Origin of the sequence: Stenotrophomonas sp., assembly GCF_032061965.1 — a bacterium.
Taxonomy (GTDB): Bacteria; Pseudomonadota; Gammaproteobacteria; order Xanthomonadales; family Xanthomonadaceae; genus Stenotrophomonas.
In genome coordinates, this window is record NZ_DAMBEF010000008.1 from 34,555 (window position 1) to 90,724 (window position 56,170).

54 protein-coding genes and 1 riboswitch (1 of these 55 cut by a window edge) are annotated in these 56,170 nt (G+C 63.7%); of the genes, 36 read left to right on the top strand and 18 right to left on the bottom strand.

The features are described from left to right. Positions 1–25: 25 nt before the first annotated feature. Entirely contained in the window at positions 26–547 is a 522-nt protein-coding gene (locus RT460_RS06105; RefSeq protein WP_313317794.1) for a DUF2059 domain-containing protein, read from the bottom strand. A 222-nt stretch (positions 548–769) separates the two neighbouring features. Between RT460_RS06105 and arfB the strand changes: the two genes are divergently transcribed. The 3 genes from arfB to dcp all read left to right on the top strand — a co-directional run bounded on the left by arfB (position 770) and on the right by dcp (position 4,077). Beyond that, the gene (arfB, locus tag RT460_RS06110; protein WP_313317796.1) at positions 770–1,201 is read left to right on the top strand and encodes an alternative ribosome rescue aminoacyl-tRNA hydrolase ArfB; all 432 of its coding nucleotides are present in this window, start codon (positions 770–772) and stop codon (positions 1,199–1,201) included. 3 nt (positions 1,202–1,204) lie between these two features. Next, positions 1,205–1,804 (top strand): 1-acyl-sn-glycerol-3-phosphate acyltransferase, encoded by a 600-nt coding sequence (locus RT460_RS06115; RefSeq protein ID WP_313317798.1) that lies wholly within the window; start codon positions 1,205–1,207, stop codon positions 1,802–1,804. Positions 1,805–1,917: 113 nt separating this feature from the next. Further along, positions 1,918–4,077 carry a peptidyl-dipeptidase Dcp gene (gene dcp, locus RT460_RS06120; RefSeq protein ID WP_313317801.1) on the top strand — a complete coding sequence of 720 codons (2,160 nt, stop codon included), beginning with the start codon at positions 1,918–1,920 and terminating at the stop codon, positions 4,075–4,077. A gap of 68 nt (positions 4,078–4,145) precedes the next feature. On the opposite strand, the gene RT460_RS06125 is transcribed toward dcp, so the two are convergent. The 3 genes from RT460_RS06125 to RT460_RS06135 all read right to left on the bottom strand — a co-directional run bounded on the left by RT460_RS06125 (position 4,146) and on the right by RT460_RS06135 (position 5,309). Further along, on the bottom strand, positions 4,146–4,388 hold the full coding sequence (locus RT460_RS06125; protein WP_313317803.1) for a hypothetical protein: 243 nt from the start codon (positions 4,386–4,388) through the stop codon (positions 4,146–4,148). A gap of 63 nt (positions 4,389–4,451) precedes the next feature. Further along, positions 4,452–4,898, bottom strand: coding sequence for a 3-dehydroquinate dehydratase (locus RT460_RS06130; RefSeq protein ID WP_313317805.1), 447 nt, complete (start codon positions 4,896–4,898; stop codon positions 4,452–4,454). Positions 4,899–4,901: 3 nt separating this feature from the next. Further along, positions 4,902–5,309 (bottom strand): hypothetical protein, encoded by a 408-nt coding sequence (locus RT460_RS06135; RefSeq protein ID WP_313317807.1) that lies wholly within the window; start codon positions 5,307–5,309, stop codon positions 4,902–4,904. Positions 5,310–5,656: 347 nt separating this feature from the next. Between RT460_RS06135 and RT460_RS06140 the strand changes: the two genes are divergently transcribed. From RT460_RS06140 to RT460_RS06150, 3 genes are all read left to right on the top strand, one after another. Further along, positions 5,657–6,319, top strand: a complete 663-nt coding sequence (locus tag RT460_RS06140) for a hypothetical protein (protein WP_313317809.1) — start codon at positions 5,657–5,659, stop codon at positions 6,317–6,319. 54 nt (positions 6,320–6,373) lie between these two features. Further along, positions 6,374–6,994 carry a signal peptidase I gene (gene lepB / locus RT460_RS06145; RefSeq protein WP_313317811.1) on the top strand — a complete coding sequence of 207 codons (621 nt, stop codon included), beginning with the start codon at positions 6,374–6,376 and terminating at the stop codon, positions 6,992–6,994. 219 nt (positions 6,995–7,213) lie between these two features. Continuing rightward, a complete protein-coding gene (locus RT460_RS06150) occupies positions 7,214–8,512 on the top strand; it encodes an MFS transporter (protein ID WP_313317812.1) in 1,299 nt (432 codons plus the stop codon). Between the two features lie 56 nt (positions 8,513–8,568). Here RT460_RS06150 and RT460_RS06155 read toward each other — a convergent pair whose 3' ends face one another. Both RT460_RS06155 and RT460_RS06160 read right to left on the bottom strand, forming a co-directional pair. Continuing rightward, positions 8,569–9,489 (bottom strand): LysR substrate-binding domain-containing protein, encoded by a 921-nt coding sequence (locus RT460_RS06155; RefSeq protein ID WP_313317815.1) that lies wholly within the window; start codon positions 9,487–9,489, stop codon positions 8,569–8,571. A gap of 66 nt (positions 9,490–9,555) precedes the next feature. Continuing rightward, positions 9,556–10,524, bottom strand: coding sequence for a LysR family transcriptional regulator (locus tag RT460_RS06160; RefSeq protein WP_313317817.1), 969 nt, complete (start codon positions 10,522–10,524; stop codon positions 9,556–9,558). 108 nt (positions 10,525–10,632) lie between these two features. On the opposite strand from RT460_RS06160, the gene aceB reads away from it, so the two are divergent. From aceB to RT460_RS06180, 4 genes are all read left to right on the top strand, one after another. Further along, positions 10,633–12,276, top strand: coding sequence for a malate synthase A (aceB, locus tag RT460_RS06165; RefSeq protein ID WP_313317819.1), 1,644 nt, complete (start codon positions 10,633–10,635; stop codon positions 12,274–12,276). 41 nt (positions 12,277–12,317) lie between these two features. Beyond that, the gene (aceA, locus tag RT460_RS06170) at positions 12,318–13,649 is read left to right on the top strand and encodes an isocitrate lyase (RefSeq protein WP_313317820.1); all 1,332 of its coding nucleotides are present in this window, start codon (positions 12,318–12,320) and stop codon (positions 13,647–13,649) included. A 234-nt stretch (positions 13,650–13,883) separates the two neighbouring features. Further along, a complete protein-coding gene (locus RT460_RS06175) occupies positions 13,884–14,930 on the top strand; it encodes a GGDEF domain-containing protein (protein WP_313317822.1) in 1,047 nt (348 codons plus the stop codon). 4 nt (positions 14,931–14,934) lie between these two features. Further along, positions 14,935–17,574 carry a putative peptide modification system cyclase gene (locus RT460_RS06180; protein WP_313317912.1) on the top strand — a complete coding sequence of 880 codons (2,640 nt, stop codon included), beginning with the start codon at positions 14,935–14,937 and terminating at the stop codon, positions 17,572–17,574. Here RT460_RS06180 and RT460_RS06185 read toward each other — a convergent pair. Next, the gene (locus tag RT460_RS06185) at positions 17,514–17,963 is read right to left on the bottom strand and encodes an NHLP-related RiPP peptide (RefSeq protein ID WP_313317823.1); all 450 of its coding nucleotides are present in this window, start codon (positions 17,961–17,963) and stop codon (positions 17,514–17,516) included. The genes RT460_RS06180 and RT460_RS06185 overlap by 61 nt on opposite strands. Between RT460_RS06185 and RT460_RS06190 the strand changes: the two genes are divergently transcribed. Beyond that, positions 17,962–19,119: a putative peptide maturation dehydrogenase gene (locus RT460_RS06190; protein ID WP_313317825.1), complete on the top strand. Its 1,158-nt coding sequence runs from the start codon at positions 17,962–17,964 to the stop codon at positions 19,117–19,119. The genes RT460_RS06185 and RT460_RS06190 overlap by 2 nt on opposite strands. Before the next feature lie 24 nt (positions 19,120–19,143). Here RT460_RS06190 and RT460_RS06195 read toward each other — a convergent pair whose 3' ends face one another. The 3 genes from RT460_RS06195 to RT460_RS06205 form a co-directional block, all read right to left on the bottom strand. Beyond that, the gene (locus tag RT460_RS06195) at positions 19,144–21,114 is read right to left on the bottom strand and encodes an acetyl/propionyl/methylcrotonyl-CoA carboxylase subunit alpha (protein WP_313317827.1); all 1,971 of its coding nucleotides are present in this window, start codon (positions 21,112–21,114) and stop codon (positions 19,144–19,146) included. A 369-nt stretch (positions 21,115–21,483) separates the two neighbouring features. After that, on the bottom strand, positions 21,484–23,094 hold the full coding sequence (locus RT460_RS06200; protein WP_313317829.1) for a carboxyl transferase domain-containing protein: 1,611 nt from the start codon (positions 23,092–23,094) through the stop codon (positions 21,484–21,486). Between the two features lie 346 nt (positions 23,095–23,440). Beyond that, a complete protein-coding gene (locus tag RT460_RS06205) occupies positions 23,441–24,604 on the bottom strand; it encodes an isovaleryl-CoA dehydrogenase (RefSeq protein ID WP_313317831.1) in 1,164 nt (387 codons plus the stop codon). 146 nt (positions 24,605–24,750) lie between these two features. Here RT460_RS06205 and RT460_RS06210 point away from each other — a divergent pair, with 146 nt between their 5' ends. From RT460_RS06210 to RT460_RS06220, 3 genes are all read left to right on the top strand, one after another. Beyond that, a complete protein-coding gene (locus RT460_RS06210) occupies positions 24,751–25,368 on the top strand; it encodes a TetR/AcrR family transcriptional regulator (protein ID WP_313317833.1) in 618 nt (205 codons plus the stop codon). A 132-nt stretch (positions 25,369–25,500) separates the two neighbouring features. Beyond that, positions 25,501–26,019 (top strand): c-type cytochrome, encoded by a 519-nt coding sequence (locus RT460_RS06215; RefSeq protein ID WP_313317835.1) that lies wholly within the window; start codon positions 25,501–25,503, stop codon positions 26,017–26,019. Between the two features lie 107 nt (positions 26,020–26,126). Further along, entirely contained in the window at positions 26,127–27,869 is a 1,743-nt protein-coding gene (locus RT460_RS06220; protein WP_313317837.1) for an ExeM/NucH family extracellular endonuclease, read from the top strand. Between the two features lie 459 nt (positions 27,870–28,328). On the opposite strand, the gene RT460_RS06225 is transcribed toward RT460_RS06220, so the two are convergent. After that, positions 28,329–29,189 carry an EamA family transporter gene (locus tag RT460_RS06225; RefSeq protein ID WP_313317839.1) on the bottom strand — a complete coding sequence of 287 codons (861 nt, stop codon included), beginning with the start codon at positions 29,187–29,189 and terminating at the stop codon, positions 28,329–28,331. A 64-nt stretch (positions 29,190–29,253) separates the two neighbouring features. On the opposite strand from RT460_RS06225, the gene RT460_RS06230 reads away from it, so the two are divergent. The 3 genes from RT460_RS06230 to RT460_RS06240 all read left to right on the top strand — a co-directional run bounded on the left by RT460_RS06230 (position 29,254) and on the right by RT460_RS06240 (position 32,789). Then, entirely contained in the window at positions 29,254–29,925 is a 672-nt protein-coding gene (locus RT460_RS06230) for an alpha/beta hydrolase (RefSeq protein WP_313317841.1), read from the top strand. Between the two features lie 2 nt (positions 29,926–29,927). After that, positions 29,928–31,022, top strand: a complete 1,095-nt coding sequence (zapE, locus tag RT460_RS06235; RefSeq protein ID WP_313317843.1) for a cell division protein ZapE — start codon at positions 29,928–29,930, stop codon at positions 31,020–31,022. Positions 31,023–31,328: 306 nt separating this feature from the next. After that, entirely contained in the window at positions 31,329–32,789 is a 1,461-nt protein-coding gene (locus RT460_RS06240; protein WP_313317845.1) for a VWA domain-containing protein, read from the top strand. 177 nt (positions 32,790–32,966) lie between these two features. Here RT460_RS06240 and RT460_RS06245 read toward each other — a convergent pair whose 3' ends face one another. Beyond that, on the bottom strand, positions 32,967–33,773 hold the full coding sequence (locus RT460_RS06245) for a DUF2884 family protein (RefSeq protein ID WP_313317847.1): 807 nt from the start codon (positions 33,771–33,773) through the stop codon (positions 32,967–32,969). Positions 33,774–34,042: 269 nt separating this feature from the next. Beyond that, positions 34,043–34,265: riboswitch (cobalamin riboswitch) on the top strand. A 268-nt stretch (positions 34,266–34,533) separates the two neighbouring features. On the opposite strand from RT460_RS06245, the gene RT460_RS06250 reads away from it, so the two are divergent. Continuing rightward, positions 34,534–36,843: a ribonucleoside-diphosphate reductase subunit alpha gene (locus tag RT460_RS06250; RefSeq protein ID WP_313317913.1), complete on the top strand. Its 2,310-nt coding sequence runs from the start codon at positions 34,534–34,536 to the stop codon at positions 36,841–36,843. Positions 36,844–36,901: 58 nt separating this feature from the next. Here the strand turns inward: RT460_RS06250 and RT460_RS06255 are convergent, their stop codons facing one another. Continuing rightward, a complete protein-coding gene (locus RT460_RS06255; RefSeq protein ID WP_313317848.1) occupies positions 36,902–37,264 on the bottom strand; it encodes a four helix bundle protein in 363 nt (120 codons plus the stop codon). Between the two features lie 64 nt (positions 37,265–37,328). Here RT460_RS06255 and RT460_RS06260 point away from each other — a divergent pair, with 64 nt between their 5' ends. From RT460_RS06260 to RT460_RS06275, 4 genes are all read left to right on the top strand, one after another. Beyond that, on the top strand, positions 37,329–38,381 hold the full coding sequence (locus RT460_RS06260) for a ribonucleotide-diphosphate reductase subunit beta (protein WP_313317849.1): 1,053 nt from the start codon (positions 37,329–37,331) through the stop codon (positions 38,379–38,381). A 411-nt stretch (positions 38,382–38,792) separates the two neighbouring features. Further along, positions 38,793–39,197: an acyl-CoA thioesterase gene (locus RT460_RS06265; RefSeq protein ID WP_313317851.1), complete on the top strand. Its 405-nt coding sequence runs from the start codon at positions 38,793–38,795 to the stop codon at positions 39,195–39,197. A 53-nt stretch (positions 39,198–39,250) separates the two neighbouring features. Next, complete coding sequence (locus tag RT460_RS06270; protein WP_313317914.1) at positions 39,251–40,069, top strand: NAD-dependent protein deacetylase; 819 nt, start codon at positions 39,251–39,253, stop codon at positions 40,067–40,069. 77 nt (positions 40,070–40,146) lie between these two features. Continuing rightward, on the top strand, positions 40,147–41,256 hold the full coding sequence (locus RT460_RS06275) for an NADH:flavin oxidoreductase/NADH oxidase (protein ID WP_313317853.1): 1,110 nt from the start codon (positions 40,147–40,149) through the stop codon (positions 41,254–41,256). A gap of 38 nt (positions 41,257–41,294) precedes the next feature. On the opposite strand, the gene RT460_RS06280 is transcribed toward RT460_RS06275, so the two are convergent. Beyond that, a complete protein-coding gene (locus RT460_RS06280; RefSeq protein WP_313317854.1) occupies positions 41,295–42,233 on the bottom strand; it encodes a LysR family transcriptional regulator in 939 nt (312 codons plus the stop codon). A gap of 141 nt (positions 42,234–42,374) precedes the next feature. On the opposite strand from RT460_RS06280, the gene RT460_RS06285 reads away from it, so the two are divergent. Both RT460_RS06285 and purU read left to right on the top strand, forming a co-directional pair. Then, complete coding sequence (locus RT460_RS06285) at positions 42,375–42,638, top strand: DUF2798 domain-containing protein (protein ID WP_313317856.1); 264 nt, start codon at positions 42,375–42,377, stop codon at positions 42,636–42,638. 93 nt (positions 42,639–42,731) lie between these two features. After that, entirely contained in the window at positions 42,732–43,583 is an 852-nt protein-coding gene (gene purU, locus RT460_RS06290; protein WP_313317857.1) for a formyltetrahydrofolate deformylase, read from the top strand. A gap of 53 nt (positions 43,584–43,636) precedes the next feature. On the opposite strand, the gene pncA is transcribed toward purU, so the two are convergent. Both pncA and RT460_RS06300 read right to left on the bottom strand, forming a co-directional pair. After that, positions 43,637–44,260, bottom strand: coding sequence for a bifunctional nicotinamidase/pyrazinamidase (pncA, locus tag RT460_RS06295; protein ID WP_313317858.1), 624 nt, complete (start codon positions 44,258–44,260; stop codon positions 43,637–43,639). 143 nt (positions 44,261–44,403) lie between these two features. Then, a complete protein-coding gene (locus RT460_RS06300; RefSeq protein ID WP_313317859.1) occupies positions 44,404–44,736 on the bottom strand; it encodes an SMR family transporter in 333 nt (110 codons plus the stop codon). 280 nt (positions 44,737–45,016) lie between these two features. Here RT460_RS06300 and RT460_RS06305 point away from each other — a divergent pair, with 280 nt between their 5' ends. From RT460_RS06305 to RT460_RS06350, 10 genes are all read left to right on the top strand, one after another. Continuing rightward, positions 45,017–45,364: a DUF3307 domain-containing protein gene (locus tag RT460_RS06305; protein ID WP_313317860.1), complete on the top strand. Its 348-nt coding sequence runs from the start codon at positions 45,017–45,019 to the stop codon at positions 45,362–45,364. Between the two features lie 630 nt (positions 45,365–45,994). After that, a complete protein-coding gene (locus RT460_RS06310) occupies positions 45,995–46,720 on the top strand; it encodes a hypothetical protein (protein ID WP_313317861.1) in 726 nt (241 codons plus the stop codon). A gap of 206 nt (positions 46,721–46,926) precedes the next feature. Then, entirely contained in the window at positions 46,927–47,736 is an 810-nt protein-coding gene (locus RT460_RS06315) for a hypothetical protein (RefSeq protein ID WP_313317862.1), read from the top strand. 570 nt (positions 47,737–48,306) lie between these two features. Next, entirely contained in the window at positions 48,307–48,969 is a 663-nt protein-coding gene (locus RT460_RS06320; RefSeq protein WP_313317863.1) for a DUF1629 domain-containing protein, read from the top strand. Between the two features lie 43 nt (positions 48,970–49,012). Next, the gene (locus RT460_RS06325; RefSeq protein WP_313317865.1) at positions 49,013–49,306 is read left to right on the top strand and encodes an AHH domain-containing protein; all 294 of its coding nucleotides are present in this window, start codon (positions 49,013–49,015) and stop codon (positions 49,304–49,306) included. Continuing rightward, positions 49,275–49,688 carry an XVIPCD domain-containing protein gene (locus RT460_RS06330; RefSeq protein ID WP_313317866.1) on the top strand — a complete coding sequence of 138 codons (414 nt, stop codon included), beginning with the start codon at positions 49,275–49,277 and terminating at the stop codon, positions 49,686–49,688. The genes RT460_RS06325 and RT460_RS06330 overlap by 32 nt, the downstream gene beginning before the upstream one ends. 145 nt (positions 49,689–49,833) lie before the next feature. Then, positions 49,834–50,841, top strand: a complete 1,008-nt coding sequence (dusA, locus tag RT460_RS06335; RefSeq protein WP_313317867.1) for a tRNA dihydrouridine(20/20a) synthase DusA — start codon at positions 49,834–49,836, stop codon at positions 50,839–50,841. 193 nt (positions 50,842–51,034) lie between these two features. Further along, positions 51,035–51,418 (top strand): hypothetical protein, encoded by a 384-nt coding sequence (locus tag RT460_RS06340; protein ID WP_313317868.1) that lies wholly within the window; start codon positions 51,035–51,037, stop codon positions 51,416–51,418. A gap of 71 nt (positions 51,419–51,489) precedes the next feature. Beyond that, a complete protein-coding gene (locus RT460_RS06345) occupies positions 51,490–52,173 on the top strand; it encodes a response regulator transcription factor (RefSeq protein WP_079224892.1) in 684 nt (227 codons plus the stop codon). A gap of 23 nt (positions 52,174–52,196) precedes the next feature. Next, positions 52,197–53,624 carry an ATP-binding protein gene (locus RT460_RS06350; RefSeq protein WP_313317869.1) on the top strand — a complete coding sequence of 476 codons (1,428 nt, stop codon included), beginning with the start codon at positions 52,197–52,199 and terminating at the stop codon, positions 53,622–53,624. A gap of 211 nt (positions 53,625–53,835) precedes the next feature. Here the strand turns inward: RT460_RS06350 and RT460_RS06355 are convergent, their stop codons facing one another. Beyond that, a complete protein-coding gene (locus RT460_RS06355) occupies positions 53,836–54,624 on the bottom strand; it encodes a zinc-dependent peptidase (RefSeq protein WP_313317870.1) in 789 nt (262 codons plus the stop codon). Continuing rightward, entirely contained in the window at positions 54,591–54,878 is a 288-nt protein-coding gene (locus RT460_RS06360) for a hypothetical protein (RefSeq protein ID WP_313317871.1), read from the bottom strand. The genes RT460_RS06355 and RT460_RS06360 overlap by 34 nt, the downstream gene beginning before the upstream one ends. A gap of 125 nt (positions 54,879–55,003) precedes the next feature. On the opposite strand from RT460_RS06360, the gene birA reads away from it, so the two are divergent. Continuing rightward, a complete protein-coding gene (gene birA, locus RT460_RS06365) occupies positions 55,004–55,969 on the top strand; it encodes a bifunctional biotin--[acetyl-CoA-carboxylase] ligase/biotin operon repressor BirA (RefSeq protein ID WP_313317872.1) in 966 nt (321 codons plus the stop codon). Then, positions 55,966–56,170, top strand: partial view of a type III pantothenate kinase gene (locus RT460_RS06370; protein ID WP_313317873.1) — the start only. It continues 533 nt past the right edge of the window; the window shows 205 of its 738 coding nt (coding positions 1–205); its start codon is at positions 55,966–55,968; the stop codon falls past the right edge of the window. The genes birA and RT460_RS06370 overlap by 4 nt, the downstream gene beginning before the upstream one ends.

Genomic DNA, 56,170 nt, shown 5'->3' on the forward strand with positions numbered 1-56,170 from the left:
GGACCATGCTCGGCACTACAGAGGCTTACTTGGCCGGTTCGTTGGTGATCTGTTCCAGGTCTTTCTGCAGATCGGCCAGCAGCGGCGTCATCTTCTGCTGGATGGCCACCATCAGGTTCTGCATCAGTGTCGGGGTCTTGTCCAGCAGGCTCTGGCCGGCAGCGCTTTCATAGAACTCGGCCATCGCCAGCACGTCCTCCTTGGAGAAGGATTGCTTGTACAGCTCCACGTACATCGGCCGCATCTGCGACCACGACAGTGCTTCACGCAGGGTCTGCGAGGTGCGCTGCTGGATGCGCTGCACGCGCGCCTTCTGGTCCGCGCTGAGCTGCTCGTTGGCGGTGAGCTGGGCGAACTGCTGGGCCTGCATCGCCTCCATCTGCGGCAACATCGAATCCAGCATGTTCTGCGCCCGCGACGCGGCCAGCAGGCGGTTGATATCGGCGTCCGTCGGCGGGGCGGCCAACGCCGGTGCGATGCTGGCCAGCAGCAGGCCGGTGGCCAGCAGCAGACGTGGCAGGCGCTTGCGAAGGAAGGAGCGGGTCATGGGCTTTCCTGGGCGGCGGGTCGAACGGGCAGCATAACGAGGTTCGCGCGGGGAGGGTGTTCACGGATGCCCAATCGCGGCGCGCGTGGCGCTTCTGGTGGGGCGCATGCTGCACCGCATCCATCGCTGCCGGGGCGGAACCGGTCACGGTTGGCCGCCGCCCAAGCCGCTCCCTGGTTGGCACCGTGCTAACAGACGCATGGCTCCGCTTACAATGTGCCGATGGCAACCGAGCAGATCGATATCTCACCGCGGCTGGCGATACCGGAAACGGAGATCGTCGAGCGTTTCGTGCGCGCCTCCGGCGCGGGTGGCCAGAACGTCAACAAGGTATCCACCGCGGTGGAGCTGCGGTTTGATATCGCCGCTTCACCGTCGCTCCCTGAGCCGCTGCGCGAGCGCTTGCTGGCCCGGCGCGACCGTCGCGTGACCAGCGAAGGCGTACTGGTGATCGATGCGCAGCGTTTCCGCACGCAGGACCGCAATCGCCAGGATGCACGCGAACGCCTGGCCGCCTTCATCCAGGCCAGCCTGAGTGTCCCCAAGGCGCGGGTGGCGACCAAACCCACGCACGGCTCCAAGCTGCGCCGCCTGGACCAGAAGAAGGAGCGCGCGCAGGTCAAGCGCGGCCGCTCGCAACGTAATTGGGAGTAGTACTTGAGCAAGCCGCCGGTGGTGCCGGTCATTCCGCCAAACATACCCGCCTTCAAGGGCCGTGCCTTCAGCCGCTGGTTGGGGCGCAGCATCCTGTGGCTGGGCGGCTGGCAAATCCGTGGGCCGATCCCGGATTTGGCCAAGGCGGTGGTGATCGCCGCCCCGCATTCCTCCAACTGGGATGGCCTGTGGGGGCTGGCGGCGAAGCTGGCGCTGGGTCTGGATGCACGCATCCTGGGCAAGGACAAGCTGTTCTGGTGGCCGCTGTCGGTGGTGTTGCGCCGGCTCGGCGTAGTGCCACTGGATCGCAGCTCGCCGCAGGGCACGGTGGGCCAGGCGGTGGCGATGATCCGCGCAAGCGATCGGATCTGGTACGCGCTGGCGCCGGAAGGCACGCGCAAGCCGGTGCAGGAATGGAAGGGCGGCTTCCTGAAGATCGCGCGCCTGGCCGAGGTACCGGTGATCCCGGCCTATTTCCATTATCCCGAACGGGTGCTCGGCTTTGGTCCGGTCTTCCCGACCAGCGGTGACGACGTGGCCGACATGGCCGCCATCCGCCAGTGGTACCGGCAATGGATGGGCAAGAACCGCGGTACCGGCTGAACCGGCAACCGACATATCCGGCCGGGGCCGGCGCCACCATCGGCACATGCCGTGAACAGGTGAACGGAGTAGGGTAAAGGGCTGTTAGAAGCCCGTTCCCAAGGAGCCGTTTCATGTCGCGTACCGTTGTCCTGGCCGCCGCCATCAGCCTTGCGCTGGCCGCTTGTTCCGGCAAGGAGTCCACTGCCCCCGTGACCGCCAATGCACCTGCCCAGGCCGGCCAGCCGGCCGATGCCTCGACCAACCCGTTCATGACCGCCAGCAGCTTGCCGTTCCAGGCGCCGGCGTTCGACAAGATCAAGGACAGTGATTACCTGCCGGCCTTCGAAGAAGGCATGCGCCAGCAACTGGCCGAGATCAAGCAGATCACCGACAACACCCAGCCGGCGACCTTCGACAATACGCTGCTGCCGATGGAGAAATCCGGCGCTATCCTGGACCGCGTCAGCCGCGTGTTCTTCAGCGTGGTGCAGGCCGATACCAATCCTGAGCGGCAGAAGATCCAGGAAGACGTGGTGCCCAAGCTGGCCGCACACAGCGACGCCATCCACCTGGACCCGAAGCTGTTCGCGCGCATCAAGACCGTCTATGACGGCCGCGCCGACGCTGGCCTGGACGCCGAGCAGCTGCGCGTTGTCGAGGAAACCTACAAGGGTTTCGTCAAGTCCGGTGCCGAGCTCAACGATGCCGACAAGGAAACCCTGAAGCAGTACAACGCCGAAGAAGCGACACTGTCCAACGACTTCCACAACAAGCTGGTGGCAGCGACTGCTGCCGGTGCGGTGACCATCGATGACAAGGCGCAGTTGGCTGGCCTGTCCGATGGCGACATCGCTGCCGCCGAGGATGCCGCCAAGGGCCGCAAGCTCGATGGCAAGTGGGTGCTGAGCCTGCAGAACACCACCCAGCAGCCGGCACTCGGCGCGCTGCAGGATCGCGACGTGCGTGCCAAGGTGCTGGAAGCCTCGGAGACCCGTACCGAGCACGGCGACGCCAACGACACCCGCAAGATCATCCAGCGCCTGGCACAGCTGCGTGCTGCCAAGGCCAAGCTGCTTGGCTTCCCGAACTACGCGGCCTACAACCTGACCGACCAGATGGCGCAGACGCCGGAGCATGCGCTCAAGCTGCTGACCGACACGGTGCCGGCCGCCACCGCCAAGGCACGCGGCGAGCTGGCCGAGATCCAGAAGGTGATCGATGCGCAGAAGGGCGGCTTCAAGGCGACGGCATCGGATTGGGACTTCTACGCCGAGCAGGTGCGCAAGGCCAAGTACGACCTGGACGAGTCGCAGATCAAGCCTTACTTCGAGCTGGACAACGTGCTGCAGAACGGCGTGTTCTTTGCTGCCAACCAGCTGTACGGCCTGACCTTCAAGGAGCGCACCGACCTGCCGGTCTATCACCCGGACGTGCGCGTGTTCGAAGTGACCGATGCCGATGGCCAGCCGCTGGCACTGTTCTATGCCGACTTCTACAAGCGTGACAGCAAGTCCGGTGGCGCCTGGATGGACGTGTTCGTCGAGCAGGATGGCCTGACCGGCACCAAGCCGGTGGTCTACAACGTCAGCAACTTCACCAAGCCCGCCGCCGGCCAGCCCGCGCTGCTGAGCTGGGATGACGTGACCACGATGTTCCATGAGTTCGGGCATGCGCTGCACGGCATGTTCTCCAAGACCAAGTACCCGAGCGTGGCCGGCACCGGCGTGCCGCGTGACTTCGTCGAGTTCCCGTCGCAGTTCAACGAGCACTGGGCATCGGATCCGAAGGTGTTCGCCAACTACGCCAAGCACTACCAGACCAAGGCAGCGATGCCGCAGGATCTGGTCGACAAGATCGCCAAGGCCAAGACCTTCAACCAGGGTTATATGACCACCGAGTACCTGTCGGCGGCGCTGTTGGATCTTGCCTGGCATACGCAGGGTGCCGATGCGCCGCTGCAGGACGTGGACACCTTCGAAGCCGATGCGCTCAAGCGCTACAAGGTGGATCTGGCACAGGTGCCGCCGCGTTACCGCAGCAGCTACTTCGACCACATCTGGGGGGGCGGTTATTCGGCCGGTTACTACGCCTACTTCTGGGCTGAGATGATCGACCATGACGCCTTCGAGTGGTTCAAGGAGAACGGTGGTCTGAGCCGTGAGAACGGCCAGGTGTTCCGCGACAAGATCCTGTCCATCGGCAACACCCGCGATCTGGCAACGGCCTACCGCGATTTCCGTGGCAAGGATCCGAGCGTGGAACCGCTGCTGCATAACCGCGGCTTGAAGTAAGTATTGCGAAGTATCACGAACGGCAGGGGAAACCCTGCCGTTCGCGTGTCTGCGTGTTGGCGCTGCCGCTACAGGCGGCTCACCATGGTCAGTCGCACCTGCGACACCGCCACATCGTGCCGTTGTGCCGCAGTGCTGCAGAGGTGCTCGAGCAGGTAGTGCGGGTCATCCTGGCGCGGGTCATCGGCGCTGATGCGCAGGGCAAGGTGTCCCCACCAGAACGGATGCCCGTCGATGTAGATTTCGTAAGCGGCGATGTACCGTTGCGTGGCTGTGCCTTGCCGGGATTCAGCGGCATGGCCATCGGTCACCTCGGTGCCTGCCTCCCGGCGGACCGATCCATTCGCCCCGGGTACTTGCCCACGTGCGTTCACTCAGGTGCCTACATGCACGCGATCGCCAAGGTCATTGCAGCCAAGATGTTCCAGGGCCATCTCCAATGCCAATGCGTAGCTTTGCGCGCGGAAGCCCTGGGCAACCCCGATACGTTGTGCGGTCACTGGCAGGCAGGCCTCCAGCGTGCCGGCATCGTCCTCGTGAACCTCGACATAGGCATTGTGCAGATGCGGCAGCAGGCGCTTCAGGCGCGCGCTGTGCACGCAGGCGCCCGGTGCCAGCAGCGTGACCTCGCCATTGGCGTGGTCAGCCGCGCACAGGGCTTCAAGCAGCTCCTGTTCGCAGCGGCAGTTGCGTACGGCCAGGCTGGTGCCGCTGTCCAGTGCGCGGTGTACCAGTGATTTCATCACCTCGCCCGGCAACGCCGCAGCGGCACGCTGCTGGGGGCCGCTGCCTTCAGGGCCACGCACAATGAAAATCGACATGACTCACGCCTCCTCTGCGCGCAGGCGGCAGGCGACGATGGCCAGCGACAGCTGGCGGCTTGCGTCCGCCGCACCCCCGCAGATCAGCGCGGCCGGTGCATGCTGCGGATGAAGGTGGCTATCCAGGGTGTCGGCATCGTTGCGCGTGATCTCGATGTACGGGGCGGGCAGGGCATCGATTGCGGCGCAGAGTTCAGCGCCCTGCAGTGCCCACTGTTCCGCGTTGGCTGCCCCGGTCTCGATCACTATCCACGCAGGCCGGCTGCGCTGGGCATGCTGCAGGCAACGCAGCAGGGCTGGCAGTGAGTCGCAGTTCTGGCAGCACAGTGCATGTCCCGCGATCTGTGCAGGGAGTGGCGAGGTGTCCGCGACGGCGCAGCTGTGCGCGTGCCGGATCATCAGGATGGTCATGTGACATCAAGGCGAAGCGCCGTGCGGCGCGGTGGTGACACGATGCGCGCGGTGCGCATAACACCGCCATGTCCAGTGGCCGGCCTGGGCGTAAATAGTGCGTAGCGTTGCAGGTGTCGCTGGACGCGCAAGGGCAGTGTGCTGGGAAAAGGCCGGATTTGTGTTTGCGGCCTCTGGCGCCAGCGTGGTTGGCAGTGTTCTGCTGATGGCGACGGAGGTTCGTGGATCGCATGCAAAAATAGGCAGGGTCGCCATCCCCCGTTAGCGTGGCATTGCCTGCGCTCCTGCGCTGTTCTTCGCGACCTTTTCCTCCGCAACTGGACGCGTCCCGACGGGCGCTTTATGCCGTGAGCAACGATTCCCGCTTCCTTCTTTCCCACGTCGCCCGAACCGGTGTGTTCGCGCTGATGGTCTGCTTGCCAGCGCTGCTGCTGTACTGCGACATCCATTGGCTGACGGATGGCGTGGGCGAATGGTCGCTGGTGGAATTGACACAGGAAGGTTTCCTGTTAGCCAGCGCACTGGCGTTTGTGCGGTTGGCGCGCAAGCGCGTGGACGACCGCCGTTTTGCGGTACTGGCAGCGGGCATGTTTGCCTGCATGCTGCTGCGCGAGATGGATGCAGTGTTCGATCTTTTGCTGCATGGATTGTGGAAATGGCTGGCGGTGCCGGTTGCCGTGGCCAGCATCGTCTATGCGTTGCAGGATTGGCGTGCGGCCGTATCGGGCCTGGTGCGCTTCCTCAATACGCGCGCAGGCACCTTGATGACCATCGGGCTGGTGTTACTGCTGTGCTACGCACGATTGATCGGCTTGACCTCGCTGTGGAACGGCTTGCTGGGTGAGAGTTATATCCGCGTGTTCAAGAACGCCATCGAGGAGACCACCGAGTTGCTCGGCTATACCTTCATCCTGGCCGCCAGCCTGGCCCACGTGGCTCAGCGGATGCGTGCGGCGGCGACCCCGCGCGTGGAGGCGGCGGTACCGGAACAGACGCTGCGCCAGCTCTGAGGAACTTCCCCGGCCGGCGCCGGTCCACTGCTGGTGTTCCCACAGGAGTGCGTCATGAACGAGGCCGTAGCACCCCGCAGTCCCCATCCGGTCCTGGCCTGGCTGCGTCGCGAGGCGTTGCCATTGGCGGCGATGCTGTTGTTGCTGGGCGCTGCCCGCGACAGTCTGGCCAACCATTACCAGGTGCCCAGTGGCTCGATGCAGCCGACCCTGCAGCCCGGTGATCGGGTAGTGGTGGACATGCGCGCCTATGGTCTGCGCCTGCCTTTCACCAACATAAAACTGTTGGCAACCGGTCAGCCCCGGCGCGGTGATGTGGCGGTGTTCGACTCCCCGGCCGATGGCACGCGATTGATCAAGCGCGTGGTGGCGGTGGGAGGGGATCGCGTGCAACTGCACGATGGCTACCTGTCCATCAACGAACAACCGCTGCGCCAGGAAGTTGCCCGCGAGCTGTTCGGCGACAAACCGGTGCAGTTGGACCTGCACGACGGTGGCGGGCCGGACATCAACGGCATCACCCTTCCCGCCGGCAAGCTGCTGGTGGTGGGGGATCATCGTGGCAACAGCTTTGATGGCCGCTTCTTTGGTCTGGTAGATGCCGACGCGGTCTATGGCAAGGCAATAGCGGTGTACTGGCGGCGCGGCGACGGACCGGAGTGGCTGCGGCTTTGACCGCAGCTTGGCGCCTCTCCTGTCGTTGTCCGTGGCGCGGGCGCGCGGCCCGTCAGGCGTGGCGCGGATGCAGGCGGCTTTGCCATGACCATGGGCAAGACTTGATCAATACCTGAAACATATCAATCGGTACGTATCAGGTTATGGATCGACTTGATCCATGGGTTCAAGCTTTGCGCCATCTTCACTGAGCCGGCCTGCTGCCACAGGCCTGATGCGATGGAACTCGAAACCCGTACCGGTGCGGCGTGCCGTGACTCCCTGGCCCCGTCCACTCCGATCTCGACAGTCGTCGAGCAACCCCATATCCAGCAGGGCACCGCCGACTTCAGGCGCGCGGTGCTGGCCTTGTTCATGGCCGGCTTCGCCACGTTCGGCGTGCTGTATTGCGTGCAGCCCTTGCTGCCGGGATTCAGCAGCCACTTTGGTATCAGCGCCGGCAACAGCGCGCTGGCGCTGTCGGTCAGCACCGGCGTGCTGGCAGTGGCCATGCTGGTGGCAGGCATCATTTCTGATCGGGTTGGTCGTCGCCCGGTGATGGTGGCGTCGCTGCTGGGCTCGGCGCTGCTGACCCTGGCCACCGCCTGGGTGGATGACTGGTCGACGCTGCTGGTGCTGCGCACGCTGCTGGGTTTGAGCCTGAGCGGTGTGCCGGCGGTGGCGATGACCTGGCTGGTCGAGGAAATGGACAGCCGGGCGCTTGGCCTGGCGATGGGTCTGTACATCGGGGGCAATGCGGTGGGCGGCATGAGTGGCCGCCTGATAGCCGGCGTGGTGGCGGATCATTGGGGCTGGCGTGCCGGTATCGGCGCGGTGGGTGTCATCGCCCTGTTGGCCACGGCGGCTTTGTGGACGCAATTGCCGGCCTCACGCCACTTCCGTGCCAAGCGCGCCGAACCGGCGCGGCTGCCGGCACGTTTTGCCGGTTTGTTCCGCGATGCCGCCCTGCCCTGGTTGTTCGTCTGCGGCTTCCTGCTGCTGGGCGTGTTTGTCACCGTCTACAACTACCTGGGCTATCACCTGTTGGCACCGCCCTATAGCCTGAGCCAGACGGTGGTGGGCCTGATTTTCACGATCTACCTGGTGGGCAGCGTCAGCTCGGCATGGATGGGGCAGTTGGCCAATCGCATGGGGCGCGGCCCGGTGCTGGCCTTGTCGTTTGCCTTGGTGCTGGCCGGCGTACTGCTGTTGATGCTGCCGTGGCTGTGGGCGATGGCGTTGGGCATTGCCGCGGTGACGTTCGGTTTCTTCGGTGGCCATTCGGTGGCCAGCAGTTGGGTGGGCGTGCGCGCCGGTGGCATGCGCGCGGAAGCATCGGCGTTGTATCTGCTGTTCTACTACCTGGGCTCAAGCCTGCTCGGCGCCTTGGGCGGAGTGTTCTACACGCATTGGGGCTGGGCCGGCGTTTGTGGCTTCACCCTGCTGCTGACGTTGGCAGGTGTGGCGGCCGCGTGGCGGGTATGGCACCACATGCAGGCGCTGGCTGAAGGCCCGGTGGCTGCAGCAGCGACACGTTGATCCAATGCGGGCAACCGCAGCGCGAAGCCCCTTTCCCCTCGCGGGAGAGGGGGCGACTATTTGCCAACGGACCCGGCAACCTCGGCCCGCAACAAGGCAATGAACTGCCGCAGCAACGGCGTCACCGACTCGCGCCGCCACGCCAGTTGGATTTCCGATGCCGCACCGCGGTCACTGAGCGCGACAAAACACGCACCTTCCACCTGGATGTGGCTGCAGGAAGAAGGCAGCACGCACACGCCCAGGCCGGCGGCCACCAGGCTTATCAGCGTTGAGGATTCCCCCGCCTCCTGCACGATGCGCGGGCTGAAGCCGGCGTTACGGCACAGCGTGATCACATGGTCATGGATGCCAGCGCCGGCATCACGCGAGAAACCAACGAATGGATCCAGTGCGAATTGGCGCAAGGCGAATCGCGCGGTCGCCGGGTCCTTGCCCGCCAACGCGGGGTGCGTGGCGTGCAGCACCAGCACCAAGGGGTCGTCCAGCAGGTGCGTGGTAGTCAGCTCCGGTGGCAGTACGCGCCGACGGATGATGCCCACGTCCAGTTCGTCGGCCAGCAGCGCATCAATCTGCCGCAGGCTGTTCATTTCACGCAGTTGCAACTGCACCTGCGGGTGTTGCTGGCGATAGGCGAAGAAGGCGCGCGGAATCTGCGGCAGCAAGGGGATGGCACGGGTCAGGCCGATACGCAGTTCACCACTTTCACCGCGCTGCGCACGCTGCACCATGTCAACTGCGCCATCTACCCGTTGCAGGATTTCGCGGGCCTGTTCCTGCAGCAGCTTGCCGGCAGGGGTGAGCTGCACCCGGCGGTGACTGCGTACGAACAGGTGCGCGCCGATAAGGGTTTCCAGCTGCCGGATCTGCTGGCTGAGTGGCGGTTGCGACATCCCCAGTCGCTCGGCGGCGCGGCCGAAGTGCAGGGTGTCGGCGACGGCCAGGAAGTAGCGCAGGTGGCGGAGTTCCAGAGACATGACGGCAGTCTAGGCGGCTGCGGTGGTGTCGACCAACTGCGGTGCTGCCAGTTCCCGATGCAAGGCCTAGCGCTCCGAATGCCCGGTGTCGTCGTATTGCCGTGGTGCGAACAGGTCTGGCTGGATCAGCTCCACGAATGCCCGCGCCTGCGGCGACAGCACCTTGCCCCGCCGCACCACCACGCCGTAGCTGCGCGACGGGAAGTAGTCGCTCATCGCCCGCGTGGCCAGCTTGTCGCGGTCGGCATCGTTCAAGCACAGCGCGGTGACGATGCTGATGCCCATGCCCATCGCCACGTATTGCTTGATCACCTCCCAGCCGCCCACTTCCAGCGCCACGGTGTAGGGCACGCGGTGCTGCTGGAACACCAGGTCGACCAGCCGCCAGGTGATCTGCCGGCGCGGTGGCAGGATCAGCGGCCACGGCGACAGGTCTTCCAATGTCAGGTTCTTCTTCTTCGCCAGCGGGTGGTTGGGTGGGGTAATCAGCACCTGGTCGAAGCGGTAGACCGGCGCGTAGCTGAGGTCGGCTGGCACATCCATCATCGAGCCGATGGCCAGGTCGGCGGCGTCGCTGCGCAGCAGGTCGGTGCCGTCGGCGCTGATCGCGTTGTGCAGGGTCAGGCGCACATCAGGATGCAGCTTGCGGAAGTTTTCGACGATCTTGGGCAGGAGATACAGGATGGTCGACGAATTTGCGGCGATATTGAGCTCGCCTGCGTCCAGCCCGCTGACCTTCTCGCGGAACCGCGGCAGCAGCCCGTCCAGGCTTTCCACCAGTGGCTGGGCCATGTCGTAGAGCAGCTGGCCTTCGCGGCTGGGCACCAGGCGGCGTCCGCTGCGCTCGAAAAGTACTACCCCAAGCTCCCGTTCCAGCGCCTGCAGCTGCAGGCTCACCGCCGGTTGGCTGACAAAAAGCGCCTCCGACGCACGCGAAACCGAGCCCAGGCGCACCGTCTGCAGGAACGCCCGCAGCGGCTTGAGCCGGTCAGACTTGTAGGAAAAACGCGGAGTTACGGGCGGCTTGCTGGGCATGATGGGGCCAGTATTAGCACAACTTATAGATAACATTGCAAAAACTGTTTTGTTAAATATGAGCGTGCGGCCGCACGTTGGAGTCCCCGACACCCGCAGGAACTTCCGATGTCCGCCGTCGCCCACGCTGTCGCTGCGCCGCAGTCCGCCCCCCGCCCGACCCCGGGCATCAGCCTGACCACCCAGCTCGCCGGCCAGTCCGCGCTGCTGCCGGCCGGCGTGCTGGGCCTGCTTGTATCGCTGCACCGTGCGGTCGAGCCGGGTCGCCAGGCCCGTTTGGCCGCACGCCGCGAGCGGCAGGCCTTCTTCGACCAGGGCGGCCTGCCGGACTTCCGCGCCGATACCCGCGCCATCCGTGAAGAGGACTGGAGCGTGGCGCCGATCCCGGCCGCGCTGCAGGACCGCCGCGTCGAGATCACCGGCCCGACCGACCCGAAGATGGTCATCAACGCGCTGAACTCCGGCGCCAAGGTGTTCATGGCCGACTTCGAGGATTCGACCTCGCCGACCTGGCGCAACGTGCTGGCCGGCCAGCAGACCATGAAGGCGGCGGTGCGCGGTGACCTGGACTTCACCGCGCCGGCCACCGCCAAGGGCCCGGGCAAGCACTACACGCTGCGTCCAGCCGACGAGCAGGCGGTGCTGATCGTGCGCCCGCGTGGCTGGCATCTGGACGAGAAGCACGTGCTGATCGATGGCCAACCGATTGCCGGTGGCCTGTTCGACGCGGCGCTGTTCGCCTTCCACAACGCGCAGACCCTGATGGACAAGGACCGCGGCCCGTACTTCTACCTGCCCAAGCTGCAGTCGATGGAAGAGGCGGCGCTGTGGGAGACCGCGCTGTCGCACATCGAGGGCATGCTGGGCCTGCCGCATGGGCAGATCAAGGTCACCGTGCTGATCGAAACCTTGCCGGCGGTGTTCGAGATGGATGAGATCCTGCATGCGCTGCGCGAGCGCATCGTCGGCCTGAACTGCGGCCGCTGGGACTACATCTTTTCCTACCTGAAGACCTTCCGCCGCCACGCCGACAAGGTGTTGCCCGAGCGTGGCCAGGTGACCATGACCCAGCCGTTCCTGAAGGCGTATTCGGAACTGCTGATCAAGACCTGCCACCGCCGCGGTGCGCATGCGATGGGCGGCATGGCCGCGCAGATCCCGATCAACAACGACGCCGCCGCCAACGAGCAGGCGATGGCGCGGGTGCGCGCTGACAAGCTGCGCGAAGTCACTGCCGGCCATGACGGCACCTGGGTGGCGCACCCGGCGCTGATCCCGGTGGCGCGCGCCATCTTCGACGAGCATATGCCCGCTGCCAACCAGCACAACGTGCTGCGCCGTGACGTGCAGGTCAGCCGTGATGACCTGATCGCGCCGTGCAGCGGCACCGTCACCCGCGCCGGCTTCGAGAACAACGTCGAAGTCTGCGTGCGCTACCTGGCCGCCTGGCTGGACGGCAATGGCTGTGTGCCCATCCACAACCTGATGGAAGACGCTGCCACCGCCGAGATCAGCCGCAGCCAGATCTGGCAGTGGCTGCACGCCGGCAACCAGCACCTGGACGACGGCACCGCGATCGACTTCGCGCTGCTGGCGGCCACCCTGCGCGCGCTGCCGGCGCGGCTGGGCGACACCTCCGCGCTGCCCGGTGGCGGCCGCATCACCCAGGCCATCGGCCTGCTCGACCAACTCAGCCGCGCGGATGACCTGGCCGAGTTCCTGACCTTGCCGGCCTACCGGCAGATCGATTGACCCTCCCCTTGGCACCGACTATTTCTTTCGAGGACGACACGATGAGCACCTACCAGCAACAGATCGACGCCCTGCAGCAGGACTGGGACACCAACCCGCGTTGGAAGGGTTTGAAGCGCACCTACAGCGCCGCCGATGTGGTGCGCCTGCGCGGTACCGTGCAGCCGGAACATACCCTGGCCAAGCGCGGCGCCGAGCGCCTGTGGGAGCTGGTCAATGGCAGCTCGAAGAAGGGCTACGTCAATGCCTTCGGTGCGATCAGCGCCGGCCAGGCCATGCAGCAGGCCAAGGCCGGGCTGGAAGCGGTGTACCTGTCCGGCTGGCAGGTGGCTGCCGATGGCAACACCTCCGAAACCATGTACCCGGACCAGTCGCTGTACGCCTACGACTCGGTGCCGACCATGGTCCGCCGCATCAACAACACCTTCCAGCGCGCCGATGAAATCCAGTGGAAGAACATCATCGACGGCAAGGTCAAGGCCGAGGACGCGATCGACTTCTTCCTGCCGATCGTCGCCGACGGCGAGGCCGGTTTCGGTGGCGTGCTGAACGCCTATGAGCTGATGAAGAACATGATCGTGGCCGGCGCCGCCGCCGTGCACTTTGAGGACCAGCTGGCAGCGGTGAAGAAGTGCGGCCACATGGGTGGCAAGGTGCTGGTGCCGACCCAGGAAGCGATCCAGAAGCTGTCGGCCGCGCGCCTGGCCGCCGACGTGCTGGGCGTGCCGACCATCGTGCTGGCCCGTACCGACGCCGAAGCCGCCAACCTGCTGACCAGCGACTTCGACCCCAACGATGCGCCGTTCGTTACCGGCCAGCGCACTGCCGAAGGTTTCTACCGGGTCAAGAATGGCCTGGAGCAGGCAATCAGCCGCGGCGTGTCCTATGCCCCGCATGCCGACCTGGTGTGGTGCGAAACCGGTACCCCGGACCTGGGCTTTGCCCGCGAGTTCGCCCAGGCCGTGCATGCAGCCAGCCCCGGCAAGCTGCTGTCCTACAACTGCTCACCCTCGTTCAACTGGAAGAAGAACCTGGACGACAAGACCATCGCCAAGTTCCAGGACGAGCTGGCCGCGCTGGGCTACAAGTACCAGTTCATCACCCTGGCAGGCATCCACATCAACTGGTTCAACACCTTCAAGTTCGCCCACGACTATGCGCGGGGCGAGGGCATGCGCCACTACGTGGAGCAGGTGCAGGAACCGGAGTTCGCCGCCCGCGAACAGGGCTACACCTTTGTCTCGCACCAGCAGGAAGTGGGCGCGGGCTACTTCGACGATGTGACCACGGTGATCCAGGGCGGCGCGTCCAGCGTGACCGCACTGACCGGCTCCACCGAGGAAGAGCAGTTCCAGGCGGAAAAGGCGGCCTGACCAACCCTTGTTGTGTGGTTTTTTCGGGGGCCTTCGGGCCCCCTTTTTTGTTGGCGCAAGCACTGTTCGTCAGCTATGTGACAGCCGCCGGCCACTCTTACGTCTTCGGACTAAGGTGTGCCCACGTCAGCAGGCGAATTTTCACGGGGTGTACCCATGTCCGTTTATTTTGGTGATAGGCTCGTGAACTTCCCGGCGGCCATGCCGGGATCCATGAGGCAGGGAATGAGCGGCATGGGTTCAGGGGATACGGTGCGTCATGAGCGCCCCGTCGGCGTCGCGCCGAGTGGGGGTACATCGCTGCGCGCCCAGTTGTCCCCGGTGGAGTTCGCCCTGTTTTCCCAGTTCGCGATCCGCAGGACCGTGCGTGCCGATGAGTCGCTGTTCCGTCGCGGCGAGCTCGGCACCTCGATGTTCATCGTCGTCAGTGGTGCGGTGAGCCTGGATTTTGGCGGCGGCATGGCGCCCAAGCAGCTGGCCTGCAATGATTTTTTTGGCGAACTGGGGCTGCTGATCGAGCGCCATCCGCGTTCCTGCGACGCACGTGCCAGTTGCGACAGCGTGTTGCTGGAGATCACCCACGCCAATTTCCACCGGCTGGTGGACCAGGACCCGGCGATGGTGGTGTTCTTCCTGCGGCGCACGTTGTCACGTGTCGTCTCAAGTGAGCAGCGCCTGATCGGCCAGCTCAGCCGCCGCAACCAGGAACTGGAAACCGCGCTGGGCAATCTGTACAGCACGCACAGTGAGCTCACCAGCACCCGTGAGCTGGTCTACAGCGACGACCTCACCGGTCTCAACAATCGGCGTGCGCTCACCGCCTACCTGCAGGAATCCCATCGCTCGGGCAAGCGTCCGCAGGGGCTGTTGCTGATCGATTGCGATGACTTCAAGGGTTTGAATGATGTGCACGGGCATCTGGTGGGCGACCAGGCCCTGCAGCGGCTGGGGCGCATCCTCAACTCGGTCGTGGGCAGGGACGACATTGCCTGCCGGCTGGGTGGGGACGAGTTCTGCATCCTGCTGGCACAGGCTGATGTTGACTGCCTTACCCGCGTGGCGGACTTCATCCTGGAAGCTGCCCGGGGCTGGAGCAGTGACCCGCGCGCTGCGGCCGAGGCCTGCTCGGTCAGCATCGGCATGGCGCTGGTAAATGACGGCCATCACTGGAACGACACCTACTCGCGCGCCGACAAAGCCTTGTATGAAGCCAAGCGCCGCGGTGGCAACCGTGCCCAGTGGTTTGTCGATGGCAACCCCGGACAGCGGCGGCTGGGGTGACAAGGTGCAGGATTCGGTTACGTCGAGCAGCGCAAACCGGCAGCTGAAAACGCTGGTGCTGACCGACCTGTGCGACTCGGTCGCACTGGTCCAGCACATGGGCGATGTCGCCGCTGCGGAGTTGTTCCGTGCGCTGGATATCCGCGTCCTTGGGTTGTTGCAGCGGTGGAAGGGGCGCCTGATCGATCGTTCCGATGGCATGTTGTTGCTCTTCGAGACGCCGGTCCACGGGCTTGGGTTTGCATTGGACTACCTGGATGAACTTGAACGCCTGGGGCAGTCGCGTCAGCTGCCCCTGCGTGCGCGCATAGGGCTCCATGTCGGTTACGTGCTGGCATGGCAGAACAGCGATGAAGCCATCGCTGCCGGGGCAAAGCCGCTGGAGGTGGAAGGCGTCGCCAAGCCCATTGCCGCGCGATTGATGGCCCTGGCTCGGCCCAACCAGATCCTGCTGTCGTCGGTGGCTGAGTCGCTGCTACGTGGCGGCCAACGTGAGCTCGGCGAGCGGGGCAATGGCCTGCGGTGGACCTCGCATGGTCGGTGGCACTTCAAGGGGCTGCCTGCTGCGCAGGAGGTATTCGAGGTTGGGACAGGCGATCGGGCGCCGCTACGCATGCCCGCGGGCTCGTCCAAGGCCCGGCGCGCGCTGCCGCTCTGGCGCCGCCCCGCTGCGCTGGTGGCGGAAACAATGCTGCTGCTGGTATTGGTACTGGCGGGATGGGCGTTGGTACGTCCGGACCCGGCCATTGCATTCGGGGAGCGTGACTGGGTGGTGGTGGGAGACTTGAAGAACCTCACCGATAATCCGTTGCTTGATGATCCGCTTGCGCAGGCATTCCGTATCAGTCTTGAACAGTCGCGCTACATAAACGTGATCAGTGACATGACCGCGCGTGCCACGGTTTCCAGAACGCGGCGCGACCCCGACAAGACCGTAATCGACCGCGCACTCGCCTCGGAAGTTGCATTGCGAAACGGAGCGCGGCTGGTGGTTGTTCCGACCATCGCCGAGATCGGTGGGATGCTGCGCGTGAGCGTCGAGGTCGTGGACCCCGTTACGCAGGCCACTCTCCATTCGGAGTACGCCGACGGAAAAGGCCTCGATTCGGTGTTGACCTCGGTAGACAGGCTGACCACCAAGCTGAGAACGGTGCTGGGGGAGTCCTCGAGTGCGGTGCGCTCTGCTTCCGATCCCCTGCCGATGGTGACGACGTCCAATCTCCAGGCTTTGCGGGCCTACTCGCTGGGGCTGCGCAACGCGCGTGAAGGAAACTGGCCCGCGTCCATGCAGATGTATCAGGAAGCAGCGAAGCTGGATCCCGATTTCACCCTGGCCTATCTGGGCGCTGCAAGGGCGAGCGCGAACATGTCCGGGCGCCCCGAGGCGATGCCTTGGCTGGAGAAGGCGGTATCGCTACGCGGGCGCCTGCCGGATCGCGAACGTCTCTACCTTGACGCCTGGGAAGCAGAGTTGAAGACCCCCACGCTCGCACTTGAAAAATGGCAGGTGATGGCAAGCATGTATCCCGATGACTTCTCGGGGCAGGCAAACGCTGCATGGCATTTGTACGTGGCCAACAGGTTTGACGAAGCATTGCCTTATGCGCGTGCCGCCGACGTACCGCAGGATCCATTGCGAACCTATGCGGCAGACTATGTCGCGCGCATCCTGTTGGCCGCAGGCAAAACCGAGCAGGCGCTGGAGCAGCTGCAGCAGATATCCGGTCCGGTCATGCCCGGTCATGCCCGGCGCATGGCCTCGGTATTGGCAGTCCAGGGCAATCCTGCCGAGGCGGAGCGCTGGCTGGACCGGGCGGCTCCGGTCGATGGTCCTGGCGCCGAGCTGGTGCCATTCATTGACCGGGTTTCCCTCGCCTTGGACCAAGGGCAGTGGCAGCGAGCGGACCAGTTGTCCAGGCATGTGCTGGATGTTTCCAAGCGCTCGGACCCGTTCGTCTATCAGCAGTTCGGTCTTGTAAATGCGATCGTTGATCACGCCCGGGGGACAAAAGGGCGGCAAGCAGCCAGGGTACAGGTCGCCAGCGAACTGACCGAGGAGATCACATCGTCACGTTGGGATCCACTCAATCGCGCCGATATGGCAACCATGCTTCTGGCAAATGCCAATCTGGCACTGCGCGAAGGTGATCCAAGACTGGCGGTTGATGCCCTGGCACAGGTACAGCGGTTGCCTGCTGAAACACGCTACATCGTGTTGAATGCCACCGAACTCACAACCCGCGCGGGTTTGTTGGCCTACCAGGGCAAGTTGGATCAGGCGTTGGCATTGTTGCCGATCCGTGCCGATGATGGGTACCAGACGCGGGTCATGCTGTTCGATGTCCTGACCAAGGCAGGCAACCATGCGGAAGCGGAAAGCCAGGCCCGCTGGTTGCTGGATCGGCGTGGCCATGCCTACATGGAAGCCAACGCTTCGCAGACGCTGCAGCCGCTGAACGTGCTGGATGCGCGCATGGCCCGGCTCTGGCTTGCCGAGTCACTGCTGGCGCAAGGAAAAGGGGAGCAGGCCAGGCACGAGCTCGACCTTTTTCTTGAACACTGGCCGCTTGCCGAGCTTCCCGGTCAGCTGCATTCGAGAGCAGAACGGATCCTGTCGGCCTCGAAGCAGAAGATCACGTTGTGATTCCCCGCTGCGGCAAGATGCTGCTGCAACAGTGCGCGGGCCTGGGCGATTTCTTCCTTGCTGGCCAATGTCGAGGTGGTCATGCAGTAGTAGGGATCGCCTGGTGCCGGAATGCCATGCGAAGCGCCCAACACAGCGCCGAGCTCGGCCAGGGCTTGTGCGGGATTGGCGTGGAATATGGCACGGAATGCATCATCCGTTGCCAGCTTCTCAAGTAGAGAATCCACGATCAACGGATCCAAACCGGCATGGCCCGCTGCCTCGTCATGGTTATCGTAAGAGTTGTCCATCTTTGTCCGCCTATGGCCGGCGGGGAGGGCATGCAGGCCCGTCCGGTCAGGATTGAAATAGTCTCCGCGCCCCCTGCGTGGAGCGAGGATGATACTCATGAAAGTGCGTCGTTGTATGTCGGTTTTTTTTGAAATGCGGGAGCGCAATCGCTTCGATCTGGGCAGTTTGCTGGCCGGTGGCAATGGCCTCATCAGTGAACGTGGCTGGGTTGCACTCGCGCCGCACCTGGAGGGTGAATGTCAGGTGTGCGAAGCGGAGATGCTTGCCTGCGGCAGTTTCAGCCCGGAACATTGGACAACGTTGGAGGGTGAGCCGACTGCGGAGATCACGCGATTGCTTGAGGTTGGTTTGCTGGTGGCCGATGTCGCCGAGCGATCGCCCTCGCGCGATGCCGATGATCACTACCGCAGCTTGCACTGGTGGCCATTGGCCGCGCTGATGCAGCGCTTTACGCGCTGGGATGCTGTCGATAGCGTGGGGTCAATGCAGCGCCTTGGTACCAATACCGTAGCCGGCCTGATCAAGCACTGTGGCCCACCGCCGCCGGCCACCTTGGACCGCGTGGCGATGGGGCCTGACGTCCGCTTGGAACAATATCCACACCGGGACCTGGACGTGTTATTCGCACGCAGGTTTACCTGCCGGAACTTCGATACAGGCAGGGCATTGGAGCGTGAGTACTTCAGCCGGATGCTGGAGCGGGTGTTTGCGGCGCAGGGCCGGGTCGAACAGGGTGACGGCGTGGAGTTTCTCAAGAAGCACACGCCTTCCGGTGGCAGCCTGCATGCGACCGAGTGCTACTTGATCGTGCAGCATGTTGAAGGGATCGAACCTGGCCTCTACCACTACCGGCCGCTTGAGCATGCACTGCGGCCGTTACCTGCGCCACAAGCTCCGCTGCGGGATCTGGCCTGCACGCTGCTGGCCGGTCAACATTGGTTCGCGAGGGCGCCGGTGTTGGTGATTTATGCGCCGCGCGTGGCACGTAGCCATTGGAAGTACCGCAGCCACCCAAAGGCCTACCGGGCGCTGCTGTTGGATGTGGGGCATCTATCGCAGACGTTGTATGTCAGTGCGACGGATCTCGGTTTGGGCGCATTCGTGACTTCAGCCATCAACGAGGCCCAATTGGAGCAGGCGTTTGGTTTGTCGGTGCTGGAGCAGGGAGCGGTTGCAATCGGTGGGTTCGGCTGGCGGTCAGCCGAGCAGGAAATAGCCGAACTCGATCCCGTCACCGTCTGTCGGCGGGGCTGATAAACCTCATCCGGGACGTGGCAGTCACGTCGCCTCGAAATCCACCAGCACAGCACCGTCCGCCACCTGATCACCGGCCTTGGCCCGGAACCCGTTCACCGTGCCATCCGCTGGCGCCTGCAAGGTGTGTTCCATCTTCATCGCTTCCATCACCAGCAACGGCGTGCCGCGGGTAACCGTGCTGCCCGCTTGCACAAGCAGGGTGACGACGCGGCCGGGCATCGGTGCCAACAGGCTGCCACCGTGGTCGTTGCTGCTGTCGGCTTCGGCGACCGGGTCGTGGATGTTGAAACGTTGTTGCTGGTCGGTGCCGAACACATACAGCGTATTGCCTTCGCGGATCGCCTGGCCGCGTTGCAGGTGCTGGCCAAGCTGCAGGGCGTAGCCATCGTTGTCGGCCTTGCCGACAAGCTCGATCAACGTGTCGCCGAGGTGCACCTGCCAGCCCTTGGCGGTATTGCGGACCTGCAGTTGCTGGCGTTGTTCCAGGTGTTCCAGCGTCACCGCACGTGCCGCCGGTCCGGTCAGCCGCCAGCTGTCGGCGATTGCCCAGGGTGACGTGTCGTTGCTGTGTGGCGGCTCGCTGCTGACAGCAAGCACGGCGGCCAGTGCCCAGTCCTCATCGCTTGCCGCGATGTGATGGATATCCAGCGCCTCACGCTCACGCTCGATCAAGGCGGTATCGAGGTTGGCGGTGCGGAATGAATCAGTCTGCACCAGTCGGCGCAGGAAGGCGGCATTGGTGGTCACGCCGACCACCTGGCACTGCGCCAAGGCCTGCTGCATGCGCTGCAGGGCGCTGTCGCGGTCCACGTCCCAGACGATCAGCTTGGCGATCATCGGATCGTAGAACGGAGTGATTGCATCGCCCTGTTCAACACCGGCATCCACACGCACATGGGTGCTGGGCTGCGGCAGGCGCAGGTGACGCAGCATGCCGGTCGAGGGCAGGAAGCCGCGGTCGGCGTCTTCGGCATACAGGCGCGCTTCGATCGCGTGACCATGGATCTGCAGTTGCTGCTGGGTCTTCGGCAACGGCTGGCCTGCGGCCACGCGCAGCTGCCATTCGACCAGGTCGGTGCCGGTGATCAGTTCGGTGACCGGGTGTTCGACCTGCAGGCGTGTGTTCATTTCCATGAAATAGAAATCGCCATCTGGCCCGGCGATGAACTCCACCGTGCCCGCGCCGACATAGCCAACCGCCCGCGCCGCATCGGTAGCGGCCTTGCCCATCGCAGCGCGGCGCTCGGCGGTCATGCCGGGCGCGGGGGCTTCTTCCAAAACCTTTTGGTGACGGCGCTGCACCGAGCAGTCGCGTTCGAACAGATAGACAACGTCACCGTGACTGTCGCCGAACACCTGGATCTCGATATGGCGCGGACGCTCGACGTACTTTTCCACCAGCACATGCGCATTGCCGAACGAGGCCTGCGCCTCGCGCTGACAGCTGGCCAGCGCGGCTTCGAAATCGGCACTGGCCTCGACCTTGCGCATGCCCTTGCCACCACCACCGGCGCTGGCCTTGATCAGCACAGGGTAACCAATCGCATCGGCCTGCGCCCGCAGGAACGCCGGCTCCTGCCGCTCACCGTGATAACCCGGCGTCAACGGCACGCTTGCCGTCTGCATCAGCGCCTTGGCCGAGCTCTTGTCGCCCATCGCATCGATGGCACTGGCCGGCGGCCCGATGAAGACGATGCCTGCAGCATCACAGGCACGCGCGAAGCCCGCGTTCTCGGAAAGAAAGCCATAACCCGGATGGATAGCCTGCGCACCGCTGCGGCGCGCAGCATCGAGAATGACCTCGGCGCGCAGGTAGCTCTCGGCAGCCGGCGCTGCACCGATATGGATGGCCTCGTCAGCCAGCCGCACATGTCGCGCATTGCGATCAGCATCCGAGTACACCGCGACGGTAGCGATGCCAAGGCGACGGCAGGTAGCAATAACGCGGCAGGCGATTTCACCGCGATTGGCGATCAGGATCTTGTTGAACATTGTCTTATCCACGATGTGCCGCGCGGGCAGGGAAGGAGCCGAGGGCTTTCGCCGTTGCTGTTGCGGTTGCTCTTGCTCTTGCTCTTGCATTGGTTGTACGGGCCCCTTCCGCAGCGACGGAGCCGGTGGGAAATACCCGAAGGGCGACGTGCAAGGATGCACGTCGTTTTTCGCCACGACAGGGATGTCGTGTCGAAAAATCCCATCGGTGGAGTGAACCCGGCGCGCGCAGCGTGCTGGGCGCGGAGGCGGGGTGTGCTTTCTTTTGGTTACTTCTTCTTTGCACAAGCAAAGAAAAGTGACTCGCTCCCCGTAGGGGAGTGAAAGCTCTTGTTCCTGGCATTGTCTTGAGAGGAGACTGCATGTGCATCACATACGGAACACACCAAACCGTGTGTCCTGCACCGGCGCATTGAGACTTGCCGCCAGCGCCAAACCAAGAATACGACGCGTATCAGCCGGATCAATCACCCCGTCATCCCACAACCGCGCGCTGGCGTAGTACGGATGCCCCTGCTGCTCGAACTGATCACGGATCGGCTGCTTGAACGCATCCTCCTCCTCGGCCGACCACGCACCGCCCTTGGCCTCGATCCCATCGCGCTTGACCGTGGCCAGCACACTGGCCGCCTGCTCACCGCCCATCACCCCGATGCGCGCATTCGGCCACATCCACAGGAAGTGCGGCGAATAGGCCCGTCCGCACATGCCGTAGTTGCCAGCACCGAATGAACCGCCAATCACCACGGTGTACTTGGGTACCCGCGCATTGGCCACCGCCATGACGAGTTTCGCACCGTCCTTGGCAATGCCGCCGTGCTCGTACTTGCGGCCGACCATGAAGCCGGTGATGTTCTGCAGGAACAGCAGCGGGATGTTGCGCTGGCAACACAGCTCGATGAAGTGCGCGCCCTTGAGCGCCGACTCCGAGAACAGGATGCCGTTGTTGGCGATGATGCCGACCGGATGACCGTGCACATGGGCAAAGCCGGTGACCAGGGTATTGCCGTAGCGCGGCTTGAACTCATCGAAGCGCGAACCGTCGACGATGCGCGCAATCACCTCGCGCACATCGTAGGGCTTGCGCGTGTCGCTGGGGATCACCCCGTACAGTTCCTGCGCATCGAACAACGGCGCCTCGCTGGCCTGCAGTGCAACACCCGCATCGGGCTTGCGCCAGTTGAGGTTGGCGATGATGGCGCGCACCCGTGCCAGTGCCTGCAGGTCGTTGTCGGCCATGTGGTCGGCCACGCCGGAGATGCGCGTATGCACATCGGCGCCGCCCAGTTCTTCGGCGCTGACCACCTCACCGGTCGCCGCCTTCACCAGCGGCGGGCCGCCGAGGAAAATGGTGCCCTGTTCCTTGACGATGACGGTTTCATCGCTCATCGCCGGCACATAGGCGCCGCCTGCCGTGCAGCTGCCCATCACGCAGGCGATCTGCGGGATGCCCTGCGCCGACAGGTTGGCCTGGTTGTAGAAGATGCGACCGAAATGATCGCGGTCGGGGAAGACTTCATCCTGCAGCGGCAGGAAGGCGCCGCCGGAGTCGACCAGATAGATGCACGGCAGGCGATTCTGCTGGGCGATTTCCTGCGCGCGCAGATGCTTCTTGACCGTGACCGGGTAGTAGGTACCGCCCTTGACGGTGGCATCGTTGGCGACGATCAGGCATTCCACCCCGGACACGCGACCGATACCGGCAACCATGCCGGCGCCGGGCACGGGATCGGCATACATGCCATGCGCGGCCAGCGGCGCAACTTCCAGGAAGGCACTACCTGGATCGAGCAGGGCATCGATGCGCTCACGTACCAGTAGCTTGCCGCGCGCGGTGTGCTTGGCGCGGGCTGCATCGCTGCCGCCGCGGGCGGTGGCGTCCAGGGTTTTATGCAGATCATCTACCTGCAGCTGCATCGCGACGCGGTTGGCTTCGAAGCTGTCACTGCCGGGTTGCAGCTGGGAGGTGAGTACGGTCATGGCCGAAGTCCTGGGTTCTGGAGCCTGTCTGCACGCGGAAGCATGGAAGCAGGGCTGTTGCTTATGCTTTTTGCTGTTGCTGTTGCTGTTGCTGTTGCCGTTGCTGTTGCTGTCGCTCTTGCTTCTTGCTGTTGCTGCTTTGTCCCTTCTCCCGCCTGCGGGACTGCAGCCCCCTTTTTGGGGGAAGGTGCCCCGAAGGGGCGGATGAGGAGAGTTTTTAAAGCTCTAAAGCTTTAAAGCATCGGGTCTGCTTGCCAGAAGCTTCCCCTCACCCCAACCCCTCTCCCGTAAACGGGAGAGGGGCTCTGGTTTCGCTTTTTATTCTGTGTTGCTTCACTTACATCACTTACATCGTGCGCTGGAACAACTCCCGCCCGATCAGCATGCGGCGGATTTCCGAAGTGCCTGCGCCAATTTCATACAGCTTGGCATCGCGCCACAAACGGCCGGCCGGGTACTCATTGATGTACCCATTGCCACCAAGGATCTGGATGGCTTCGCCCGCGGCCCAGGTCGCCTTCTCGGCCGAGTACAGGATGGCGCCGGCGGCGTCCTGGCGCGTGGTGCGGCCCTGGTCGCAGGCCTTGGCCACCGCATATACATAGGCGCGGCAGGCATTGAGGCCCACGTACATATCGGCCAGCTTGGCCTGGATCAGCTGAAAGGTGCCGATCGCTTCGCCAAACTGTTTGCGCTCGTGCACATAGGGCAGCACCACATCCAGCGCCGCCGACATCAAGCCCAGCGGGCCGCCGGACAACACCACGCGCTCGAAGTCCAGCCCCGACATCAGTACCTTGACGCCGCCACCAACGCTGCCCAGCACGTTCTCGACCGGCACTTCGCAATCCTGGAACACCAGCTCGCAGGTGTTGGATGAGCGCATGCCGAGCTTGTCCAGCTTCTGTGCGGTGGAGAAACCCTTCATGCCCTTCTCAATGATGAAGGCGGTGATACCGCGCGAACCCGCGTCCGGATCGGTCTTGGCGTAGACGATCAGCACATCGGCATCGGGACCATTGGTGATCCACATCTTGTTGCCGTTGAGCACGTAGCGATCGCCGCGCAGGTCGGCGCGCAGCTTCATCGACACCACATCCGAGCCGGCGCCCGGTTCGCTCATCGCCAGCGCACCGACGTGTTCGCCGCTGCACAGCTTGGGCAGGTAGTTGTGCTTCTGCGCCTCGCTGCCATTCTTGCGCAGCTGGTTGAGGCAGAGGTTGGAGTGCGCGCCATAGGACAGGCCGATGCCACCGGAGGCGCGCGAGATTTCCTCCATCGCCACCACATGCGCCAGGTAACCCATGCCGCTGCCGCCGTATTCTTCTTCCACGGTCATGCCCAGCAGGCCTTGTTCGCCGAGCTGGCGCCAGAGCTGATTGGGAAAGTGGTTGCTGGCGTCGGCTTCGGCAGCGAGCGGGGCGATATGCGCGGCGGCAAACTGCGCCACGCTCTCGCGCAGCATGTCGATTTCTTCGCCCAGATCAAAGGACAGGGTAGGGACGTGCATGGCTGGCTCCGGTACGGCGTGGCGATAAGGGGCGCACCGGGTTGGGGTGACGGCAGGAGGCCGTCGGCACGGGCGTTTGCGCGCAGCCTAGCGGCTCCCGAGGAAAAAGTGAATACAAATTCAAAAATTGAACATAGAATCAACAAATGGCTTACAAGCGCTCGGAATTGATGGAAAAGCGGCTGGCGGGCAACCGCGAGCGGATCCTGGTCGCGGCCCGCCGGCTGGTCGCTGCCGGCGGCTATCGAAGCGCCCCGATCACAGCCGTGGCGGCCGAGGCAGGCGTCTCTACGGGATTGATTTACCGGAATTTTCCGTCCAAGGCCGAGCTGTTCGTGGAGGTACTGACGTTCGCCGTGGAGCACGAGCTGGAGATCCTGGCGGCAATTGCTGACGAGCCCCTGCCGGCACCGCAGCGCCTGCAGCGGGCGGTTGCCTCGTTCGTGCGCCGGGCCATGGCCGGCCCCGGGCTGGCGTATGCCTTCATTGCCGAGCCGGTGGACCCGGAAGTGGAAGCCGAGCGCATCCGTTGCCGGCGTCTGTTCGGCGATGTGTTCAAGCGGATCCTCGACGATGGCGTGCGTGCCGGCGAGTTGCCAGAGCAGGATCTGGATATCAGCGCGGCGTGCATCGTGGGGGCCTTCACCGAGGCGCTGGTCGGGCCCACGGCCCCCAGCCGCGATGGCCTGCGCGATGGCGAGCATCTGGTCGCGGCCATTGGTGCACTGTGCCTGCGCGCGGCAGGCGCGCCGCAGCCGGGCTGAGTTCCGTGGTTATGCGGATGGTGCAATGCCGCACATTTGTGCGCGTTCATGGGCATTGCGGGAGCAGCCCAACGCTGGTCTATACTCGCCGGGCAAAGCGGTCCACCGACTACTCGCCCGGGGTGATGAGACGTGCGGAATTACGACCTTGAGTTTCTGAAGCGCTTTTCCATCGTGATCGGCATCCTGGCCGTCATCACGATTGGCTTGATCATCTTCGCGTCTTTCCTGCAGCACGCCATTCCCAAGGAAGTCTCGCCGACGGCGACCAAACGTCTCGAGCAGCGCATTGCGCCGATCGGTGCCGTGTATGCAGGCGCCACCGGTGCTTCCGCGCAGGCCGCGGCGTCGGCTGCAGCCGCCGCGGCGGCTGCAGCCAGCGGCGCCTACGGCGGCACCCTCGATGGCAAGACCATCTTCGACAACCTGTGCACCGCCTGCCACACCAGCGGCGTCGGCAACGCGCCGACCCTGGACCACAGCCACTGGGATGCGCGCTTGGCGCAGGGCAAGGACACCCTCTACAAGCACGCCATCGAGGGCTATACCGGCCCGGATGGCGGCATCATGCCGCCCAAGGGTGGCAATGCCGGGCTCAGCGAGGAGCAGATCCACGCCGCGGTGGATTGGATGACCTCCAATCTGAAATAGAAAGCCGCCAGACTCGCGCAGCTGGCCCTTGGCCAGATTGCTGCAAAATAGCCGGCGCCGCCCCTTGAGGGCGGCGCTTCTGTTTCCGCCTTCCTCGGAGTGCGTCCATGCGTTGTACCCCTTGCTTGCTTGCCCTGGCCCTGGCCCTGGCCGCTGCCTGTTCCGGCGCGGCGCTGGCTGCCCCCTCCAAGCCTGCCGTGCTGTCGATCGGCAGCGTGCAGGGCAATGCCGAGCGCAGTCCCTACGAGGGCAAGCGCGTCACCATCGAAGCCGCGGTGACGGCCGACCTGCGCGATGGCCTCGGCGGTATTTATGTGCAGGATGCAGGTGATGGCGATGCCACGACTTCCGACGCAATGTTCGTGCAGGTGCCGGCAAGCCAGGACGTGCAGCCGGGTCAATGGCTGCGCATCACCGGCACCGTGCAGGAACTGGCCGCCGGCAAGGGCAACCAGGGCCTGACCACCTTGCAGGCGGAGGCTGTGAGCCCGCTGGCGGCGCGACCAGCGCCAGCTGCTGTGGTGTTGGGCGATGTGCCGGCCAGCTGGGAAGCGCTGGAAGGCATGCAGGTACGCATCCCCAACGGCCTGACCCTGGCCGGGCAGGACCAGCTGAGTCGCTACGGTGAGCTGACCGCGGCCTTCGGTGGCCGCCTGTGGCAGCCCAGTGAAGTGGCCGCTGCCGGCAGCCCGGAGCAGATCGCGGTGATTGCTGACAACACTCGCCGCCGGCTGCGCCTGGATGATGCCAGTGGCAAGCGTGACCCCGGCAGCGTCGCTTACCTGCCGCAGGGTCAGGTGCTGCGCAGCGGCATGGCGCTGCAGGATGTGCAGGGCATCGTCGACCAGCGCTTTGACGATGGCTATCGCCTGCAGCTGACCGCACCGCTGACGTTGGGTGCGGACCAGCGCCCGCAGCAGGCGCCGACCGTGGACGGCGGCCTGCGCATTGCCGCCTTCAACCTGGAGAACTATTTCAATGGCGACGGCAAGGGCGGCGGCTATCCGACCCTGCGCGGCGCCAAGACCGCCGAACAGCAGGCCGCACAGCAGGCCAAGCTGATCACCACCATCGGCAGCCTCAATGCTGACGTCGCCGCGCTGATGGAGCTGGAGAACGACGGCTATGGCCCGGGTTCGGCGATCGATCAACTGGTGCGTGCGCTCAATGCCGCGCAGGGCAAGGACGGCGACTGGCGCTTTGTCGATGCCGGCCAAGGCCCCGGCGACAACCCGATCCGGGTCGGCATCATCTACCGTGCTTCAAAAGTGAGCCCGCTCGGCAAGCCGGCGGTGCTGGAACGCGAACCCTTTGGTGAGCGCAGCCGCGTACCGCTGGCGCAGGCCTTCCGCATGGGCCGCAAGGGCACGCCGTTCGTGGTGGTGGCCAACCACTTCAAGTCCAAGGGGTGTTCTGAAGCGACGGGGGGCGACGCGGACCACAACGACGGCCAGGGCTGCTGGAATGCGACCCGCGTCGAGTCGGCCAAGCTGCTGCACACCTGGTTGCAGGGCGACCCCACCGGCAGCGGCAGCCGCGACGCGGTACTGCTGGGCGACTTCAACGCCTATGCGATGGAAGACCCGATCCGCACCTTGAATGCCGATGGTTGGCAGGATGCCTTCAAGGTGGCCGGCGTGCAGCAGCCTTACAGCTACGTCTACAACGGCTTGACCGGTCGCCTGGACCACGCGCTGCTGAGCCCGGGCATGGCGGCGCGGCTGAAGGGCGCGGCCGAGTGGCATATCAATGCTGATGAGGCCGACGAGATGGGCTACCAGGGCCGCAATGTGCCGGGACCGTGGCGCAGTTCGGATCATGATCCGCTGTTGTTGGGATTTGAGCCCTGAGGCCAGGAACCAGAGGGTAGGAACCAGGAACGAGTGGTGGTTCTGGCGACGTGTTCGTTTTGTTGGCTTGATGGAAGTGCCGGGAGAGGGTGAGCAGAGGGGCTTTGCCGCCTCTCCCCTTGCGGGGCGATGCGGGTCGCTTGCGAACCAACGGCTCGCGACACGTTGAGCGCCCCCGCTGCGCAGCGGGGGCAGGGGCGCGGAGCGGGGTTGGGGAGAGGGGTAGCTCTTCGCAGGCAACCTGGCTCAGTCAAGCGGCTTCGCCGCCCCCTCTCCTGCCTTCGGCATCCTCTCCCGCAAGGGGAGAGGAGAGGGGCAACAGCTGCAATTCTTCGCGGGCGTTCAAGCGCGAGGCGCTTCGCGGGCAACCTGGCTCGGGCAAGCGGCTACGCCGCCCCTCTCCTGCCTTCGGTATCCTCTCCCGCAAGGGGAGAGGAGAAGAGCGCCAGCTGCGGTCCCTCAAAGTGTCCCGCGCGCAATCAGGCCAATCGCCAGCACCGCCAATGCCAGGCCGACGCGATTCCACATGCTGGTTTTCTCGCCAAATACCAGCACGCCGACCAGCGCGCCCAGGCACACCACGCCAATGTTCATGCCTGCAAAAATCGTTGCCGGGCTATGCGGCAGCGCCTGGTGGGCGCGCACGTAGAACAGGATGTTGCCGAAGTTGAGCAGGCCGAGCAGCAAGCCGTAAACCAGGTTGGCCGGAGTCAGCTGGCTGCGGCCGCTGAGATGCCGCTGCAACTGCCAGCCCAGCATCAGCACGAAGGCGATGCCGAAGCTCACCAGCAGCGCGGCAGTGGAGGGCGTCCCGGCCGCCGCAACCTGCTTCAACAGGATGTCGATCAAGGCAAAGCCTGCCCAGACCCCAAGCAACCAGCCCCAACCTTGTGTCGCAGCGGTCTTGCCGTCACCGCTGCGCGCGCTCACACCAACAATGGCCAGCAGGCCCAGCCCGAGGCCGGCCAGCTTCCAACCATTGGCCTGTTCGCCGAACAGCAGGAAGGCGGCCGCCAGCGACAGCAGCAGCGACAGGCGCTGGGCTACATCGCTGCGCACGATGCCGGCCTCGCGCACAGCGCGGGCCAGCACCAGGAAGATGCCGGGCAGGGCCACGGCCAGCCCAAGCAGGGCCAGCCAGGGCGTATGCGCGCTCTGCAGGGATTGCAGCGAGGGTTTGAGCAGCAGCAGCGACAGCACGCTGGCCGCCAGGTAGTTCCAGGTCACGGCCTGGGCAATGTCCACGCCGCGGCGGGGGGCCAGCTTCAGCAGCACCGAGACCAGGACGCTGCAGATCACGCTGAGTATCAGGAAATGCATGATGGAAAGGACTGTCTGCGGTGGGGGCGGTGAAGCCACGGGACGGGGCCGGTATTATGGCCGCATGCAAACGCCCCCATTCCCCCACGAATCGGCGACGCTGACCCTGGATGGCCCGGTCGGGCCGTTGGAAGTGTCCGTCGACCTGCCCGATGGCGATGCCGCAGCGCGGCCCATCATCGCGGTCATCTGCCACCCGCTGTCCATCGAGGGCGGCAGCATGCACAACAAGGTGGTGACCATGGTCTCGCGCGCGCTGCGCGACCTGGGCATCACCACGGTGCGCTTCAATTTCCGCAGCGTGGGCGCTTCGGCCGGCACCTATGACAATGGCGAGGGCGAAACCGATGACCTGCGCGCGGTGGTTGCCTGGGTGCGCGCGCAGCGCCCCGACAGCGCCTTGTGGTTGGCCGGCTTCAGCTTTGGCGCCTATGTGTCGCTGCGCGCAGCTGGCGCGCTGCAGCCGCAGGCGCTGATCTCGATCGCACCGCCGATCGGCCGTCGCACCTGGGATTTCAGCCAGGTGCAGCCGCCGGCCAACTGGCTGGTGGTGCAGGGCGATGCCGACGAGGTGGTCGATGCCCAGGGCGTCTACCAATGGCTGGAGTCGCTGGCCGATCCGCCGCAGCTGGTGCGCATGCCGGACACCTCGCATTTCTTCCATCGCAAGCTGATCGACCTGCGTGGCGCGATCCAGCATGAAGTGCGGCGCTGGCTGCCCGACGACAGCAACTGAGCATGGACGCGATGACCCCCTCGCAACGCTACGCCGCTGGCGTGGCCCGTGGCGACTGGCGCGATGACGTGGCCCAGCACGCCGCCCTGGCCGAGCTGGATCGTATCCATGACGCCATCACCGATAGTGCGCAGGAGGGGTGGTTGGATCGGCTTTCCGCGTTCTGGAAGAAGCCCGAGCCGGTCAAGGGCCTGTACTTCTGGGGTGGCGTAGGCCGTGGCAAGACCTTCCTGGTCGACCTGTTCTACGACGGCCTGCCGATCAAGCAGAAGTACCGCACCCATTTCCACCGTTTCATGCGTGGCATCCACGAGCAGCTGCATCAGCACCAGGGCCAGAGCGATCCGCTGGCCAAGATCGCCCAGCAGTGGCGTGACAACCTGCGTGTGCTGGTGCTGGACGAGTTTTTCGTTACCGATATTGGCGACGCGATGTTGCTGGGACGCTTGCTGGAACGGCTGTTTGCCGAGGGCGTGACCTTGGTGACCACGTCCAACACCGCGGTGGAGAACCTGTACCTCAACGGGCTGCAGCGGGAAAGCTTCCTGCCGGCCATCGCGCTGTTGCAGAAGCACTGCGTGGAGCTGTACGCCGAAGGCACCGAGGACTACCGCATGCGTGCGCTGACCCGCTCGCCGGTATACCGCGCGCCGCTCGATGGTGAGAGTGACGCCTGGTTGGCCGGGCGCTGGAAGGAGCTGAGCGGTGCCGAAGAGGCGCGCAGCGGCAATATCCAGATCGAAGGCCGCAAGATCCCGGTGCGCGGCCGCGGCAAGAGCATTGTCTGGTTCGATTTCGCCGCCTTGTGCGAGGGGCCGCGTGGTCCGTCCGATTACATCGAGATCGCGCGCGAATTCAACACCGTGCTGCTGGGGGGCATCCCGCATTTCGATCGGATGAATGAAGATGCGGCGCGCCGCTTCGTCAACCTGATCGACGAGTTGTACGACCGCCAGGTCAACCTGGTCTGCACCGCCCAGGATGCGCCGCCGCTGCTATACAGCGGTACTCGCCTGGCCGGCGCCTTCGAGCGCACCGCCAGCCGCCTGATCGAGATGCAGAGCGCCGAATACCTGGGCACCGCCCACCGGCACTGACACGCCCCACCGGTAGTGCCGAGCCATGCTCGGCAGAAGCATTCCCGATAATGCATCCGTGTAGTGCCGAGCCATGCTCGGCAAGGGGCATTACCGGTAAAACCTGTGCCGAGCATGGCTCGGCACTACCTTGGGCTATCGGTAGAGCCTCAGCCGAGCATGGCTCGGCACGACAGGTGCGTTTCGGGCTTTAACCCCACTGGCCATCCCCATCCGTTTCCATGTCCGTACGCCGCATCACGCGGCCCGCATGGAGCAGGGATCATGGGTAGCTCGAAGCTTGTAAACCGGTCGGCAGTTCGCAGCATGGCGCTGGTTGCCGCAGTGACGTTGTTGGTCGGTCTGCCGGCGGGAGCGACGGTTCGTCATACCCCGTTCCCGGTAGCGGCGGGCAGTGGTGATCTCAAGGCGCCGACCACACAGCGCGTTCGCCAGACCCAGCCCAATTTCCACGCGCCCGCCGCCACCGTCTGCAGTGATACGCCGGTACTGCGTGAGGTCGCCGACCCCAGCCCGAAGCCGCAGCAGCATACTATCGCCGCCGGGGAACTCCGGATGCGACGCAGCGATGGCGCGCGTTCGGCGGTGAAGATGTTGGCGCCCCCGTCCCCACCGTCCCCCGTGGCACCTTCGCCTGTTGCAGTCGTCGCCGAAGCGGCGGCCGACGCGAGCTACGCCGCTGCGGAAATGCCGATGGCGCCGGTGACCGGCGGTGGTGCCGTGCGCCAGCAGCAGGTGGCGGTTACCGCGGGCGTGGTCGACGACAATGCCGATTTCGCAGCCTTCCGGCAGTTCCTGCAGGGGCACGCAGAAGCCGGGCAGATGGGGCGTGACGTCAGCGTGCGACACCGCCTGCAGGTGGTGGATGCGCAGGGTCGGCCGGTGCCGGATGCCGAAGTGGCGGTGACCGCAACCAACGGCGCGCGGATGTGGACACGTACCGATGCCGGGGGCCAGGTATGGGTGCACCCCAATGCCTTCGATGACCGTGATTCGGACAGTTATCAGGTGCAGGTACGCCGCGCCGGCAGGACAGTGACGGCAGCCCTGCAGCGTGGGCAGAAGAATGCATTGCAGGTGGTGGTGGCCGATGCACCACTGCCGGCGCGGGCAAAGCTGGACCTGGTGTTCATGGTGGATGCCACCGGCTCGATGGCCGATGAAATCGACAAGTTGCGCGATAGCTTGCAGGGCATCGTGCGTGACATCGGCAGCCTGCCTTCACATCCGGATATCTGCCTTGGGCTGGTGACCTACCGCGACCGTGGCGACGAATACTTCGTGCGCGGCTGGGACCTGAGCAACAACGTGGCTGCGTTCCAGAAGGTGCTTGATGGCGTGCAGGCCAATGGCGGTGGCGACTATCCGGAAGCGATGAACGAGGCCTTTGATCACGCGGTGCAGGCGATCAACTGGCGTGGCAGTTCGACCACGCGGTTGTTGGTGTCGCTGGCAGACGCGCCGCCGCACATGGATTACCCGCAGCCGCGCTATGAGCAGACCATGCTTGCGGCGTTGGGCAAGGGCATCAAGGTGTTGAGCGTGGCCGCGTCCGGACAGGACACCACGGGCGAGATCGCGCAGCGGCAGATCGCCCAGTACACCGGTGGCCGTTTCATCTTCCTCACCTACAAGGACGCCAGTGACCCTTCAAGCGGGCCGGGCAGTGAGACCGTGCATGAGGTGGACAACTATTCGGTCGATACCCTGGACAAGCTGGTGGTGCGGCTGGTGCGCGAGGAACTGGCGCAGCTGCCGAAGGGCTGATCTGTGCTCCCTCCCTTTGCCGCAGGCAAGGGGAGGGTTGGGGAGAGGGAGCTTTCGATCTTCAGGCATTGCCGGCTTACGCCACCTGGCCCTGTAGTGCCGAGCCATGCTCGGCAGAGGCTTTCGCGGTAATACCCCCTGCCGAGCATGGCTCGGCACTACCACGGTCAGCGGCTTCTAGCGTGCGGGTAGCGGGATGCTGTGGTCAGTGGCATCTTCGCGTGCCGCCATCGCCGCGTTATCGTCACCAACCCGCATCATCTGCAGGGGCTGGCCGTTGAAGCGGAACTCCAGTGCCGACTGCAGGCGATCCAGTCCTTGGACCTGCGTGCACAGGGATTGTGCATGTTGTTCCAGTGCAAGCGCGCGGGCTTCCAGGCGCTGGTCCAGCTCCTCGCCGAGCTGGTCGGCACGCGCGTCCAGCTTGTCCTCGCGACCCGTAAATACCGCCCACAGAACGCTGCGGGCAATGGAGCCGCTCAGGGTCTCGGCAGCATCCTGCACCCGCGCTTCGAAGCCCTCGTTGAAAAGATCCTGTTCCCAGCGACCGCGGCCAATGGTCTGCTCGACAAACTGCTCGGCCTCCCTGCGCAGCTTGCGGACCTTGCGGGAGTTGGCATGGCCTGTCAGGCCCTCATATACCGCATCCAGCGTATCGAAGCTGATGCCCACCGATTCGGTGGCGATGCCGGTGACCGCCGGCATCAACTGGCGTACCCCGGCTTCCAGTGCGCGCAATCGCTGGGCATCATCCGGCGACACGTCCTGCATGTGGCCATCCACGCTCAACTGACCATCGTGGATAACGATCTCGCGCAAGCTGGCGGTATCGCGGCGCAGCCAGATGCCGCCGCCGTCGACCAGCACGTCGTAGTCGGTTTCGACGCCGCATTGGGCGGCCGACAACCGCGGGGACTTGATGTCGGCGGCGTGGCCGGCAGCAGGTAGCAGCAACAGCAGGGCGGTGAGTCCAATCGCGCGCATGGTGTGGGTTCTTCCTTGAGGGCAAGGCCAGCTTCATCGCCCGGGCGGTGCTTGGCCTCGGCCGAAAGTCATGCCCTGTTGGCGGCGCCACGGGTCGGTCCGCTTCAAAGCCACGTTTTCCCTCAATAAAGTTCTCGCCACCCACTTGACTGCGCAGTCTTTTCGGACAGTTCCAATCGGCAATATCCGTACAGTTGCGGCGCAGCCCTTGTGTCCCAAGGCTCGCCATATTTTTACTAGATTTAGTGTTGACCCTGTCACATACCCCCACTATCTTGTGTCCCGTCGGTTCTGACGGGTTGCTTCCCGTCGGATTGAAAGGGAAGCCGGTGACGCCGTTAAGGCCATTCCGGCACTGCCCCGCAGCGGTAATTGGGAACGAACCCGCCACATAGCACTGGGGCATCAAGCCTTGGGAAGCGGCGGAGTAGGAGAAGGCCTTGGCCTTCGCGCCCATGAGTCCGAAGACCTGCCGACAGCCACGCGATGCACACCGCGTGGTGCCGGCTGCGGTGTCTTCGAGGGGAAGACGGCTGGTGACGTGGTGCCCTGCTGCTGTCGACCCGTGAGTCGCCTGCAGTCGCGGCTGCTGCGACGCCGTCCTTCCATGCTCGCTGCCCGTACCGGCTCTGCTTCCTGCGCGGGCAGGAGCTGCGTGCATAACGTTTGCAAGGACACCATCGTCGTGACTGCCACTCATACTGACGTCGCTCCGGCTGAAGCCGGTTTTGAACTGACCCCGCCGCCGACCGCCACCGCCATGAGCGTGACCAAGCGCAATGGCAGCACCGAGCCGGTAGACCTGAACAAGATTGTCCGCGCCATCCAGCGTTGCTGCGAGGGCCTGCATGCGGTGGACCCGATGCGCGTGGCCACCCGCACCATCTCCGGCCTGTACAACGGCGCCAGCACCCAGGAACTGGATGAGCTGTCGATCCGTACCGCCGCGCTGCTGATCGGCGAAGAGCCCGAATACGGTCGCCTGGCCGCACGCCTGCTGGCCAACTTCATTGCCAAGGAAGTGTCCGGCCAGGAAATCCATGCCTTCTCGCAGTCGGTCGGCCGTGGCCACGAAGTAGGCCTGATCAACGAGCGCCTGCTCAACTTCGTGCAGGTCAATGCACGCAAGCTCAACGATGCGATCGATCCGGGCTACGACCTGAACTTCGATTACTTCGGCCTGCGCACCATGTATGACCGCTACCTGCTGCGTCACCCGCATACGCGCAAGGTCATCGAGACCCCGCAGCAGTTCTTCCTGCGCATCGCCAGCGCGCTGAGCGAGGACGTGCCCGAAGCATTGGCGCTGTACCAGCGGCTGGGCAGCCTGGATTACCTGCCGTCCAGCCCGACCCTGTTCAACGCCGGCACCAGCCATGAGCAGCTGTCCTCGTGCTTCCTGCTGGATTCGCCGCAGGATTCGCTGGAATCGATCTACGACCGCTATGCCGATATCGCGCAGCTGTCCAAGTTCAGCGGCGGCATCGGTGTCAGCTATACCCGCGTGCGTTCGCGCGGCTCGCTGATCAAGTCGACCAATGGCCACTCCAACGGCATCGTGCCGTGGCTGAAGACGCTGGATTCGTCGGTGGCGGCGGTCAACCAGGGCGGCAAGCGCAAGGGCGCGGCCTGCGTGTATCTGGAAACCTGGCATGCTGACATCGAGGACTTCCTTGAGCTGCGCGACAACGCCGGTGACGATTCGCGCCGTACCCACAACCTCAACCTGGCCAACTGGGTGCCGGACCTGTTCATGCAGCGCGTGGAAGCGGACCAGGAATGGTCGCTGTTCGATCCGCGCGTGGTGCCGGAGCTCACCGACCTGTACGGCCCGGCCTTCGAGCAGGCCTACCTGCAGGCTGAAACCCAGGGCAAGGCGCGCAAGAGCGTATCCGCCCGCAAGCTGTATTCGCGGATGATGCGCACCCTGGCCGAGACCGGCAACGGCTGGATGACGTTCAAGGACAAGTGCAACCTGGCCAGCAACCAGACCTTGCGCGCCGGCAACGTGATCCACCTGTCCAACCTGTGCACCGAGATCCTGGAGATCACCTCCAACGATGAAACGGCGGTCTGCAACCTGGGCTCGATCAACCTGGGCAACCACCTCGACGCACACGGCGACTTCGATTTCGAGAAGCTTGCAGAGACCGTGCGCCTGGCCGTGCGTCAGCTCGACCGCGTCATCGACCTGAACTTCTACCCGATTGAAACCGCCCGTCGCGGCAACCTGCGCTGGCGCCCGGTCGGCCTGGGCTGCATGGGTCTGCAGGACGTGTTCTTCCGCAAGCGCATGGCGTTTGATTCGGACGAAGCCCGCGCGCTGTCGGCCAAGATCGCCGAGGCCATCTACTTCCACGCACTGGAAGTGTCCTGCGAACTGGCCCAGGAACGTGGCAAGCATCCCTCGTTCAACGATACCCGTGCCGCCCATGGCGAACTGCAGTTCGACGCCTGGAACGTGGTGCCGGCCGACGTCGAACGCTGGGACGCACTGCGTGAGCGCATCAAGCAGCACGGCCTGCGCAACTCGCTGATCATCGCCATTGCACCCACCGCCACCATCGCCTCGATTGCCGGCTGCTATGAATGCGTGGAGCCGCAGGTGTCCAACCTGTTCAAGCGCGAAACCCTGTCCGGCGACTTCCTGCAGATCAACCGTCACCTGGTAGGCGAGCTGAAGCAGCTGGGTCTGTGGACCGCGGAGATGCGCGATGCGATCAAGCTGGCTGACGGTTCGATCCAGAACCTGCCGCAGATCCCGGAAACGCTGCGGCATATCTACCGCACCGCGTGGGAACTGCCGATGCGTTCGCTGATCGACATGGCCGCTGACCGCGGCGCCTATATCGACCAGTCGGCCTCGCTCAACCTGTTCATGGAAAGCCCGAACATCGGTGCGATGTCGTCCATGTACATGTACGCATGGAAGAAGGGCATCAAGACCACCTATTACCTGCGCTCGCGTCCGGCCACCAAGATCGCCAAGACCACGGTCAGCAGCTACACCCCGGTAGAAGCCGTGGCCTGCTCGCTGGAAAACCCGGAAGCCTGCGAGGCCTGCCAGTAGGGCAGGAACCGGTGCCCAGGAACTAGGAGCCAGTAAAAGCTTGGACCAGGGATCTAGTTCAAGTGCTGGGTGGTTGGCGGAGTCGTCTGCGTAGGTGGGTAAGGATCTTGCTGATTTCGGTGATCAGTGACATCGCTTCCTGCAGATCGTGCTCCGCCAGCCAGTTCAAGCGCTGGCACAGTAGAAGTTGCGTATGCAGTTCAGCCAATGACCCGTGAGCGATGGCGAGAAATTGTTGTTTTTCCTTTCTCGACTCGCGTGACCAACCTTCGGCGATGTTGCTGGGTATGGAAACCGCAGCGCGGGTAAGTTGGAGTCGAATGCCGAAACGCTCGGAGGCCGGAAGATCTGCTGTTTGCCGACACACGATCTCTGCCAGCCGCATGGCTTTGTTCCAAACAATCGCATCCCTGTAGTTCATGTGCCACCTCGACGTAGCCCTTAGGCTGGAACTGATGGTTGGCAATACAAATAGGAAAACCCCAATGAATCAGTCAGCTGATCGCACTCTCGTTCCCAGTTCCTCATCTCTGGTTCCTCGACTTCTGGATCCCGGTTTCGAGCTCACCCTGCGTCCGATGCGTTATCCGGATTTCTACGAGATGTATCGCAACGCGATCAAGAACACCTGGACGGTGGAGGAGATCAATTTCCAGATCGACATCACCGACCTGCACCAGAAGATGTCGCCGGCTGACCAGCACCTGATCCATCGCCTGGTCGCGTTCTTCGCCACCGGTGATTCCATCGTGTCGAACAACCTGGTGCTGAACCTGTACCAGCACCTCAATGCGCCGGAAGCGCGCATGTATCTGTCGCGCCAACTGTATGAAGAAGCGCTGCACGTGCAGTTCTACCTGACCCTGCTGGACAACTACCTGCCGGATCCGGAAGAACGCTTCAAGGCCTTCGCGGCGGTGGAGAACATCGATTCGATCAAGAAGAAGGCCGACTTCTGCTTCAAGTGGATCGATTCGCTGCAGGAAACCAAGCGCCTGGAAACCCGTGAGGACCGCCGCCAGTTCCTGCTCAACCAGATCTGCTTTGCCGCCTGCATCGAAGGCCTGTTCTTCTTTGCCGCCTTCGCCTACGTGTACTACTTCCGTTCGCGCGGCCTGCTGCCGGGCCTGGCCTCGGGCACCAACTGGGTGTTCCGCGACGAGAGCTGCCACATGGAATTCGCGTTCGAGTGCGTGCGCAAGATCCGCAGCGAGGAGCCGGATCTGTTCGACGCGAAGATGGAACAGGAGGTCTACCAGATGCTGGAAGAGGCCATCGACTGCGAAGTGCAGTTCGCCGAGGACGTGCTGTCCGGCGGTGTGGCTGGCATCTCTACCCGCGACATGCGCCAGTACCTGCAGCACTGCGCCGACAACCACTTCCTGAAGCTGGGCATGGCCAAGAAGTACAACGTGCGCAACCCGCTGCCCTTCATGGAACTGCAGGATGTGCAGGAGCTGACCAACTTCTTCGAGCGTCGCGCGTCTGCTTATCAGGTCGGCGTGCAGGGTGAAGTGGCGTTCGATATGGCGTTCTGATTTTCTCCCTCGCGTGCGCCAAGCGCGCTTGTCTCCCTCCCTTTCACCGCAGGTGAAGGGGAGGGCCGGGGAGGGGTGCTTTGGGCCCTGCACGTAGCGCCTGATTACAGTTTCTTGCAGGAACCGCAGGCAACAGCAGGAGCACCCCTCCCCTGCGCGTTGCGCAAGGGGGGGCGAAGCGGCTGTGCTTGTCTCCCTCCCTTTCACCGCAGGTGAAGGGGAGGGTTGGGGAGGGGTGCTTTGGGCCCTGCACGTAGCGCCTGATTACAGTTTCTTGCAGGAACCTTAGGTAACAGCAAGGGCCCCCCTCAGCCCCTGCCTGTGCGTTACGCAAGTGAGAGGGGAGCACTCACCGGCTGCACAGCTTTGCGGGCGTATCATCCCCACCAACTTATTGCTGATACCGCCCCCATGACCCCCATCCCCGAAACCAATCCGCCGGTCGAAGTCCGCATGGCGGAGATCGTATTCCCCAACCACACCAACCATATGGGCACGCTGTTCGGTGGCCAGGCGCTGGCGTGGATGGACAAGGCCGCCTTCCTGGCGGCTGCGCGTTACTCGCGTCGTACCGTGGTCACCGCTCGCTCGGACCAGGTCGATTTCAAGCTGCCCATCCGTGTCGGCCAGATGGTGGAAACCATCGGCCGGGTGGTGCAGGTTGGCCGCAGCTCCATGCATGTTGAGGTCGAACTGGTTACCGAAGACCTGCTCAGCGGTGAGCGCAAGCTCTGCACCAAGGGCACTTTCGTGATGATCGCGCTCGACGCCGAAGGCCACCCGACCAACGTGCCGGCGCTGCCGACGCAGGCCTGAGTGCAGCGGCGATGACCACCTCTTCGGTCCAGGTCGGGCGCTTGTCACCGGCAGTGATCACCGAACTGCCCGAGTTCATCGCCGGCCATCGCCGCTTGCTGGTACTCACCGGTGCCGGGTGCAGCACCGATTCGGGCATTCCCGACTATCGCGACAACGATGGCCAATGGAAGCGGACCCCGCCGGTGACCTACCAGGCCTTCATGGGCGAGGAGGCGACGCGCCAGCGCTATTGGGCGCGCAGCCTGTTGGGCTGGCCAAGGTTTGCTCACGCCCGGCCCAATGCCACCCACCATGCGCTGGCTGCGTTGGAGGCCGACGGGCGGGTCGAACTGCTGCTGACCCAGAACGTCGACTGCCTGCACCAGCGTGCAGGCAGCCAGACGGTGATTGACCTGCATGGTCGCCTGGACCAGGTACGCTGCATGGGCTGCGAACTGCGCAGCTCGCGTGAAGTCCTGCAGCAACGCCTGCTGCAGGCCAATCCCGGTTGGGAGACGCTGCAGGCAGGCATTGCCCCGGACGGTGACGCTGATCTGGAAGCCGATTTTTCCACTTTCGAAGTGCCCGCCTGCGACGCCTGTGGCGGCGTGCTGAAGCCGGATGTGGTGTTTTTCGGCGAGAACGTGCCGCGTGAGCGGGTCAGCAACGTGCATGAGCATCTGCAGCGTGCCGATGCGGTGCTGGTGGTGGGCTCATCGCTGATGGTCTATTCGGGTTTTCGCTTTGTAGAGGCCGCCGCCAAGGCTGGCCTGCCGATAGCGGCGGTCAATCTGGGCCGTACCCGCGCCGATCACCTGTTGTCGCTGAAGATTGAAATGCCCTGTGCACAAGCCTTGGCGTTCCTGCTGGGTGGTGCCAAGACGCAGTGATCCATCGCGCCGGTTGAAACGACGGCGCGCGCAGCGTGCAATGGACGCCCTCCCCACCGTCCTTGGATGTTCCTTACGTGAGCCAGCTTTTTTCGTCGTTGTCGTTCGGCCCGCTCTCTCTGTCCAACCGCATCGTCATTGCACCGATGTGCCAGTACTCGGCCGATGAAGGCTTGGCGACTGATTGGCACACCATCCATCTGGGACAGCTTGCGCAATCGGGCGCCGGCCTGCTGATCATCGAAGCGACGGCGGTATCGCCACGCGCACGCATCAGCTGGGCCGATCTGGGCCTGTGGGATGACGACACCGAGGCAGCCCTGGCCAAGGTTCTGGCGTCGGTCCGACGTTGGTCGGCCATGCCGATCGGTGTGCAGCTGGCGCACGCCGGCCGCAAAGCGTCCACTGCGCGGCCTTGGGAGGGCGGTGGTGCCATCGCTCCCGGGCAGGCGCACGGCTGGCAGGTGCTGGCGCCTTCCGCAGTGCCGTTCAAGGACGGTGACCCCATCCCGGAAGCCCTGGATGCGGCCGGCATCGACGCGGTGGTGGAAGACTTTGTCGCGGCCGCCAAGCGTGCGGTACGGCTGGGCCTGGAGTTGATCGAACTGCATGCCGCACATGGCTACCTGCTGCATCAGTTCCTGTCGCCGCTGAGCAACCAGCGCAATGACCAGTACGGCGGCTCCCTGGAGAACCGCATGCGACTGCTGCTGCGCGTATTTGATGCGGTGCGTACGGTGGTGCCGGGCAATGTCGCGTTGGGCGTGCGCATCTCTGCCACCGACTGGGTGGACGGCGGTTGGGACGTGGCACAGAGCATCGTATTGGCCAAGGCGCTGGAAGCACGCGGCAATGATTTCCTGCATGTGTCCAGCGGCGGCCTGGACTCTCGCCAGCAGATCCCGGTGGCTGCCGGTTACCAGGTGCCGCAGGCAGCGGCCATCAAGGCCGAGATCGACACGCCGGTGATCGCGGTGGGCCTGATCACCGAACCAGCGCACGCCGAAAGCATCCTCGTCGAGGGCAAGGCCGATGCGATCGGCATCGCGCGCGGCATCCTGTATGACCCGCGCTGGCCGTGGCATGCGGCGGCCGCACTGGGCGCACAGGTGAGTGCGTCACCGCAGTACCTGCGCTGCGAGCCGCATGCGGTGCGCGGCCTGTTCAAGCCGGTGGCACAGGGCTGAGCTGGATTGCGGCTGCGAGCGTCAGCGCATGCTGACGCTCAGGCGATGTCGCTGTCCGCGCGCCAGGCCGCGGGCAGGGCGCCGACAATGTGCTGCAGCAAAGCACGTACTTTCGGTGTCAGGTCACGGCGGTCGCTGACGCACAGGAACAGGTGCATCGGCTCGGGCGAGGCCTGTGCGTCGCCGGCCACCTCGCTCTGGAACAAGGCCTGCAGCTCGCCGCGCGCGATGTAGGGTTCGGCGACGAAGGCGGTCAGGCGGGTGATGCCGCCGCCGGCGGCCGCCATCGCCGCCAGGGCATCGGCATCGTCACTGACCATGGCCGGGCGGACGTCGGCATTGAAACGCAGGCCATCGCGGACGAAGCGCCAAGGCAGGTAGCGGCCGTCGGTGGGATAGCGGAACAGCAGGCAACGGTGCGCGTGCAGCTCTTCCGGTGCCTGCGGGATGCCGGCAGTGGCCAGGTAGGCCGGCGAGGCACAGAACAGCAGCGGCACCTGCGCCAGCGGGCGTGCCACCAGTCCTTCCTCCAGCTGCGGTTCGATGCGGATGCTGACATCCACGTTCTCGTGGGCATGGTCGACGCTGCGGTCGGCCAGCAGCAGTTCCAGTTCCAGGCGCGGGTAGCGCTGCTGCAGTGTCGACAGCAGGGGCGCAAGCACATGCCGGCCGAAGGCGGCGGTGCTGGCGACGCGCAGGCGTCCGGCAGGGGTCGCATCAGGATCGGTCACAGCGGCGTGCGCCCTCTCCAGGTCGCGTTCGATATGGCGTACCTGTTCCAGGTACAGCGCACCGCGCTCGGTCAATGCCAGCTGGCGGGTGGTGCGGTTGAACAGGCGCACCCCAAGGTGGGCTTCCAGTCGGGCGATGTTCTGGCCTACCGCAGCCGCGCTGATGCCCAGGGTGCGGGCAGCGCCGGCCAGGCTGCCAGCGTCTGCGGTGCGGATGAAACTGCGGATGGACTGGAGCGTATTCATGCTGACCGGCATTGTGCGGGTTGATTACAAAGAAATTCTTTATAAAGCGCCAAGCCCGTCGCGCCTAGTCCAGCGATGGCGTGCTGCCTATGATGCCGGCCCCGCAATTGCCGGAGTGCATCGATGAGTGGAAGTAGCAAAATGCATGAGTCCCGCCCCGCCGCCGCTGGACGCAGGAAACTGCATGTCCGCGCCACGCCCTATGTGTTCGCCTTCTTCATGTCCTCGATCATGGCCATGCTGATGTGCATCGTCATTACCGCCGCCAATTCCAATATCGATGGCCAGTTCCTGCGGCGGGTGTTGTCGGCCTACAGCCTGGCGATGCCGATCGCGTTCTTCTGTGTGCTGCTGGTGCGCCCGCTGGTGATGCGGCTGGTGGCGCTGACCGTGCACCCGCACTGACGCCGCAGGCAACCGTGTCAGCTGCAACTGTCTTTGGCGGGGAGTGGCCGGAACGGTTACTTTCCACGGCCCGCCTGTTAGATGCCGTTGGCCATGCGTCCTGATTTCATCCTCACCCTTTCCTGCCCGGACCGCACCGGGATTGTCTATCGCGTTTCCGGTCTGCTGTTCGAGGGCGGTTGCAACATCCTCGATGCCCAGCAGTTCGGCGACGAGGAGAGCGGTCGCTTTTTCCTGCGCGTGCATTTCGACATGGCCAACAAGGGGGATGAACCGGCGGTGCGTGCACGCCTGCAGGCGTTGGGTAGCGAATATGCAATGGACTGGCAGCTGCATGACGCGCGTCGCCGCGCGCGCCTGCTGGTGCTGGTCAGCAAGCAGGGGCATTGCCTCAATGACCTGCTGTTCCGCACCCACAGCCGCCAGTTGAAGGTGGATATTGCCGCCGTGGCTTCCAATCACACGGACTTTGCCGCGCTGTCGGGCTCTTATGGCGTGCCCTTCCACCACCTGCCGGTTGGGGCAGACAACCGCGAGCAGCAAGAGCAGCAGATCATTGATCTGGTCGAGCGCGAGCGCATCGATCTGGTGGTATTGGCGCGTTACATGCAGATCCTGTCACCGCGCCTGTGCCAGGCCTTGGCCGGGCGTGCGATCAATATCCACCACAGCTTCCTGCCCAGTTTCAAGGGCGCCCAGCCGTATCACCAGGCGCATGCGCGCGGGGTCAAGATCATCGGCGCCACTGCGCACTACGTGACCTCGGATCTGGACGAAGGCCCGATCATCGAGCAGGACGTTGCGCGTGTGGACCACGCCATGACGCCGCGCGACCTGGTGCAGCTGGGGAGTGATACCGAGTCGCTGGTGTTGTCGCGTGCGGTACGCCGCCATGTCGAGCATCGCATCGTGCTCAATGGTCACCGCACGGTGGTGTTCCGCTGAAACCTGAATTCCAGGAGCAAGCAGGCAGCAGAAACGGGCGCCTGCTGCATCCATCATTCCTGGATATCGACTCCTCCTTCAACCAACGCGATGCGCGTGGCGCCGTCATTGGCCGCTGATACCGGACGGGTAAGGCTCCACAGGAAGCGCACGCGGAAGCCGCTGATCGCGGCGTCCTGCGCGCTCCACAGCACGCAGTAATCGCGTGCCAGGCCGCAGACATGGACTTCGCTGATGCCGCGTTCGTGCAGCCATCCAGCCAGGCCCGTCGCCGGGCGGGTGCCTTGTGGGCCGAAGTTCTCGCGGAAGGCGCTGTAGGAGTCCACTTGCCGGTGCGTGCCCTTGCGCAGGATCAGGTCGGCGCTGGCCCAGTCGACGCGCGGGTCCAGCGCGGCACCAGCGGAACCCTGCACGCAGTGGTCCGGCCACAGCGTCTGCGGCTGACCGTGCAGGGCAATGGTTTCGAACGGCTTGCGGCCGGCATGCTGGCTGGCGAAGGAAGCGTGGTCGGCAGGGTGCCAGTCCTGCGTGGCTACCACCGTGCCATAGCGGCGCGAGGCCAATAACTCGGCAATACCGGGGACGATGGCGTCGCCTTGTTGGCAGGGCAGGGCGCCGCCGGGCATGAAATCCGGCTGCAGGTCGATGACCAGCAGCGCAACGTCGGTTCCGTACATCGACAGCATCCAGATGCGGGGTGGGCGCAGTGTACGGCACCCGGTAGTCCAGCTGACGGACATCGATGCCTACTGGCCGTCGCTTCCCGCATTTGCCCAAACGGCGCCTGCGGCGGCCGCCGGCATCGTGGATGTTGCGTTGCTCAGTGCGCGGCCGAGCGCGAAAACAGATTGATCACCAGCACTCCGGCGCAGATCAGGCCGATGCCCAGCAAGGCAGGAAAGTCGAGCTTCTGCTTGAACACGAACAGCCCCACAAGGGAAATCAAGACGATCCCGACCCCTGACCAGATCGCATAGGCAATGCCGGTGGGGATGGACTTCATCACCAGCGACAACAGCCAGAAGCACACACCGTAGCCAACCAGGGCACCCAGCGTCGGCCACATCCGGCTCATGCCATCGGAAGCCTTGAGCAGGGATGTTGCGGCAACTTCCAAGGCAATCGCGCAGGCAAGCAGGGCATAGGCATTCATGGCGGCATCACACGTTCCAGGTGCGCCATTCTAGATCGGGGTGCTCTTACGGCGGGCACCTAGACTGCGCTGCCCACGCAGGTTTGCATGCGCGGGCGGGCGCCTGAGCAATGACGGGAATGGGGGGCGGTGCGCGCATGCGCGCCAGGTGCTCAGGGAAGAGCGCCGACCTGCCGCCACAGATTGCCATCGATTGTCGATGTGCTATCCGTGACCTTCGCTTGATTGCAGCGGCCCAGGAAATGCCAGACTCCAATCCACGCCCCAACCCAAGCTGCAGATGGCCCACTACGCGCTGTTACAGATGTTTGCGTTGTTGCTTGTCGCCCACACCCTGGCCGACTACCCCTTGCAGGGCGAATTCCTGTCGCGGGCAAAGAACCGGCAGGCACCCGTGCCGGGCGTACCCTGGTACCAGGCGCTTGCCGCGCACGGCGTAATCCACGGCGGCGCGGTGGGCTGGATCACCGGCAGCGTTACGTTGGGCGTGCTGGAAACACTCGTGCACATGCTCATCGATGACTTCAAGTGCGCCAACCGCATCAGCTATGACCTGGACCAGGCCCTGCACGTGGGATGCAAGGTGCTTTGGTTGGTGCTGTTGCAGGTGTTCGGGCCTTTGCCCTGACGCGGGTATGGGGTTGAATTTCGATAGCCATGACGCCCCGCGTTGCATTCGCTCGGTGAACGACGCGCTACAGGACGCGAAGGATGCCCCACCGAAGATCTGTAGTTGTATTGTGCTGGTCCAGTTTGGATGCTTCGTACTCGCAAGTTAAGCGAAGCCTTCTACAACTTCCCGATCCAGTTCGCTGCACCGTGATTGGGTGAGCGTGCCGCCTGTCGCCAGTGAGCGCACACGGGACCTGCTCCAAATTGCCTCGGCGCACTATCGCCAGCCATTCGCAACGCGGCGACGGTGGCCGGCGGTGCGTCGTTGGTGACGCGGTGTTGGCGGCTGGCTGGCCGACACTCCGGCACGCCCACAAACTCTGCCGCTGCTGAAGGCCTCGTGCATCCACCCGGCAGAATCGGCTGACTTGGGTGAAAATGGCAGGCAGTCAAGCACTGCAAGACCGCTCGTTGCATGCGTTCTTCGCCCCATGCGGCTGGTTGCGGTGCAAGTTTGTAGGAGTTACTCCAGTCCGCCGGCCCAGACAGGGCGCGTCACAAGACATTCGCGCTGTCAGCGAGACGTGAAAGCGGCGAGCGCATCGGTTGACTAGGCTTAGCGTGCAGTAGGTCAACGGTGCAGACCATGGATTTAAATCCGAATCCCATTTTGCGTTTACGTACGGTTTGTTTGCACGCGGCGTTTGTCGTGGGGGCTTTTGCTCTTTGCGGGTGCGCGCAGGCGGGAAGTGGAAGTGTTGTTACCCAAGAGGAGCCCATGGATAGAAGCCCGCCGAAGGGAGATGCGGGTGTCGAAGCAGACAGGGTAGCGGCATTGGTTGATTCGATTGCCGCTAAGGTGGCAGCTGAGCATCCACTCAAACCGGCGGAGCCATTTCAAGGGCCTGAGTTCACGCCGCATGACCTGGAGGAACGTGTACTCGCGTTGGCTGGTGCGTTGCGTGTTCCGAATCAGATACAGGCGGAGTTCGTCGCGCAAAAGTTTCATGTGCCACTTATCGATCCGCAGACGGGGAGATCTGTGGGAGTGCGGGGCGTGGTTGTTGGTGGCGGAAGCTATTCCATCAGTGTGTCATCCCCATATGTCGATGTGTCAGTGCGGAGCGTGGGCGTCCGGGCGCTATCAGAACCAGGTGGGGCTTGCGTGCTTGACTATCGGAGGATCGTCAACGGGCTTAAGTCTATGGGGTACGAAGGTAATGCCGGGCCGCGGTTTTTTGAGCCGCAAGTTGAATTTTACAAATCCACCGGTGACTTCAGGGTTTTCTTGACATTGAGCGTTGATAGCCACGACTTCCCTCGGTGCATCAAATTTGTTGATTATGCTGTGGAGGGCTTTGGGGATGTCTGACCCGAAGATTGAAAGGCTTTTAAGTAATTCTGAATTATCAACATCGCAGCTTCGGGATGTGTGTGAGGTAATTTATAGTAAATGGTTCAATTAAATCAATTGGTTTCGACTATTGCGGCTGGTTGCGTTGCGAATTAGTAGGATTCACTCCGCGTCCGCCGGCCTTTGTCGGGTGCATCGCTAGAAATTTGCTCTGTGAGCGAAGTGTGAAAATGAAGCGTGCGTGGGCCGACTATGCTCAGGGTGCAGCACGTCAATCGGTCCAGACCATGGTTCTAAATCCGAATCCCATTTTGCGTTTACGTACGGTTTGTTTGCACGCGGCGTTTGTCGTGGGGGCTTTTGCTCTTTGCGGCTGTGCACAGGCGGGAACTGGAAGTGTTGTTACCCAGGGGGAGCCCATGGATAGAAGCCCGCCGAAGGGAGATGCGCGTGTCGAAGCAGACAGGGTAGCTGCATTGGTTGATTCGATTGCCGATAAGTTGGCGGCGGAGCGCCCCATCGATGCTGTCGAGCCGAAAGCGGAGCCACTGCATGGACCTGACATCACGGCGCAAGTGTTGGAAGAGCGGTTACTTGCGTTGGCTAGTGCTCTTCGTGGCCCGGATCAGATTGAGGTTCGATTTGTTGAGCAAATACTTGGTATGTCAATTTCCAATCCAGAAACCGGAAAAGTGGTTGGGACTCAAGGCGCGGTTGGGCAGGCCGTCTACGATATAGGTTCGGAAGCTCCTTACGAAGGAGGGCCATTTGGCAACCTAAGGGTGATGATCAGGGAAGGGGCGACAGAACAGTGTGAATTAACCTACCCTTCGTTTGCTCGCAATCTAGAGTCAATGGGTTATAGGCCCTTTCCTATGCCGCTGTACCTAGAGCCAGGAATCGAGTTTGTTAGGGAATTTGGAGATTTTTCTGCAATAGTCACCCTCCACCTTGATCGCCGGGACTCTCCGCGTTGCATTGATAAGCTGGATTTCATCTTGCAGGATGTGAAAGATGGGCGACTCGAGAATTGAGAGAGTACTGAGTCATTCTGATTTGAGTTCGGCGCAGTTGCGGGAAGTGCGGGAGGAAATATATAGCTCGCCCTGCTTGGTGTCGGCGATGGGTTCTGCTATCGACGAGCGGAGCATCATGCGGATTGGGTAGCAGGGCCCGTGGATGATCGAGCCGTGGTGGTCCCGTGCAGCAAGCGGGATCACGAAGCCGCCGAAGTTGAGCGAAAATTGCCCCAATTGAGCACTGCCCAATCCCGCGCCACATGTCTTCCTTGCCTGGCAACTCCCACTACGACGCCTCCCCGCGCTTATCCGTCGCCCCGATGATGGATGGGCCGTAGGGTATTTAGTTTTTCTTGAAAATCAATTGGATAAATCTGCGTTGGTAAGCTGTGTTGCATTGACGTAGCGCTGAGGGGGGCGCACGTGGTACAGCTCTTTGGTAGCCAGGTACGCGGTTCGGGTGGTCGGAATTCACGATGGAACGAGAGCGTCCTTGTATGCTCAGACCAGCAGCCTGTTTGAGGGGCGCTCCACGGGGAGTACTGTATTCCGTGTTCATGAAAAACAAGGAAGGAGCTCAGCCTTATGCTTGAACTCAACGACGCCTCGATCATGGTCAATCGCCCTCAGAAAGGGGAGTTCTATACTGTCGAAGTCGATATTCGGTATGGAAGGGGGGTGAATGGCGTTGTTTTTGACAACAGGGAAAGACTCCTGTCACCGCCCAAGCGCTATTTGAGGCCTGCGAATGGAGGATTTCCTCGGTTCAGTGAAAAGCCGAGGTTTATTCTTGATAAGGGAAAAGGTGGGGTGCCGGAAGATTTTGCGGGGAATTTTGGCGGATATTGGCTCGTTTCAGATCGATTGAAGGCGTTGTTCGAGTCAGTGGATCCGGATGGTTTCTCTTTCTTGTCTTGTAGCTTTTTTCTTGATGATGGCTCGATAGGCCCGTCGTTTCACCTGTGCGATGTACTTAGAGAGATTGATGCCATCGATCCAGTGGCGTCTCGTAATATTAAAATAGAAACAGGTGGAAATTATCCAAACGGTAAATATTACGGTATCCGGCTCGATTCGCAGATGGCTTTCCGTAAAAGTGTTATCGGCGCCGCGCACGTTTTTCGTACTCCGTACACCGGATCCTTGACATTCTGCAATCGGTTTTTTAGGGACGCCCTGATGTCGGGGGGATTTGGCAAAGAGCTTGGGTCAAGAGGGGTATGGCTTGAGGATACTGTCAGTTCCTAGGTGACCAAGTGTAACCGCGAGGCATCAAGTGGAGTAGTGCGGCATGGCCACCGTCCTTCAGAGTCATCACCTTCTTGAAAAAGCCGCTTTTGAGAATGACCTCCTTCTTAAAGCGCTTGTCGAATCGAACCTGATCGAAAGAGATAGCTCGCTGAATCGTATCTATATGCCCCAGGCGGATGATTTTGCGAAGGAGATAGGAATGTCTCCCCATAGGGGGCGTACTGATAGTTCCTATTCCAGAGGTATTAATCAGGAGCTCAGAAGGATTTTGGCTGAGGTTGGCGGCGAATCGATTCTTGATGATGCTGTCGGACCGACCGTTGTTGGCCAATGATCCCGCGCACCCTGACTTTGCGAACTACGACCGCATACACCAGTGGACGCGTGGCACCGGCCACTGGGATGACGAGCAGAGCAGCAACGTTGCCGCAGCCCTGTACAAGCAGCAACTGGACGATCCATTGTTTCGACGCGTGGACACGGTAAGCGGCGCGCTGGGGCGAAACGGCGAGGAGAACGTGTTCGCCATCTACGCGCCGTACGGCGACAAAGGTCCGTTCTTCCATGCACAGGTGGATGGCCGCCAGGCGGCCCAGCAGCCTGCGCAGCAGAGCCTGGAACAAGCCGAGCAGGTCCGCCAGCAGCAGTTGCAAGGCCAGCCCGAGCAGGATCAGGACCTCGCTCAGCAGCACGCACAAGCCGGGCAAGCACGTTGAAGGTGAACCCAGGATTCGCCGCACCTTGGGCGAAGAAAAGAGCCCCAACCCCTGCTCAAACTGAAAGGCGAGCGTCCCCATTCGGCGGCAAACGTGAAACTGGGCGAAAATAACGCCATCCACGCATCACAAGATCCCGCGCTGCATGCCTTCCCTGCCTCAAAACACCCACTACGACGCCTCCCTGCGCCTATCCGTCGCCCCGATGATGGATTGGACCGACCGCCATTGCCGGGTGTTCCACCGCCTGCTTGCGCCGGGTGCGCGGCTGTATACCGAGATGGTGCACGCCAATGCGGTGATCCACGGCGACCGCGAGCGCCTGCTGGGCTATGACGGGGGGGAACACCCGCTGGCCCTGCAGTTGGGCGGCAGCGAACCGGCCGCGCTGGCCGAGGCTGCCCGTATTGCTGCTGACTGGGGCTATGACGAGGTCAACCTCAACTGCGGCTGCCCTTCCGACCGGGTCCAGGCCGGGCGTTTCGGTGCCTGCCTGATGCGCGAACCCGAGCTGGTGGCCGAGTGCGTGGCGGCGATGGTGGCAGCGGTGGATATCCCGGTGACGGTGAAGTGCCGGCTGGGCGTGGATGAGGACAACGACTACGCGCTGTTTGCCGGTTTTGTCGACCGCCAGGTCCAGGCCGGGGCAGCGATGGTGGTGGTGCATGCGCGCAATGCTTGGCTCAAGGGTCTTTCGCCCAAGGAGAACCGCGAGATCCCGCCGTTGCGCTATGACTGGGCCTACCAGTTGAAGCAGCAGCGCCCGGACCTGCCGGTGGTGCTCAATGGCGGCATCGCCACCGTCCAGGCCGCGCAAGAGCACATGCAGCATCTGGACGGGGTGATGCTGGGCCGTGCTGCGTATCACGATCCCTATGTGCTGCATGCCCTGGATTGCGCGCAGACGGGCCAGCTGGCGAGGCAGCGTGAGGAACTGTTGCTTGCCATGCGTCCCTATGTGGAGGCCCAGCTGGCCAAGGGACTGGCGCTGAAGCACATCACCCGGCATCTGTTGGGGCTTTTCCATGGACAGCCGGGCGGGCGTGGCTTCCGTCAGGTGCTCAGCGAAGGCGCACACCGGGCCGGCGCGGATTGGGGTTTGATCGAGCAGGCACTGCAGGTGACGCGTGAACAGGCGGCAAGGGTTGCCTGAGCGGATTTCGCGGCTGGCGCCATATGTCCGGTCAATTTGCTGAACGAGGCGCCATGAACAGGGGGAGGGTTCAGACCGGATTCACCCCTAAAAATCAAGAATTTGCCTCAATTTCGTGATGCCTGTGAAAAAAGCTGTAGGACAGGTTTTTACGTTTTTTGAACGTTGCCGCACAGTCCGCTAGGATCACCCCATGCACTCGCTTCCCCGTCGTCGCCTGCTGATCGCTTTTGCCGCCACGTTGCTGGTGGCGGGCCCGGGCGTGCTCGTGGCCTCGGCGCAGCAGCCCCGGCAGGAAGCACAGCGTGGCGCAGAACCTGCCATGCGTGCCCCGCAGGCACAGGCAGCCGGTCGTGGTGCGGAGCGCTCATTGTCCGATGCGGTCCGGCGCGTGCAACGGGAAACCGGTGGGCGCATTCTTGGTGCCGAGCGCGTGCCCTACGATGGCCGCGACATCAACCGGGTCAAGTACATGGATGATCGTGGCCGCGTGCGTTACATGGACGATCCCGCCCCATCCCGTGCAGGTCCGCGCGGTCCGCGGTCGGGCCAGCCACCACGCGACGATAACTCCTGAACAGCGATAGTTGTCCCGCGTTCCGCATATATACGCCGGTTGAAGCCGGCCCAAGTTACTAGGGAGAGTTCATGCGTATCCTTCTGGTTGAAGACGAAGCCCCGCTGCGGGAAACCCTTGCAGCCCGCCTGAAGCGCGAAGGTTTCGCAGTGGATGCGGCTCAGGATGGCGAGGAAGGCCTGTACATGGGCCGTGAGGTGCCGTTCGACGTGGGCATCATCGATCTGGGCCTGCCCAAGATGTCGGGCATGGAGCTGATCAAAGCGCTGCGCGACGAGGGCAAGAAGTTCCCGGTGCTGATCCTGACCGCGCGTTCCAGCTGGCAGGACAAGGTCGAGGGCCTGAAGCAGGGCGCCGACGACTACCTGGTCAAGCCGTTCCACGTGGAAGAGCTGCTGGCCCGCGTCAACGCGCTGCTGCGCCGTGCCGCTGGCTGGTCCAAGCCGACCCTGGAATGTGGCCCGGTGGCGCTGGATCTGGCCGCGCAGACGGTGAGCGTGACCGGCAGCAACGTTGACCTGACCAGCTACGAGTACAAGGTGCTGGAGTACCTGATGATGCATGCCGGTGAGTTGGTGTCCAAGGCCGACCTGACCGAGCACATCTACCAGCAGGACTTCGACCGCGACTCCAACGTGCTGGAAGTGTTCATCGGCCGCCTGCGCAAGAAGCTGGATCCGGACGGTGAGCTGAAGCCGATCGAAACCGTGCGTGGCCGCGGTTACCGCTTCGCGATTCCGCGCAACGAGGGCTGAGCCCCGCCAAGGGGTAGAGCGTGATGACGGGCCGTCAGTGGCTATTGAAGCGTTGGCGGCCCCGCTCCTTGCAGGCCCGCCAGCTGCTGGCTGCCTCGGTGGGCCTGGTGGCCTTCCTGGCTTTGGCCGGTTATGCGCTGGATGCGGCCTTTGGCCAGACCGCGCGTGACAACCTCAGCGAACGCCTGAAGAACTACGCCACCGCCTATGCCGGTGGCATCGATTTCACCCGTGATGGCTCGCTGTACATCCGCGAACAGCCGCCGGATCCGCGCTTCGATATTCCCGGTAACGGCCTGTACCTGCAGGTGGTGATGCCGGGCCATGTCGCCAACTCGATGTCGGCCGAAGGGCCGATGCTGCCGGACGTCAGCAACCACATGCTGAGCCCGCGCGAGGAAGTGTTCGAAGGTCCACTGCGCATCACCCAGATCGACGGTTCGGAAGGTGAGGTGTACCGCTACGGCATGGGTCTGGTCTGGGGGGGCGACGGCGGCCCCGAGACGGAAGTGCCTTACACGATCTATGTGCTGGAGGATTCGCGCGCGCTGGGCATGCAGTTGCGCAGTTTCCGTGGCGCGGTGTGGTTCTGGCTGGGTGTCACCGGCCTGATCCTGTTGCTGCTGCAGACCCTGGTGTTGCAGTGGAGCCTGCGCCCGCTCAAGCGCGTGATCAACGAGCTGACCAAGGTCCAGCGCGGTGAACGCGACCGCATGAGCGAAATGCACCCGCGCGAGCTGGAGCCGTTGACCGAAAGCATCAACGCCTTCATTGAAAGCGAGCGCGAAAACCTCGAACGCCAGCGCAACACCCTGGCCGACCTGGCGCACAGCCTGAAAACGCCGTTGGCGGTACTGCGCACCCAGCTGGAAAGCGGTACCAGCAATGAGGCCGAACTGCGCGAGGAAGTGGGCGTGCAGTTGCAGCGCATGAACAACCTGGTGTCCTACCAGTTGGCGCGTGCAGCCTCGTCGGGCCACAAGCTGTTCTCCGCGCCGGTGCCGATCGAAGCGACCGCCGAGGAAATCGTGCGCGGGCTGGAAAAGGTCTACGCCACCAAGGGCGTGCTGTGCGAGTTCGAACTGGAGCCGGGCGTCAATTTCTATGGCGAGCCGGGTGACCTGCAGGAATTGTTGGGCAACTTGCTGGAGAACGCCTTCAAGTGGGCCAACCGCCGCGTGCTGCTGACCGCAAAGCCGGTGACCGGTGGTCCGGGCAAGCGTGCCGGCCTGGAGCTGGCGGTGGACGATGACGGCCCCGGCATTGCCGACGACAATATCGCCAAGGTGCTGCAGCGCGGTGTACGTGGCGACGAGCGCGTACAGGGCCATGGTATCGGCCTGTCCATCGTGCAGGACCTGATCAAGGCCTACCGCGGCCAGTTGCAGGTCAAGCGCTCCGAGGAACTGGGTGGCGCCCGTTTCGAAGTGACCTTGCCGCCGGGTATCTGATCCCGGAAGGGCCGAGGGTTCGCTGGCAGTGTGCGTGTTCCCCGTGTTGCTGCGCGGGGAAGCCCCGAGGCCAAGCCAAAGTCAAAAGCAAACCCCTTCCCAACCCTCCCCTTGGCTTGCGCCAAAGGGAGGGGCATAAGCGCGCTGCTCCCTCCCTTGCGCACGTAATGCGTCGGGGAGGGCTGGGGAGGGATTGGCAGTTGATCCTGCGCTACCGCAGCCCGGCTTCAAGCGGCCCATAAAAGCGCCGCAGGTGCTCCGCCACTTTCGGCATCGTCTGCACCAGCAGTTCCGGGGCAGAGAAGTGGTACTCGCTGACCACCGCAAAGAACTCCTCCGGTGCCTCCGCCGCATAAGGGTCGATCACGGTTTCAACATCCGCATCCACAAGCGCGCAGAACGCGTCATAGGCCTGCTGGAAATCCGCCGCCCATTGCCGCTGCCATTCACGCGGCAGCGGTGGGGTGCCATCGATGGCACCATCCAGTGCATCGATCTTGTGCGCCATTTCATGCACCGCCACGCAGAAGCCGGCATGCGGGTCAGCGATATCGGCCTGCACATCGGCCCATGACAGGATCAGCGGGCCGCTGTCCCACGATTCACCGATCAGTTCGTCATCCCACTGGTGCAGCACGCCGGCCGCATCGACGTGGTCGCGGCGCACGCGGAAGGCATCGGGGTACACCACCAGTTCCGACCAGCCGTGCAGGCCTTCAGCGCCGAATTCGATCAGCGGCAGGCAACACAGTGCAGCCAGCATCAGGCGCTGGCTGTCATCCAGCTCCAGCCCCCCGACCGGGGTAATGGTTTTGCGTTGCAGGAAGACCCCGACCAGGCCACGCAGGCGCTGTGCCCGTTCCGGCGCAAGCTCATCCAGCCACGGGCATTGCTGGCAAGCCTGCTGCCAGAGCGTGTCATCAACGGGGACAGGCGCGCGCTGGAACCAGCGCAACAACGACTGGATCAGCGGAACATCCCAGGCAGGTAGCGGTGCCATTTGGGGGCACGCAGGCGCGGGATCAGTTCATCGTCACTGCCGCCCCCGGCCGCACGCGGTTGCACCGGCTTTGAAGCGGGTGCTGGCGGGGGCGGGGTGTTGGCGATGCCAACCGAGGCAGCCGGTGCGGCCACCCGTTCAACTTCCGCCGGGGCATAGCTGCAGCCGCTCTGGCCGGCGCCGCCGAGCGCATCCGAGGCATGCGCTGCAACCGGGGCCAGCAACAGGATCAGGCAATGTGCGAGATGGCGCATCGTCAACATCCAGAGGCGGGTGAGTCCCCGATCATAGCCTGCTTTGCTGACTGAATTGGCGCTGCCCATGGGCGGTTTGCGGGTCATAACGCATAATTTCGCGGTCTGTATCTGAGGAATGTGCCGTGGATGACCGCCAACTGCTGGCCAAGCTGAGCGCCGGAGCCTTGTCCGGTGACGCGCTTGCGCGGGAGCTGGGGGTAACCCGAGCCGCGGTTTGGAAGCGAATTCAAGGACTTCGCGCTGCCGGGGTGGATGTCCAGGGGCGCGCCGGCGACGGTTATACGCTGGCCCAACCGTTGGACCTGCTGGACCCTGCACAGATCCGCGCAGGCCTGACCGAGCCGGTGCAGGACCAGCTCGGCGCGCTTGAGGTGGCTTGGACGGTCGCGTCGACCAATACAGAGTTGTTGCGGCGCAGCACGCCTGAGCGCGGCGTGGACGTCCTGCTGGCCGAGCGTCAGACCGGAGGCCGCGGGCGCCGGGGCCGGCATTGGGCCTCGCCCCTGGCTGCCCATGTATACGTGTCACTGTCACGTGGCTTCGGTGGCGGGCTGTCGCGCATGGGCGGTCTCAGCCTGGCCGTGGGTGTGGCAGTGGTCGAGGCCCTGCACGGCTTGGGCTTTCGCCAGGCCGGCCTGAAATGGCCCAACGACGTGGTGGTGGATGGCCGCAAGCTGGGGGGGCTGTTGGTGGAGGGCGGCGGCGAGTTCGCCGGGCCGGCACGGGCGGTGATCGGGCTGGGCTTGAATGTGCGCATGCCCACCGCCGCCGCCGAGGAAATCACCCAGCCGTGGACGGATCTGGATACGCTGGCCGGCCAGCAGGTGTCCCGCAACACGGTGGTCAGCGCCTTGCTGGCGGCGTTGCTGCCGGCACTGGAGCTGTTCGAACAACAGGGGCTGGCGCCCTTCCTGCCGCGCTATGCCGGCATGGACGTGCTGCAGGGGCGCAGCGTGCGGGTGGAAGATGCCGGCACCTGGCACGAAGGCGTGGCCTGCGGGCTGGCCGAGGATGGTGCATTGAAAGTGCGTATCGAAGGGCGGGAAACCTGTTTCCATGCCGGGGAAGTCAGCGTGAGGGCGGCATGAGCGATTGGTTGTTTGATCTGGGGAATTCGCGCTTCAAGTTCGCGCCGCTGCAGGGCGACCGCGCCGGCAGTGTGCAAGCCTGGGCGCACGGCGCCGAGGCGATGGACGACACCGCGCTCGATGGCCTGCCCCGGGGCGATACCGCCTGGGTGGCCAGCGTGGCGTCGGCAACATTGACCGAGCAGGTCATGCAGGTGCTGG

Excerpts from the sequence above, each read along its gene's own strand:
- RT460_RS06105 (WP_313317794.1), bottom strand. The coding sequence starts at position 547 with ATGACCCGCTCCTTCCTTCGCAAGCGCCTGCCACGTCTGCTGCTGGCC.
- RT460_RS06135 (WP_313317807.1), bottom strand. The coding sequence starts at position 5,309 with ATGACCATCCTGATGATCCGGCACGCGCACAGCTGCGCCGTCGCGGAC.
- aceB (WP_313317819.1), top strand. The coding sequence starts at position 10,633 with ATGTCCGCCGTCGCCCACGCTGTCGCTGCGCCGCAGTCCGCCCCCCGC.
- pncA (WP_313317858.1), bottom strand. The coding sequence starts at position 44,260 with ATGTACGGAACCGACGTTGCGCTGCTGGTCATCGACCTGCAGCCGGAT.
- RT460_RS06255 (WP_313317848.1), bottom strand. The coding sequence starts at position 37,264 with ATGAACTACAGGGATGCGATTGTTTGGAACAAAGCCATGCGGCTGGCA.
- RT460_RS06285 (WP_313317856.1), top strand. The coding sequence starts at position 42,375 with ATGCATGAGTCCCGCCCCGCCGCCGCTGGACGCAGGAAACTGCATGTC.
- arfB (WP_313317796.1), top strand. The coding sequence starts at position 770 with ATGGCAACCGAGCAGATCGATATCTCACCGCGGCTGGCGATACCGGAA.
- RT460_RS06320 (WP_313317863.1), top strand. The coding sequence starts at position 48,307 with ATGCTTGAACTCAACGACGCCTCGATCATGGTCAATCGCCCTCAGAAA.
- RT460_RS06185 (WP_313317823.1), bottom strand. The coding sequence starts at position 17,963 with ATGAGTATCATCCTCGCTCCACGCAGGGGGCGCGGAGACTATTTCAAT.
- RT460_RS06345 (WP_079224892.1), top strand. The coding sequence starts at position 51,490 with ATGCGTATCCTTCTGGTTGAAGACGAAGCCCCGCTGCGGGAAACCCTT.
- RT460_RS06350 (WP_313317869.1), top strand. The coding sequence starts at position 52,197 with ATGACGGGCCGTCAGTGGCTATTGAAGCGTTGGCGGCCCCGCTCCTTG.
- RT460_RS06225 (WP_313317839.1), bottom strand. The coding sequence starts at position 29,189 with ATGCATTTCCTGATACTCAGCGTGATCTGCAGCGTCCTGGTCTCGGTG.
- RT460_RS06220 (WP_313317837.1), top strand. The coding sequence starts at position 26,127 with ATGCGTTGTACCCCTTGCTTGCTTGCCCTGGCCCTGGCCCTGGCCGCT.
- RT460_RS06130 (WP_313317805.1), bottom strand. The coding sequence starts at position 4,898 with ATGTCGATTTTCATTGTGCGTGGCCCTGAAGGCAGCGGCCCCCAGCAG.
- RT460_RS06300 (WP_313317859.1), bottom strand. The coding sequence starts at position 44,736 with ATGAATGCCTATGCCCTGCTTGCCTGCGCGATTGCCTTGGAAGTTGCC.
- purU (WP_313317857.1), top strand. The coding sequence starts at position 42,732 with ATGCGTCCTGATTTCATCCTCACCCTTTCCTGCCCGGACCGCACCGGG.
- RT460_RS06245 (WP_313317847.1), bottom strand. The coding sequence starts at position 33,773 with ATGCGCGCGATTGGACTCACCGCCCTGCTGTTGCTGCTACCTGCTGCC.
- RT460_RS06355 (WP_313317870.1), bottom strand. The coding sequence starts at position 54,624 with ATGGCACCGCTACCTGCCTGGGATGTTCCGCTGATCCAGTCGTTGTTG.
- RT460_RS06330 (WP_313317866.1), top strand. The coding sequence starts at position 49,275 with ATGCTGTCGGACCGACCGTTGTTGGCCAATGATCCCGCGCACCCTGAC.
- RT460_RS06160 (WP_313317817.1), bottom strand. The coding sequence starts at position 10,524 with ATGCCCAGCAAGCCGCCCGTAACTCCGCGTTTTTCCTACAAGTCTGAC.
- RT460_RS06150 (WP_313317812.1), top strand. The coding sequence starts at position 7,214 with ATGGAACTCGAAACCCGTACCGGTGCGGCGTGCCGTGACTCCCTGGCC.
- lepB (WP_313317811.1), top strand. The coding sequence starts at position 6,374 with ATGAACGAGGCCGTAGCACCCCGCAGTCCCCATCCGGTCCTGGCCTGG.
- RT460_RS06200 (WP_313317829.1), bottom strand. The coding sequence starts at position 23,094 with ATGACCGTACTCACCTCCCAGCTGCAACCCGGCAGTGACAGCTTCGAA.
- RT460_RS06265 (WP_313317851.1), top strand. The coding sequence starts at position 38,793 with ATGACCCCCATCCCCGAAACCAATCCGCCGGTCGAAGTCCGCATGGCG.
- RT460_RS06195 (WP_313317827.1), bottom strand. The coding sequence starts at position 21,114 with ATGTTCAACAAGATCCTGATCGCCAATCGCGGTGAAATCGCCTGCCGC.
- RT460_RS06360 (WP_313317871.1), bottom strand. The coding sequence starts at position 54,878 with ATGCGCCATCTCGCACATTGCCTGATCCTGTTGCTGGCCCCGGTTGCA.
- dcp (WP_313317801.1), top strand. The coding sequence starts at position 1,918 with ATGTCGCGTACCGTTGTCCTGGCCGCCGCCATCAGCCTTGCGCTGGCC.
- RT460_RS06340 (WP_313317868.1), top strand. The coding sequence starts at position 51,035 with ATGCACTCGCTTCCCCGTCGTCGCCTGCTGATCGCTTTTGCCGCCACG.
- RT460_RS06155 (WP_313317815.1), bottom strand. The coding sequence starts at position 9,489 with ATGTCTCTGGAACTCCGCCACCTGCGCTACTTCCTGGCCGTCGCCGAC.
- RT460_RS06205 (WP_313317831.1), bottom strand. The coding sequence starts at position 24,604 with ATGCACGTCCCTACCCTGTCCTTTGATCTGGGCGAAGAAATCGACATG.
- dusA (WP_313317867.1), top strand. The coding sequence starts at position 49,834 with ATGCCTTCCCTGCCTCAAAACACCCACTACGACGCCTCCCTGCGCCTA.
- RT460_RS06325 (WP_313317865.1), top strand. The coding sequence starts at position 49,013 with ATGGCCACCGTCCTTCAGAGTCATCACCTTCTTGAAAAAGCCGCTTTT.
- aceA (WP_313317820.1), top strand. The coding sequence starts at position 12,318 with ATGAGCACCTACCAGCAACAGATCGACGCCCTGCAGCAGGACTGGGAC.
- RT460_RS06310 (WP_313317861.1), top strand. The coding sequence starts at position 45,995 with ATGGATTTAAATCCGAATCCCATTTTGCGTTTACGTACGGTTTGTTTG.
- RT460_RS06230 (WP_313317841.1), top strand. The coding sequence starts at position 29,254 with ATGCAAACGCCCCCATTCCCCCACGAATCGGCGACGCTGACCCTGGAT.
- RT460_RS06305 (WP_313317860.1), top strand. The coding sequence starts at position 45,017 with ATGGCCCACTACGCGCTGTTACAGATGTTTGCGTTGTTGCTTGTCGCC.
- RT460_RS06175 (WP_313317822.1), top strand. The coding sequence starts at position 13,884 with ATGGGTTCAGGGGATACGGTGCGTCATGAGCGCCCCGTCGGCGTCGCG.
- RT460_RS06280 (WP_313317854.1), bottom strand. The coding sequence starts at position 42,233 with ATGAATACGCTCCAGTCCATCCGCAGTTTCATCCGCACCGCAGACGCT.
- RT460_RS06210 (WP_313317833.1), top strand. The coding sequence starts at position 24,751 with ATGGCTTACAAGCGCTCGGAATTGATGGAAAAGCGGCTGGCGGGCAAC.
- RT460_RS06190 (WP_313317825.1), top strand. The coding sequence starts at position 17,962 with ATGAAAGTGCGTCGTTGTATGTCGGTTTTTTTTGAAATGCGGGAGCGC.
- RT460_RS06260 (WP_313317849.1), top strand. The coding sequence starts at position 37,329 with ATGAATCAGTCAGCTGATCGCACTCTCGTTCCCAGTTCCTCATCTCTG.
- zapE (WP_313317843.1), top strand. The coding sequence starts at position 29,928 with ATGGACGCGATGACCCCCTCGCAACGCTACGCCGCTGGCGTGGCCCGT.
- RT460_RS06250 (WP_313317913.1), top strand. The coding sequence starts at position 34,534 with ATGAGCGTGACCAAGCGCAATGGCAGCACCGAGCCGGTAGACCTGAAC.
- RT460_RS06240 (WP_313317845.1), top strand. The coding sequence starts at position 31,329 with ATGGCGCTGGTTGCCGCAGTGACGTTGTTGGTCGGTCTGCCGGCGGGA.